Here is a 45,880-nt window from a genome sequence, read left to right as displayed (position 1 = left end):
TGGTATTTGGGTTTTTCTACAGTCTCGTTATATGTATATCAGGTTTTGTCATGTATTCTAAGATAGTAATTTCACTTTTCTTGTTGTTTTCTCTCATTGGTTGTTCTAACAGAGTAATTCATCTTGTTGATGATAATGGTAAAGAGGTAGGAGAATGTACTGCTGGTTATTATCTACATTTTTATGGGTTAGAAGACTCTATTGATTATATGCTATATCAGTGCGCTAAGGGTTTTATTGATAAAGGCTATAAAGTTTCTGGCGTTCTCCCTTTAGATCGAGATTATACTCTCCCTAAGCCTCCTGAAGGTGAGTCTTGGAATAAAAAGCTGGCGATGAGCCACTTTAAAAACGGTAAAATAACGGAAAGAAAACTAGGGTATGTTCTCGCTGCAATCGAATATGAATATTACCTCAAAATAGTTGATGCAGAAAAACGCTTTGCTAAAGGTAATATTGACGAAACGGCATTTAATAAAATAACTCAAGAAGCAGAATTCGTTTGGCGCGGTGAATAATACATATAATAAATAAGGATATGTTGCGCGAAGCCGCAACTTAATCCTATTGTTGAACAAGCCCGGTGCTGAGTTCTGCTTATATAAGGAAATAAATAGATTAGTCGTCATGGGTGACTTTTTTCAAGGCGAGTGTCGCTAGACCGCTTTCGGCCGATATTATTAACACATTGTTTTCATATAAGTTTCTGCTCCTTTTAGTTTGTTTAGTGCTGTGGCGGACCATCATCCATGCGGTCGTGGACACCTCCTTGTTTTAACTCGTCACAACATTTATTCGATTGCGTATAACACCAGTGCACAGCATTTCATTGTGGCAACAGGGGCAAGCACCTTGTGGTTATCCAAAGCAAGAATATTTTTTCAAAAATCACACCGAGATATAAATAGCGAGACAAGTATTTAAGTGGAGGCCGGTAATTGTGGCGCTATATTCCCCCCAACTTTATACCTGCTTCTCGTCGGCACGCAGCTAACAAATTCTCAATGGAATCTTGGCTCTGAAGAGTTCTGGCTATAGCTACGGCACCAATCATCATTGCTGTTACCGAAAAAATATCTTGCTCGTCACAATCACAATAGCTACTCGCGTACTCCATGATCGCTGTATTCATCCCATAGTAAACATCGGCATAAGCTTCTTTTATTGCTGTATCCTGCATATTGATGTCTGTTGCTAGGAACGCTAACGGACAAGATAAAGAGAGCTCTCCTTTTACATGCTCCAAGCTCAGGTAGTTATTTAGCAGCAAAGACAACCACTGTTTGTTAGATATACCCTCTGGCTTAAGGTTAGCAAGTTTAGTGCTGCTAGCTCTAAATTTTAATGCCTCACTGTAAAGCTCCGCTTTACTTTTAAAGTGTGCGTAAAAAGCGCCTCGGGTAAGCCCGCAATTATTCATCAAACCATCAATAGTAACCCCTTCAAAACCTTTCATTGCAAATAGCCTGAAGGAACTTTCAAGGATTCTTTCACGGGTGCTATTTTTGTGAGTCTTTGTATAGGGCATTGGTATGAGTTTCTCTGTTTTTATATATGTTCTTTATCATATATAAAATCTAGCCTAGTATGAAGCCTCATCTTTCGCAGGGAAACTAAATCTGAATATTGAGTTTCCCATACTACGCTAGGCATCAATCAAATTGGAGATAACATGGAGAAACATATTGGAAGCTGTATATGCGGCGACGTTGAATTTAGCTTTGAAGGCGACCCTATGAATTCCATTTTTTGTTATTGCAAGGAGTGTCAAGCGCTCACTGGCTCAGATAAGTGGTTTGGTCTTTGGGTGCCAAAAAATAGTTTTAAATTAACAAAAGGCACATCTTCATCATATACGCGAACAGGGGACTCAGGAAAAAAGGTAATTTATCATTTCTGTACCAGTTGTAGTTCTGTTCTGTGTGCTGAGGTAACAGCGGGTAATTTTTACTCAGTATCAGCAACTTCACTGAAAAATAATATTTTTACTCCTAAAATGTCAATCTACGCCTCTTCAGCACCATCATGGGCAATCTTCCCCAGTGATGTGCCAAAATTTGACATTCTACCGCCAAGAATGGGAGGCTAAATGCCTAACAAAATCAGGTTTCATCGAGCTATGTTAAAAAATATAGTCGGGTAGCCGAGGGTATCTACCCCTCAGTCCCCACAACATCCTACATGCGGGTTTACCCCAAGTGCGCCTTGTTCAAAATCAACACTTTTATTCAACTGCCGAAATGTCGGGTGCGGCCCCAGTTTATAATGACATTGTCAGGTGCGCTTCCAGCTTACCAGACCTACTACTTATGCAAAATTTGAGTTATTAAAATGTCTGCTTGTCACCAGTAGCTGACATTGAAAATTTTAAAGGCAGATTCTGCAATTGGCACAGATCCGTCCTTCGCCTCTAGATTGTTTTTGTCCAAAAATGAGTTACAACAGTGTGATACTTTAATTCTCAGTTGTAGAACGATTCACGCTTGGTAGTAGCAAATAGTATTAATGTTTATTTTTGAACACATTTAATCTAAATCGGTACGAACAGGGTTAATGGGATGTTTAGTATGAAACTTTATTCCTCTTCTACAAAACAATATTGAGGGCTCCATGAGCCCTTTGCTTTATTCTTGCACTTGCCAATGGCCAGTTTTATCTGAGCCTATCCGAACTAATCTAACCTGAGTTCTGGATAAGAAAAATTAAATAGGCGGGAACTAAATGCCCGCACCATGATCCGATCATTCGACCAAAAACAATGAATCATATAAGGTGTAATGGCTACTAAGAAAGGCTGGAAATATCGAAATATGATATGAATATCTGTATTATTCGCATCACAATTAGATTTGATTGTGGGGGTTATTCAAATCATAATATGATTTGAATAGGCTGTTATTTAAATCAAAAGGCGACAAGATGTGGATCTGGCAACAAGCTGACTGGCCGAACTTTATCTGGGATGAAAAAGTCATTGAACCCAAGTTACGCGACATTCGCTTTCACCAAGGAATGTTGTTGGGCAAGATGTCGAGCCAATCTAAAGACCAAAGGCAAAGTATGTTAGACACGCTATTGGCGAACATTATTCATTCGAGTGCCATTGAAGGTGAGAAGCTCAATGCTTTTTCTGTTCGCTCGTCTTTGGCCAATAAGCTTGGTCTTTCTGAAGAAAAACCATTTCCAACTACTGAACGCACTGATGGCTTAGCAGAAATAATGCTAGATGCGGTGGATAATTTAGACTCGCCGCTCTCACTTGAGAGGATATTGCAGTGGCATGAACGACTGTTTCCTGAGGGCTACACCTTGTTCAATCCTGTTATAGGAGGGCAGTTGCGCGGCGAAGAGCCTATGCAGGTTGTGTCGGGCAGGATTGATAAACCCACGGTGCATTTTGAAGCACCGAGCCGAGATGTGCTTGAGTCAGAACTAGACGTGTTTATTCGCTGGTTTAATGACTCTCGTGAGGACCCCGCTTTAGACCCTTTGCTTAGGGCTGCGATCACGCACTTTTGGTTCGTGACGCTCCACCCTTTGGATGACGGCAATGGCAGGATCACCCGCTTACTCACTGATTTGGCGCTGGCCCAGGCTGAGCGTCAATCTGTCCGTTTTTATGCAATGTCAGTGGCGATTTTAGCCAACCGTAAAAGCTACTACGAAATATTAGAGCAATCCCAGAAAGGTGAACTTGATATTACCGCTTGGCTTATGTGGTTTTTAAACATCTTAGGTGAAACATTCACCAATGTGATCGAAGAAATCGACCAAACGGTTTTTAAAACAAACTTCTGGCGAAATGTCGATCAAACGCGACTGTCCTCGGAACAAGTAAAAGTGCTCAATCGAATGCTTGATGGAGATTTTGACCAAGGCATTAATACGTCGCAATACCATAAAGTAGCGAAAGTGAGTAAGCCAACCGCTTCTCGTCATTTAGCCGCTTTGGTCGAGCTTGGTTGCTTGGTAAAAAGTGAAGCCGGGGGGAGGAGTACTCGGTATAAGCTGGCGCACTTGAGTTAAAAAAACGCACATTGATGGTGTGCTCCGATAGAACCAGAGACAGTTTTAAACTAGCTGCTTAAGGTGTGTGCTTGTATTAGACCATTACAACCTAAGCTAATTTTTACTAAAATTTTACTCTCGTCTTACAACAGGTTATTGTATTGTTGTTTTTGTAGACAATATACATTTAAGCTGAACCAATTGAGCCGCGAGAGTAAAATATGGAACTTAAAATAAACAATCAAATACATCAGGTAGATGCACCAGATGAGATGCCATTATTATGGGTGCTTAGAGATCTACTAGGCAAAAAAGGTACTAAATTTGGCTGTGGTCAAGGTTTATGTGGGACGTGTACAGTACATGTAAACGGACAACCTATGCGTTCTTGTATTACCCCAGTTGCCGTTGCAAAGAATTCTGAAGTGACCACAATTGAAGGGGTCGATGAGCAAGGCAACCATCCAATCCAAATTGCGTGGCGTGAGAATAATGTTCCTCAGTGTGGTTATTGTCAGTCAGGGCAAATTATGTCGGCGTTAAATTTACTCAGCAATAATTCCACGCCAACAGACCAAGATATTGATAGCGCAATGTCGGGTAATATTTGTCGTTGTGGTACTTATCCAAGGATAAAACAAGCGATTAAAGATGCCGCGAAGGTGATGAACCAAAATAAAGGAGCTAAATCATGAACACCTTTAAATTGGACCGACGTGAATTTTTAACTTTAACTGGCGTCGCTGGTGGTGGGTTGTTGTTGGGTTGCTCGAGCAGCAGTAATAGCTCGCAAGCTATGTTTGTCAAAAACAATCAAGCACACAAGCTGAATATATTTGTATCAGTTCGGCCAGACAATCGTGTGGACATTATTAACCATAGGTCGGAAATGGGCCAAGGCGCCAAAACCGGCGTGATTCAAATGATTGCCGATGAGTTGGATGTTGATTGGGAAAAAATCAACGTTGTTCAAGGTTTGGGTGACAAAGCTTATGGCAGTCAAAACACTGATGGCTCAACTAGTGTTCGCAAATTCTACTCAAAATTGCGAGAAATCGGCGCATCCGCTCGAACTATGTTAGAACAAGCTGCGGCTGAATACTGGCAAGTTGACGTCTCTCAGGTTCAGGCAAAACAGCATAAGGTATTTAATTTAACTAATGGCAATAGCCTAAATTATGGTGATTTAGCAGAGCTTGCGGCTAAGCAGCCGATACCGAATGTTGCCAAACTAACATTTAAAAGCAAAGAGCAATTTAAATACATTACTAAGCCTGTACCAATCGTTGATTTGCATGATATGACAACAGGCAAAGCAACTTACGGTATCGACGTGGAATTGGATGGGTTGCTGGTGGCTAGTATCGAGCGTTGTCCTGTGCTGTATGGCAAGGTTAAATCTTTCGATGCCTCAGGCGCAAAAGCAATTCCGGGTGTGGTTGATGTAATTAATATGCCAGAAACCGTTAAGCCAGTGGTATTTAGTGCTGGTAGCGGTGTTGCTGTTATCGCAACCAATACTTGGGCGGCCAATCAAGGTCGCAAAGCGCTAAAAATTGAATGGGATTTAGGCGAAAATAAAGATTTTGATAGCGAACAAGCGTTCGCTGATATGGCCAGTAAAGCGCAAAATCCAGCTAAACGCAGCGCTGAAAAAGGGGATATTACCGCTGGCTTTGCTAAAGCAGAACAAATTTTAGAAGCGACATACAAGGTACCGTTTTTAGCGCATGCACCAATGGAGCCGCCAGCAGCTGCGGCATTAGTTACAGACACAAGCTGTGAAATATGGGCTGCGACACAAAATCCACAAGCGGTTATGGATAATGTTGCTGGTATGGTTGGGCTAAAGCCAGAACAAATTAAAGTCAATGTTACTTTATTAGGTGGCGGTTTTGGACGAAAATCTAAAGCTGATTTTGTTTGTGAAGCTGTGTATTTATCCAAGAAACTTGGCAAGCCGGTCAAAGTTGTTTGGACACGTGAAGATGACCTTAAAATGGGTTATTTCCATGCTGGCGCAACTGCGTTTATAAAAGCTGGGGTTGATAAGCACGCAAATATTACCGCGTGGCAACAACGGTCAGTTATGCCGAGTATTAAAACTACCTTTGCGCCTTCAACAGATGATTTGCTTGATGTTGAGTTGTCGCTTGGTTTTAACGATATTCCGTTTCAGCTTGAAAGCTTGCAGGGAGAATCGTCAGGGTATGTAAACCCTGTGCGAATCGGTTGGTTGCGCTCGGTTAGTAATATTCCACATGCCTTTGCTTTGCATAGTTTTGTTGATGAGTTAGCGCACGCGAACAATATTCCGACTCATAAATATTTGCGGCAGTTATATGCTGAAGACAGGTTGATTGATCCGATAACCGACTATGGCTTTAAGGGGTATAAAAATTACGATGAAAGTTTGCAGCGTCATCCTATTAGTACCCAACGTTTCAAAGCTGTACTCGATAAACTTGAGCAAACCGTTAATTTTGATGAAGCTTTACCCGCGGGACAAGGTTGGGGTTTGGCGATTCATCGTAGTTTTGTCAGTTACGTCGGCGTTGCAAGTAAGGTTGAGGTAAAAGATGGCAAATTAACCGTATTGGCCATGCACTCCGTGATTGATTGTGGTGTTGCGGTTAATCCTGATCGAGTTGAATCGCAACTTGAAGGCGCGATGATCTTCGGCTTATCACTTGCGTTAATGGGCCGCATTGATATTAAACAAGGTGCGGTTAGTCAATCTAATTTTCACGACTATCCTGTGTTACGAATGCAGCAGTGCCCTGAGTTGTCTGTAGCTATCATTCAAAGTGACGCATACCCAGGCGGTGTGGGTGAGCCAGGTGTACCACCTGTTGCGCCAAGCTTGGTCAATGCCATTTTTACCGCGACTGGCAAACGTTATCGAGAGCTGCCTATCAATCAATACCTGACTGTTTGATACTTTGTTAAATAGGGCTGCGGAGCAGTCCTATTTCTTGCAAATATCCATCTCAATTTGTTTTTATACAATTTTTTAGATTTGCCTGTAAATACTCTCTGTGTGTACCTGCGCCAAACTTGTTTTAGTCAACTGTTTTTTATTTATATATATCATTATATTGTTAACAGTTATCTAAGTGTTGGGTGTTTTTGTTTTTTATTTATTAAAATCAAAGGTTTATGTTTTTGTTGCAATAAAGTAAAAATAATGTGCTTGTTCTTTGGTGTTAATTAAACTAATCTGATTACGCAAATTAAAGAGCTGGAAATCACACAAATTTTACCACTCTGTAGTCGTAAACTGACTATTTTTGCCAATTAAGTTTTGTTATCAATTAATTGTTAAATAACTTACTAACGCAACAGAAAATTTGGAGAATGAGATGTTTAAACTTAAACATCCTCTGCTGAGCTCAGGCATTGCACTCGCGTGTGCTTTGTTTGGAGCTCATACACAAGCAGAGGTCCTAGTATTGGAAGCGGAATCTTTTGATAACCTAGGCGGAACTTATAGTGATGGTCAGCCGAATCCGGTAACCATTTATAACGTTAATGGACAAGGTGCGATTAACTTTGTTAACGCAGGTGATTTTGTTGACTACAACATTAACGCTCAGGGCGGTGAATACAGCATAGAATATTTTGTTGGCACCAGTGTTCAATCAGGTCCTAATATTGAAGTTTTAGTCAACTCAAACGGTACTTGGCAAAGCCAAGGATCAGTTGCTGTGCCATTTGGTCATTGGGATGACTTCCAATCTTTAACACCTTCTCATAAGGTTAATTTACCTGCTGGGGCGTCAACTGTTCGTTTATTGGCGGTAGGCTCTACTTGGCAGTGGAATTTAGAATCTTTCGTATTAACTCAAACCTCTGCACCTGTTACTGATTCAGATAACGATGGTGTCAACGACAGCCAAGATCAATGTCCTGGTACACCTGCAGGTACTGCGGTAGACGCAAATGGCTGCCCAACTGGCGGTGGTACAACGCCTCCTCCTAGCGGCGAATCTTTTGTGATTCAAATGGAAGCATTTGATGCAACAGGTAGCGACGATGCTCGTGCACAAGGCGTGTTAGTTGGCGAACGTGGTTACCCACAAGACAAGCATACTGTTGTTGATAGTGTGCAAACAACTGACTGGGTTGACTACACAATTAACTTCCCATCATCAGGTAACTACAGCATATCAATGTTGGCATCAGGGCAAACCTCGCATGCAACGGCGGTATTATTTATTGATGGTACTGAAATTAACGAAGTTCCCGTTCATACAGGCAATCAAGCTGAATTTGAAGAATTCCAATTAGCTGGCTCGGTATATGTTACTGCAGGTACCCATACAGTGCGTGTTCAAGCGCAAAGCTCGACAGGTGAATTTAGCTGGTTATGGTTTGGTGATGCATTAACATTTACAAATTTAGATGGCGACAATGGCGGTGGTGATCCAGTTCAAGACGCTGACAACGACGGTGTATTGGATGGCTCAGATTCTTGCTCGAATACGCCTGCAGGCGAACCAACAGACTTAAATGGTTGTAGTGATTCGCAACTAGACGATGATAACGATGGGGTGAATAATAATATTGATCAATGCCCATCCACCACACCTGGCGCAAGTGTAGATGCCAATGGCTGTGAAATTGCTGTCGATAATGATTCAGACAACGACGGCGTCAACAATAATGTTGATATGTGTCCAAATACACCAGCAGGTGAAGCTGTTAATGGTGCAGGTTGTGGTGCGTCACAATTAGATGACGACAACGACGGTGTAAACAATAACCTTGACCAATGTCCGAATACACCAGCCGGAACACCAGTAGATGCGGCAGGCTGTGAAACTAACAATGGTGGAGATCCGGGCAACGGTGGCGAGCCAGGTGAAGATGAGTATTATCACAATGGACAAGGTTTATTATTTGGCCGTGTAGATGGTGCGATGAACTTTGCAGGCGAAGCAGGTTATGTTGCTAATCCACCTAATTATGATGTTACAACTGATTTGTTAGAAACAGACGATGCCATTCGTGGTAATTCTACCGAAGTATTCCGTGGTGAAATTTACGATGCGGATGGTCATATCTCATTCTACGAACACATAGACGACAGCGTCCGTTTATATATTGATGGCCAATTAGTGCTTTCCAACGACAGTTGGGAAAATTCATCACAAACAACGGATTTAAACTTAACCCCAGGTTGGCATGACTTTGAATTACGTCTTGGCAACGCAGACGGCGGCAGTGGCGCTGTGAGTGGTATAGGTTTTGGTATTGATATAAACGGTGGCAGCAATTTTGTTCACCCAAGTACGTTAAGCCCAAGTATGTTTAGATCAAGTGGCCAAGTTGTGGTTGACCCAATTTTACCTCCGCCATGTGGCATTCAAATTGAATTAGAACACTTTGATGAAACCGGCACAGTTGGCCGAGTTGCCAGTGATCCAAACGACGGTTTTGTTGCTGGTGATACAAACGTTGGTTGGGTAACCAATGGTGACTTCGGTAAATACCATAATGTGTTCCTTGAAGCCGGTACTTATCGTGCATTTATCACTGTGTCTACACCTGCGGGTGGTAGTTATGGCGCGCGTATTGATATAGACGCCGAACCCTTTGCTTGGGGTTATTTTGACAGTACAGGGGGTTGGGATATCGCGGCTGAATACGAGCTCTATGGTGGTGATTTAGTTGTAGATAGCACGGGTAATCATACTGTTCATATCGAAGCAATTGGTGGTTCTGATTGGCAGTGGAGTGGTGACTTTGTTTGTTTTGCCAAAGTGAGCGACAGCACAGCTAAACAACCGCGTGTATATAACCCGAACGATCATGTAGTGGCTGAAATTGATGGTCCAGCAACAGGTTTACAATACTTAAAAGAGCCAGTGCAAATTCCACTAGCAAATAAAGTATTAAAATCAGATGTTTGGTATACCTACCCACAAAACCGAGAGTTAGAAGGTTTTGATGATTTTGGCGCAACAGGTGCATTCTGGGGTCACCCACCAGAACACGACTTTTATGATGATACTGTCATCATGGATTGGGCGGTTAATGTAGTTGATGACTTCCAAAGTGAAGGTTTTGAATACACTGCACGTGGTGAGTTTGACTGGGGTTATGGTTGGTTTACTGAATTCACTACTAATCCACAACCACACTATGTACAAACATTAGACGGCCGAAATGTGCGTATGACATTCATGGGTTATTTAAGCCATGACGGTTATAACAACAATTGGCTGAGTAATCACAGCCCAGCGTTTGTACCATTTATGAAGTCACAAGTTGACCAATTATTAAAAGCAAACCCTGATAAGTTGATGTTTGATACGCAAACCAACTCAACACGATCAACCGACATGCGTACTTTTGGTGGAGACTTCTCGCCTTATGCAATGGCAAACTTCCGTGTATGGTTGTCGAAAAAGTATAGCAGTGCACAGTTAGCTTCTATGGGTATTAACGACATTAATACCTTCGACTATGGAGCTTATTTGCGATCACAAGGTATAACGCATACCGAATGGACGAACGCAGGGGACACCATATCTGGCAACATTCCAATGTTGGAAGATTTCATTTACTTTAACCGTGACGTTTGGAACCAAAAGTTTGCTGAAGTATTAGAGTATATTCGCCAGCAGCGCCCTAACATTGAAATTGGAGCAAGTACTCACTTATTTGAGTCGCGTGGTTATATCTTCAATGAGAATATTACCTTCTTATCTGGTGAGTTGAACTTAGGTGCTAGAACAACAATTTCTGAGTTACCAACCAATATTCTTGTTCACTTAAAAGGTGCGCAAGCGGTCGATAAAACCTTAGCATACTTCCCGTACCCTTGGGAGTTTGATGAGCTTCGTATTCAAAATGCTCCGCGCTTTGGTCGTGGTTGGGTTGCACAAGCATACGCATATGGTGGTTTATTCTCTGTCCCTGCTAATGTATGGGTAGGTGGCGAAGTTTGGACTTGGTCGCCAGGTGCAGATAACTACCGTGACATTTATCAATTTGTTCGCGCGCAAGCTAACTTGTTGGATGGATATACATCGTACTCGAAAGCGGGTTATGTACATGCTATGTACTCGTCAATGAAAGCTGGTTTTATTGACGGTGGTAACCAAGTTCAATCAAGCGTGAAAATATTAACCGAAGATAATATCAACTTTGACATGTTGGTGTTTGGTGATGCTGGTTACCCAGTTGTACCACGCCAAGCTGACTTTGATAAGTTTGAGCATATCTTCTATGACGGTGACTTAAACTACTTAACGCCTGAGCAAAGAGCAGTGCTAGATGCGCAAGGCAGCAAAGTTAGACATATTGGTCAACGCGGCACAATAGACGGTTTACAAATTAACGTCAGTATTAACGGTAGTGTTGCTAACGAAACTGTATCTGCGGTTTCTCGCATTCACGAAACTGATTCGTCAGCGCCTTATGTTGTGCACTTAATTAACCGTCCATTTGCTGGTGGGGTAACACCTACCTTAAATAATGTTGAAGTGGCAATTCCTGCAAGTTATTTCCCACAAGGGGTAACTTCAGCGAAATTACACTTACCAGACGGTTCAAGCTCAACTGTTGCGGTTTCAACTAACGCAAATGGTGATGCTGTGGTATCGGTTAACAACCTTGAAGTTTGGGGTATCTTAGAATTAGCTCACTAATTTATTAAGAATTTTGTTAACCTTTAACAAGGGCTTCAATTGAAGCCCTTTTTCCATTTAATATGTGATGTAAAAACAAGATGATTTATTTTTCATGAGTGGCAGTGGCGGAGTTTTGCATGACCAACCAATTAACTGAGTTATTAACCAATTGGCATCAACAAAAAGACCAATACCAATGGGTACTGGGTACTATAATTGAAACCCAAGGTTCGTCATACCGCAAAGCAGGTGCCATGTTATTTATTAATAACCTCGGTCAGTATTTTGGCTTGCTCAGTGGCGGCTGTTTAGAAGCTGACATTATGCGCCAAGCACAAAAAGTGATGGATGACCAACAGGCCATGGTTATTCAATATGATATGCGCGAAGAAGATGACATTAGCTGGAAACTTGGTATAGGTTGTGGTGGTATGGTACGAATATTATTACAGCCTGTTAGCGCACAAAACCACTATCATAATTTGCCAGTGTTGTTGGAGTTGTTACAGGGCAGACAAAACGTTAGTTATCAAATCAATCTCACCGCACCAGATAATTCTAATTTGGCAGTGGTGAACAAGTCTATCGACAGCCACAAAACATCTATCCAAAGTGATGTATTGAATGTCCAATTAAAACCCGTCCCGCATATAGCGATATTTGGCGCAGGCATAGATGCAAGGCCTCTCGTGGCAATGGCTGGTAACTTAGGTTGGCAGATAAGCTTAATTGATCACAGAACCAACAACGCACGTGCGCAATATTTTACCGCGGCAACGCAGATAATTCGTCAAGCACCAGAGCAATTGGCTGAACATCAACTGCTGCAAAATATAGATGCAGCCGTGGTGATGGGGCACAATTTGCAATTTGACGCCGCTGCTTTAGCAATTTTGCAAACATCAACTGCTAAATATATTGGTTTATTAGGGCCAACACACCGCAAAGAAAAGGTACTTAAACAAGCACAATTACAATTACAACAAACATCCATGCCTATTTATGGGCCTATTGGCTTAAATATTGGGGGCGAATTGCCAGAGTCGATTGCCTTAGCCATCTTGGCTGAAATACATGCCGTGTTAGAACGAAGGGATGCTGGGTTTTTGTCAAAGTGTGAATAAATTGATTTATTTTGGTGATTAAACAATTAAGCCCAAGCGAGTGGGCTTAAATAAATCTTGAACTATTCTGAATCTGGGATTTTTTCATTTACCAAGTCCACTATTTTCAATTCGTAATCCCCATAACCATCTAAGTGTTGGAAGTCTACATGACCTGAGTCAGTCACAATATAGTCTATTAATTCACCTGAACTGTTTTTTCTTCGTTGACTATATTTGAAAAATTTTGAGTATCTTAATGGTGATACCCCTTCAAAATTCTCAAGTAACACTTTAGATTCATTGGTCTGATTATCAGGGTGGTAAATGGTGTCCCCATGTAGGCTTGTTGCTAAACTTTTCTCATATGGCTCAATGTATACAACTCTCTTAATTCCAGATGCAACTATATGCCGAGCACAGACGTGACAAGGGTATGTTGTACAATATAAGGTTTTACCTACAGTGCTTGTATTTGGATTTCTTGCGATAGTTGTTATCGCATCCATTTCTGCATGAATTGCTCTGGAGTACTCTATGATTGATTTTGCTTTGGATTCTTCTAATATTTGAGTCGCGATTTCAGGTGCGCCACTAACGTTATTTGATTGTAAAATTTGTTCAATTTCTTTTTTTAAGAACAACTTATGACTGTCGTTGTAGCATTTCCTTCCATAGTTGAAGCAGCGTTGGTCAATTGGACTTTCCGCATTGTATAAACCGCCTCCAAATCTAGGGACATCATTACACCCAGTGGCAATAATATTGCCATCATCATCGCAAATAGCCGCTCCGACCTGCCTAGATAGGCACGCTGATTTTAATGAGGCTGAATATGCACTATAAATACCAGTTTCATCTTTGGTTGGTGTAATCAATTCTGTGCCATGAATGAGCTTAATAAACCTAATGACGGACTCACCAATTGCCTTGTCATTAGTCATATTTCTGATGAAATAGTCAGATTTATGCAGCGATTTTTCTACATGTTGGCCATGAGATTGAGAAGCCTTCCTATCACGTTCGATTAATTGCCCAATTTCAGAATCACTAATCTGTTCTTCTTTAAGGTTAGAGCGCCTTTCATTTTCGGTTCTAAGCAAGCCTAGTAAATAAAAATTGTTTCTATAGGCTTCTTTAAATAAGTCGATTTCGTCAGGGTGTTTTAACTGATCAATAATATAAGCAGCTTTTTTTTGATTTCGAACTACATTTTGGGATTCACCGGAACCAAAATTAGTTTCTCTTGAAATAGTTATTTTTCGTATTGCTAGCTCAGCCAAGATACTTCCGCCATGCTTTTTTCTTAACTCATCGCCATGATTTTGTAGGGTATCGTATCGTTCAAAACCAGATAAATTTTCTAGTGCTTTTGGATCATCTTGAGATGAAATAATCAAATCACTAAGTCTTATATGCTCGACGTAGTAGCCTGATTCCTTTAATTTTGTAGCTAACGTTTTCTGTAAGCTACGCACACCAGAACCAACTGTGCCGCAGAGCCCTATTATAAGTTCTTGGGAGCGTCTTTGCTTTATAGTTGTGACGGTTGGTATTGTTGTTGGATTTTCAGATTGAACTGGTGATTGTTGAGCGAGGTTTGTAATTTTTGAAGCAGGCTTAGCCATAATAATCCCTTAATAAAAAGTGTTATCAAAGGATTATGACAAAAATTGTTACCAATTCAAGCTTTTAGCTGCTTTGTAAACTTTTTGTTTAGCCTCATCTTCGCGCTTTTTGTATTTTGCACTAGCAAAGCACTCAACGACATTTCTTGCTCTCAATTTATTATTATTCGGCGTTGATATCTCAACAATAGGTTTTTCAGAGTATAGATTTTTCATAACCTGTCCTAGTTAGAATAAATAAAGTTTAAGAGATGGCTTTCAGGCGCCGATTTTACCTATCTGAATGCCAATAGACAATATAATTAATATAAAACTAAGTGTTAGATTTAGCTGATGTACAAATTACATTAACATTAACATAGCATAAAATTCATTTTTTTGTTGTTTTAATGTCAACCAGTTCTTTGAGATTGTTTGGTGTTTATTTATTGAGTAACATGGCTGCACGTCAAATTTAGTTATATTTTTAGTATGAGTGATAACAAACCCGCATTACCCGACCGTTTAGCTAGCGATTCACGCAGCAAATTTTTTGTTAAAGAATGTTTTGAACACGAAATAGGCATTCGTTTAAATGGTAAAGAACGTAACAATGTTGAAGAATACTGCATTAGCGAAGGTTGGGTAAAAGTACCATCACCAAAAGCGTTAGACCGTCGTGGACAACCTTTGTTGATTAAATTAAAAGGCGAAGTGGAAGCTTTTTACAAGTAACTCCGTTTGAGTAAATTAACTTTATAGCCGAAGATACGGGTAATTCACACCTGTAAGCGTTAGCTGTTTACTCTGCTGGATTAATTGGATAGTATCAAAAATACAATAAGATTTTATCTAGCAGTATAGGCCATAAGTATATGAAGACACTCGTACCTTCAGTAAGTGTATTAACCATATTGTGTGCTTTTTCCATTCAAGCGGCGGATAGCACTCAAGCAGAAGAAACTCGCAATATCACCAAAGACCTCACCATAACTCAAACCATAATCAGTCAAAACTCGGTAAAAGAGCAAGGCTCTGGCTTAGAGTTGTGTAATGCCTCCGACACTAGCTGGCAAACTAATTTTAATTTAGATGAAAGCACAGGTGCGATGTTATCGACTTTTACTACAGGTGCAGTTGGCGAATATACAGATGTGTATGCAAATAGAGACGATGAAAGACCTAATGGACAGTATCTAGGTACGATTAAGGCTAAAGTTACAGATGATTTCGGAGCAACTTTAACTTTTGTCGGTCGCTTCAATTCTCAACAGGCTGGTCAGGAACTTTCAGGCACAGTTAGGTTTAAGAATGAAGCCGGTTGTGAACATGTCGCCAAAATTGTTGGAAAACTAAAAGTTCCGTTCGAAAAATTAGAGGTGCAACAAGAAGGCAAAAATATATTTGGTGAAGTTTATGTGTGGTTGATGAGCAAAGCCAGAGAAAGGTTTAATGGAGTTGACACCAGCCAAAGCAAAGAGTTTAGCAAAACAGCATCTATTGGGCCAAGAGGGTAGTATGATGAAAAAACTAACACGTGTTATTGTTGTATGTTTAACGCTTATATCTAGCCATTTGATTGCAGCAGACCAAGTTGAAGTTAAATTCTATGGCTTTGAAACTTCACCCGCCGATTCGCAAAATACAGCTTCGGTTAGGTTCAATAACTTTTCAGTAGAGTATGCAACAACTATTGTTCCTTTGCTGTTTGAAGGTGATTTGGCAAGTAATGAAATCGCAGTATATTTTAATGGTTCTTTGTTGGATGTTTATTCTGATTTGGCCGATATACACAATGCGACTAGTCAATTTCTGGTTGACACTACCTATGTGCAAGGGCAACAGGCCGATCTTGAATTTCGTTTAACCAACAATGGCAATCAGCCTTCACTGCTTGCATTTCCCCACGATGTGGAGAACATCTCTGTATTGGAGCAGCAAGTGAGTTTTGGCAGCCATAAAGATAACGCTTCTGAAGGTAAAAGTTCTGGTGGGTCTGCGCCGTTGGCATTTATCTGTTTTTGTTTGGTCGTTTGTTTGTGTAGAAACATACTTGCTGGTACATGGCTCAAGTCGGGTTAGGGGGCTCATCCCTAACCCGAAAGCACTCATGTGCTGCAGTATTGCTCTAATAGCATTGCGCAAATGCCATGCTCACTTAGATATTCGATTTCCGAAAAAAGGCGAGTATTTTTTATTTTTATCTGATTCAGCTAAGCGCAATACCCAAGCGGATAGAAGCTAAACGGAAGTTTGCAGTTCTCATCGATAGATGAATACCGTTATCATGAGTCGTTAATTCACCCCGCAATGCAGCGCTTAACCAATCCACAATCTATTTTAATTTTAGGTGGCGGCGATGGTTTAGCAGCACGAGAATTACTGACATACTCAAAGGTTAAGTCGATTACCGTTGTTGACCTCGACCCTGCGGTAGCTGAATTAGCTAAAAACAATGTGTATTTAACACAGCTTAATAAGCAGTCTTTTTTTAGCAACAAAGTACAAATACAGCATAAAGATGCATTTGTTTATTTAACCGAAACTACAAATGTATTTGATTTAATTGTGGTTGATTTACCCGACCCCAAAACCGTTAGCCTCGCGCGTTTGTACAGCAAACAGTTTTATCAAATCGCAAAACGCCGTTTAACAAACAACGGCATTTTAGTCACACAAGCAACCAGCCCCTTTTTTGCGACCGATGCGTTTTGGTCTATTCATAATACAGTACTTGCCAGTGGTTATCAGCAAGTAACCCCATACCATGTTGATGTCCCATCTTTCGGTGACTGGGGATTTGTGATGGCGTGCAAATCTACTTGCCCATTGGTTGACAAAACACTGCCACCCACTCGGTTTTATTCAACCCAACTAGAAAGTGCTCTGATGCTGTTTTCCGTTGATATTGCCAACCGAGCAAGTAAAGTGAGCAGCTTGGATAAACCACACGTATTGTATTATTACTTGGAAGGTTGGAAGTATTGGAGCTAACTCAGTAGTAATAGCTCAAATAGATCACAAGTAGTTTTACTCGTGATCTATCACATGTTTAAACAGCATGTTTAGCGGGTTGAGTGTAAATGTAAGGTAATAGTTATACAAAACCCGCAAACTTTAGGGCATAATTTCGCCTAACTGTAAAAGTTCCTATGGAAATGGACTTATGTTTTTTCGCTATTTCTTCATTGCTATTCTATTTGTCGCTCAGTTGGGCTGTAAAGGAAATGACAGCCAACCGAGTGCAGAGCAAAATATCACCTTAGCGCAGGCTAATTTTCAGCCAGCAGCACGTGTAAATACAGAGCAAGTTAATCAGTTTAATCAGGCTGTTAACAGCGCGCTTTTACAAAGTTTTAGTAATAACAATAGTACTGAAACAAATGTTCACTACGCCGCTTGGGGCCGATTAAAACAGTTACATTTTTTATCAGTTGCTGCTCAACCTAAAGATGTATATTGGCAAGTGCCTTTATTGGCTGATGTTGAGCTAGCTGATTATGCTCCCTACCTAATGGGCTATTTCGAGCAGTTTGAACAATCAGCCTATTTAAACAACAAACAATCACATTGGTTGGTTCTACAAGCTAATTACCCCTACAAGTTCAGCTTTCAGCAAGACTTATACAATTATTTAGGTGATAGTGAAGTCATAGACTTTTATGCGGACACTGAAAATGCACTTAAGCTAAAAAATGCAAAGTTAGCTGAATTGTCTCACTTCTATCAGCCTAGTTTAACCACCTCTGCTGATACACGCTTATATTGGTTGGATAGCCTTGAGCTGTCTTTTTCGCTAACAGATAATTTTTCCGTCAGGCCATTAAAAGATAGAATTTTTAAAAATAGCGCTAGAGACTACTGGCGAATATCAACTCTTGATATTGGTGGCGATATGCAGTTATTTGAGCAAGACGATGTAAAAATAGTTAATTTGCTACCAAGCAACTCAGAGTGGAAAATATTGGTGGTGCAAACCAGTCCGTATAAATTTGCTTCGGTCAGAAATAATTTGGCTCAATGGTTGGCCGATTTTAACCAGAACAACAGTTTGCAATCGACCTCTATCGAGATCCCTCACACTAATTTCTCAAGTGATTATTGGTCCAACTTAAACTTTGCGATGGAGTCATCCATACTAGATGAAGAAGAGGGGTTTGGTGACGACAATAGAATCACCTCTGAAAACTTAACTTATGCAGATTTTGCTGGCGAGCAAGCCGTGTCTATTAAACAAGATAAACTAACCTATAGTTTTGTGTTGGAAACAAGTTTAACTGAGTTGAAAAATATCGACTATTTTTATTCAAATGGGTCAAATTCCAGTTCAGTTGCTATTTCTGCAATTGGAGGTTGCAGTGGCCCTTCTTCTTACGAAGTGGATATTACCAGTACGTTATTTGTGTTAATCAAGGATGATGCTGTGCTGAGTTTAAGCCAGTTTGACGTGTCAAACGGCGACCCACTGCCAATTTGTTTTGGTGGTTTTTCACCAGCGTTCGAGCCGCCAGGGGAAATCATATTTCCTGAAATAATTTCCCCAAAATCTGATTATTAGCGCGGTAGCAATAATTAATTTTACCTAGCCTGTAATAAACTCATTCGTCCAACCACTAACCAGTCATAACATAATTTAGGACATTACTTTTTTATGGGAAGTGACTTTTATCTGCAATACATTCTGCCGCACGCGGGCATCATCATCAAAATCTGTCGGGCTTATACCAATAGCCAAGCAGATTTTGAAGATTATTACCAAGAAGTTTGCCTGCAAATTTGGCGCAGCAAAGACAATTTTAATCAGCAATGCCAGTGGTCTACTTGGATTTACCGCATTACGCTTAATGTCTGTTTAACCTATCTCAAACAGAGCAAAAACGGTGACAAACATATTGTTTCCGATTCTTTGCCAGATGAGGTTATCGACGACAGTAAGGCCTTTGCGAATGATGAAATTAACTTGTTGTACAACGCGATTAAACACCTTTCCGAAACAGATAGAGCGGTAATTTTGCTGTATTTGGAAGAGAAAACCTACGAAGAAATTGCCGACATTATTGGTAGCAATAGCAACAACATAGGTGTGCGCATTACGCGAATTAAAAGCAGATTAACCAAGTTTATTAATCAAGTAGATTAACTAGAGGGTGGGATAATGAGTAAATCAATTGAACAAATGTGGAAAGACGGTTTTGTAAACGAAACGCAACTAACCGCGCCAAAAATTAATGACCTGTATAACCGCAAATCGCAAAACATTGTGGATAAATTGCAGCGAATGTTTGCGATTAACATTAAAGCCATTATTGGCGGTAGTTTAGTTGCACTGGTGATGTTTAGTTTAATTGGCGCGCCCTTTTTGGGTGTGTATATTTGTTTATTGCTTGTGCCACTGGTGCTTATTGCTAAAAGGGAGCTGGGTAAATCATATCAATTATCTAAAGGACTGAGCAGTTACGACTACATTATAAATTTCAATGATTGGCTGCAGCACTCAATTGCTGTGTACGCAGGCTATTATAAGTATTTTTATCCATTGTTGTTTATCGGTATGGCGGTTCAAGCTGTGGTGAGTGATGCTGGAGGAAAAATAATTGGTTTGATGATGGATGTTTGGCCAACTGAATTTTTGCTCTGGGGTGTACCTTATTATCTGCTGTTAATTATTGTGGGGCTAATCCTGATTGTCGCTCGATTTTCAGATGCTTTATATAGACTAGATCTGAATATTATTTATGGTCGCCAGTTTAAAAAACTAGAAGAACTGATTGCGGATATGCAAGAGTTGCGAAAGTGAAAAATGCTAGACGACAAGTGAGTATTGTTAACTTGTTATCCCGAGTTCTAGTTAGTTAGAAGATCTGGGCACTGATAATCTTTATCAGTGCCCATTGCTCACCACTCTGTGGTTAAGGTTGTTAGCGCGCTTTTGCTTTGCGTATTCCCATTCGCTCAAGTTGTAACTTTAAGCCAAAGTAAGTTAATACAACTGAGAAAAAGATAAAGGCGACTATAAAATAATCGCGCACTTGCCGGCCGGTTAATGGCACTAAAAAGTTCCATTTATGTAGCATAGAAAAAGATAGAGATTCTAAGCGTGAACTTGCAGTACTGGCATCTGCTAATACACCCGACTGGCTATCAATAAACAATTGAGTTTTATCCACGTCATTTAAACTAACGCGCCAAACGGGCAGGCGTTTATTTCTAAAGTCATAACCCATACCAAAAAAGCGCACAATTTGGGCGTCAGCCGCTGTGGCCGATTCACTGTATTGTTCGGCTAACCACATGGCGTATTGTTTATCGTTAAAGTCGGTTAACGCTTGGCCAGTTTTGCCATCAAAATAAACGACCTTAGCTTCTTGGCTAATGCCTTTGTATTTATCTTCTTTGGTTAAAGCTTTGTGTTGTTGTGCACCTTCAGCTTGATACGACAAGCGTAAAACCGGTGTGGTTTTACTGCTTTTCGTTTGTTCATTTTTATTGCTGGGTGCGGCAATTAAATTGAGTGAATTTACCTGACGGCTTTGTTGAATTTGCGTCAACACTAAATTCATCGCTTGCTCAGAAACGGGGGTTTTTGGCAAATCTGTACTGAGTTTTAACCCAGCTCTGGCTGGTGAATATTCAGCGGTTAATAAATGATAAAATCCACTAAAACTCCACATAAATAATGGGATAACAACTAAGTAAGCACTAGCTCTATGTAGCTTGTTATGGGCAGGCATTCTGCGCCATGAGCGATTAATTAAATAAATTAACCCTGACACACTCATAGCCAATAATGCGAGCATTAAATAGCCAATAATCAGCACTCTAAATGGCCCAGTAAATTCTAACCAATTCCATGTATGCAAAGCACGAAAAACACTTTGCAAAACGATGCGGGTATCGTTGGTTAGTGACGCTAACGTATTGGTTTCTGTGTAAATAAATGCAATATGACCAGCGTCATCGCTATAACTGACACGATAGACAGGTAATAATCGATTCACCCAAGGGTATTCAGCGCTAAACTCATTAATAAATTCAACTTGTTCAATTTGTTCAGCGGGTAAACCTGAGTAATATCCGGCTAACCAAATGGCTTGTTGTTTGTCTTGCTCTGCTACTTGCGCTCCTGTGGTTAAATCAAAATACTGGCGTGGTTGATTCTGTTCATAGGTGGCTTGTAACAAAGCGCCGTTTTCGCTGGCAATTACTTTAACTAAGTTGGCTGACTGCTGGCTTGTTTGCGCCAGTAAATTGCTGGTGGTTTGAGCATCGTAATCAATCTGCTTAACCACTGGTGCACGAAAGTTGGCGGGTTGTGGGCCAATCCATGTCATTAATGGGTGACTAAAACCACTAATTAACCAAACAAAACAGGCAAACAAAGCAGGCCACAAGAAAAACTTGTGCGCCCAGTTTGCAAAGTGGTTTGTGCTGCGCTTTAAAGTTGCCATGTTGCACCTACATAAATGCTACGCGGCGTACCAGGGCGATAGCCTAAGTTGGGATTGCCCACTTGGTTGCTGGTATAGACGCTATATAACTTGTCGGTTAAGTTTATAATGCGCAAATACACTTGCCAGTTTGCATTGATTTGGTAGTGGTTGCGCCAGTTTACTAACGTGTGGCCAGCATAGGTTTGGGTATTGGTTTCGTCGGTAAAATATTCGCCTAAATGTTCAACTTCCACCTCGCTGCTAAAACCTTGCAACCAAGTTGGTTGGTACTTAAGCGTTAAATTGGCCATTTCTGCAGGAGCTTTGCCCACTTTAAAACCTGCGTAGTTGCGGTTTTCCTTTTTGAATCCGCCACACGCTGGGCTAAAACATTGGAATAAATAAGCAAAGTCTTGGTAATACTGATTGGTAATCGCAATAGAAGTCGACAAAGACCATTCATCGGTCAATTTACCTTGGATGGCGGCTTCAAAACCTAAGTGGCGGCTTTCACCTGCATTGGTGACAATACGATCACTGCCATTGATCACGCTGACAATATCGTTTGATTTTTGCAAGTCATATACGGCTAATTCGTATAACCAATCAGCAGCCAATTGACCACGCAAACCAATTTCAAAACTGTCGGCTTCAGTTGGTTGTAAATTTTCACTGCCTTTTGAGCTGCCGGGTCTAAATAAGCTCCCTACCGATGGCGCAACAAAGGCGTTCCGGTAGTTAAAATAGGCAGTATGGTCGGCTGCGACTCGATATAACAAGCTGAATTTGGGGCTAGTGTGTTGATAGCTTTTGGTTTGTGATTGTGGGCGCAGATGGCTAGTGTCTTCCACTTGCCCTGCTAAGTTATCCGTATAGTCAACGTCAAACGAATCATAGCGTACGCCAACAGTTAAGCGCCAATTGTCGGTTAAATCCCACTCTGTGTGTATGTAAGGTGATAATGATGTTTGCGTCGCGCTAAAGTCGTAATTTAATTGGCCTGTTCGACTGTAATCTGTGTAAATATCATCTTGTTTGGTTAAGCTGATTTGCTCTTCAACATAATCAGATGGGGTAACGTCTGTATCTAAACCAACAATCACTGTACCTTGATTAATGTGCTGGCGATATTTCAACATTAAACCGTAAGATTTGAATTGGTAATCACGTATATTCGGATCGTAGGTAATCATCCAACTTGGCATCATTTGCATTGAGTTACTGCGATAGTAGGGCACAGCACTAACCAGTGTTTGTTCATTGACATACCAAGAAATGTCCGACGAAAAACGTAAAGCTGATACTTCACGATAACCAATATCACCATGGTAAGCGTTAAAAGTTGAACCGGCTTTGTATTGGCTTTCTGTTAGGTTTGATGTGCCGCTTTGCTGGATATCAGATGCGGTTAATAATGTTTTGGCGCTGAGGTTATCTGACAAATTACTATCTAAACGTGCGGTTACTGAATAACGTGAATAGTCGGCGGCATCTCTATAGCCTTGGTTGTCTGTTAAATTAATATCAAGTTTGCCTGCATGTTGTGTATTTATCTTGTTGCCGTAGCTAACTAACAAACGCTGCCAGTCATTTTCACCTAACTCGACATTGGCTTTTAGCAAGGTTTGTTGTGGTGCTGGCGCGGTTAAAACATTAATCACCCCGCCTATTGCATCGCTGCCGTATAAAGCTGAACCAGGCCCTTTAACCACTTCTAAGCGGCCTGCTTGCGGCATATTAATTTCGTATAACGCGTTGTGGTTAAAAAAGCCGGTTGGGCGAATGGGTAAACCATCTTCTAAAAATAAATACACAGCTGATGTAGTGATAGGCTGGCGAATAGACGTCATATGGCCTTCGCCACCTAAATTATTGATATGCACACCAGCAAGGCGATTAAGCGCTTCAGCTGGATGTGATGCGCCAATATTTTCTAGCGCTTGTTGCGACAATAAGCTAATTGATTCAGCAACATCTTGTTTGCTTTGTGCTTCACGGGTACCTGTTACCACTATTGTGTCTTGTTCGGGGTTTGCATGCACAGCAAAGCTGGTGCATAGCGCTGCAACAACGGGCGCTATCGATAAATGATTTTGCATAAAATATTCCGTTTAATTTATTAATCCTAGCTTAAGCAGGTTAAATGCACTGCGTAAACTCGGGCGTCAATTTGGTTGTTATTGAGGTTAAATTAAACGAATTCTGGCGGTGCGCGTGATAGGTTGGGGCGGTAATTAAATGTTGCGTAAGCTTGCTGATATAAGCGAGTTTGCAAAGCTTGATACTGGGCAAAACTCACATTGGCGGTGAGCAAAATATCCGCTTGGTACGCGGGTTCTGCCAATAAACCCCAGCTACAATCAATTTGTTGGTATTCAGTTGGTGTATCTTGTGGTGGTTCTACAAATACAAGTTGTCCGGCAGATTGAGTGGCGGATAAAGAAATCCATTGAAATTGCGCACCGGTACAAATTAGCACGGTATCGTCATTTGTATATTGTTGGGCCTGCTGGCTATGCAAGCTTGCAGCAAAAGGTTGCCAAACACTGCTAAGCAGTATGCTGGCAAAACTTAAGTAGCAAATAAATTTAACGACAGATAAGCGCAATGGACATTAAGTGTAAAGTTATAATTAGCTTGATTATAGTAAGCAAAACAAAATACTCAATAAATAGTTGGATTTAATGGCGAACAAGTGCGTTAATCAACCTGCTCAACTCGGTTGCGGCCTTTTTGTTTGGCGCGATATAATGCAGCATCGGCCAATTTAAACCATTGTTCAACATCATCGTTGGGCAGCATGGCGACGCCAAAACTGGCAGTTATTTTATGTGACGGGAGGATTTGAGCATTTGCAATGCTTCGACGAATTCGTTCTGCTAATCTCGCCGCGCTGGTTATATTTTCGACTGGAGAAATAATAACTAATTCCTCGCCTCCCCAGCGTGCTAAGGTGTCTTGCTCTCTCAGTTCAAACTGGACTGTTTTGGCAACTTGGCGTAGTGCATCATCGCCGACATCATGGCCAAATGAGTCATTAATTTGTTTAAAATGGTCAATATCTAACAAGATCATCGCATAAGGTTGCGACTTATTAAAATAAGCACGTATGGCTTGCTCATAACATGCGTTTAGGCCTTTGCGGTTTAATAACCCAGTTAATTCATCATATTTCGCTAAGTTTTTAAAATGAACTGCTTGTGCTTTTAAATGCTGATTAAGCTTTTGCAAACTGGCATTGGTGCGGTTTTGTTGTTGTAGTTGTTGGACTGAATTATAAGTAACGAGCAATAAATGGGTGAGTAAGATGACGCCCCAAACAACGAGTATGCTGGCAAATAGCTGGGTTTGCGACAGCCACTTGCCAGTTAATGCTATATGGTGGATGTCGAATGTTACTTGGCGGTCTTTTTTCGAGTCTCCAGTTACAACTTGCAGCAAGTTGGCTTGGGTAAAGGTGTGCTCAAAAGGTTTATTCGCTTGGTAGAGGTCAAATGCATTCCATGCGGGGACCATAAATTGTCGTAATGGAAGCTTAATTTGTTGTTGTCCTTGCTGCGGATATACATAATGGATGAATTGTGTGCCTTGAGTTTGCCTCTGGTTAATCAACGAAATGGCTAGACTGTCTATACTGGAAGCGCTGTAGCTAAAGTCCATCTCTAAAAATTGATAATCCTCAGTCGAAACAAACCGCTCTTCTCCCCAGTTAAATAGCGGGATTAATATTCCACAATAGGCGTGGGCGGCAGTGCTGGCGCGTACTGTGCAGTTGGTATGAAAACCTGCTTGAGAGCTTGTTGTCGTGCTTGTCGATATCCCTCCGTCTGGTTTGTCATCAATAGCAACTGGCTGGTTGTACTCTGTTGGTTGAATACGCTTAGTATGATTCATACCAAAGTGATGCCACAGCAATACTGCGCAGGTACAGATAAATACACACAGGTAGAACAGCTCTGTTTTGCGATAAATCAGCTTCACGATACTCAGGAATTTGCTATGGGTTAGTTGACTATAGTTGAAATATTGGCCGATAGACAAACGGTTATTGACTACATTGTTGTAACAAACTGTGCCACTCTGTTGGGACAACAGGCATTATTGATAATCTATGGCCTTTTTTAACTAAGCCGAGCTCAGTAATTTCAGGCATTAATTTGATTTGTTTTAATGGTAAAACTTGGTCGAATTTTTGGCTAAATTTAATATCCACGCAATACCAGCGAGGTGTGTCTATATTGGATTTGGGGTCGAAGTATTTAGACTCGGGGTTAAATTGAGTTGGGTCTGGGTAACCTGCTTTGACCACTTCAGTAATACCTGCAATGCCGATATTTTTGCAGCTGGAGTGATAAATAAATACTAAATCGCCTACTTTTACTTGGTCACGTAAAAAGTTACGTGCTTGGTAATTGCGTACACCATCCCACATTTCACTTTGGTTTGGGTTGGTTGCTAGGTGATCTATGCCAAATACATCTGGTTCGGTTTTAAATAGCCAATAGTTCATTTGTTTGTCTGGTTGGTTTTTAGCGTATGATAACAAAAATTGCCACTCTATCATTAGCTGCGCTAACATCTTGCGGCATTTTATAGTAAAACCTTATGTTATTTGCCACTGTGATTTTATTATGCCAGTTGATTTAGTGCCGACATCCTGTCCATTGTGTTTATCTGAAGATACGCAGCTTTATCATCAAGATAAAAAACGCCCTTATTTAAACTGTAGTACTTGCCAGCTCGTTTTTGTCCCCAAACAATACCATTTGTCACCCGCAGATGAAAAAGCCGAGTATGACATGCATGACAATTGTTCTGCCGATCAAGGTTATCGGCGGTTTTTATCTAGAACATGGCAGCCATTAAAAAAACGCTTAACCCATAATATGCGAGGGTTAGATTTTGGTTGTGGTGAAGGTGCCGTATTAAGTCAAATGGCTAAAGAAGATGGTTATCACATGGAGAATTACGACTTATTTTACCACCCTGACCAACAAGTTTTGCAGCAGCAGTACCATTTTATAACCTTAACTGAAGTAATAGAGCATATAGCTGATTCTGATAAAATTTGGCGACAGCTAGATAGTTTGTTGGCACAGCAAGGCATTCTTGCTGTGATGACTAAGCGGGTATTAAGCTTAAATGATTTTGCCAAATGGCATTATAAAAACGACCCGACGCATATTAGTTATTATTGTGAATTTACCTTTTGCTATTTAGCGACTAAATTTAATTGGACGTTTGAAATAATAGACAAAGATGTGGTCTTTTTTACCAAACCATAATGCTTTACATAATACGAGTTAATTGACCCTCTTATGAAGTCTTCTGATAAAGCTAACTTTAGAAATTTAATTATCCACAAAGCAATGAGCATTATGGTGATATTTTCTATCCCTGCGGCTGTTTTAGCTGCTGTGCGTTTGCAATACCTTGAAATGGATTTGGTCAATTTGGTTCAATTGATTTTAGTTGGGTCATTCTGGTGTGTTTATGCATTTCGTACAAAACTGTCTTATGCAATTAAAGCTCATAGCTTAATTTGGTTGATGTTTTTAATCGCGCTGACTGGCTTGGTCCGATTTGGTGTTGCTGGTTCGGCAGGATTAACAGCGATATTTTGTTTGTACCTAGTGTCGATTTTTTGGGGGTATAAGCGCGCATATTTCTTTTTGGTTGGCTTCACCTTAAGTTATTTTGTATCAGCAAGCTTAATTCACTTGGGCTGGAATCAACATGATTTAACCTATAGCAACAGCAACATTATTTATATTGCTTGGGTGCTTGAAGCATTTATGCTTTGCTGCTTTGGTAGTGCGGTTATTTTGTTGAATGGGCTACAAATTAGTCATTTTGGCTCGGCCCTGCAATTGGCAGACCAGACGATTGAGCAAAAAAATCAGGCGCTAATGCAATCTAACAAAGAACTAAATGATACTGCTGAGTTTTTGCAATTAGTGTTGGACCATATACATGTACGCGTTTTTTGGAAAGACCAAGCACTGATATATCGCGGCTGTAATAAAGCTTTTGCTAACGATGCTGGCTTAGCAGCACCTGCTGATATTGTCGGCAAAGATGATTACCAACAGGTATGGAAAGAGCAAGCCGATGCTTATCGAGCAGATGATTATTCAGTTATTCAAAATGGCACATCAAAAATAAACTATATTGAACAGCAAACGCGGCAGGACGGTTCAGTAGCTTGGGTACGAACCAGTAAAATCGCCTTGCGAGATAGCCAAGGTCAAATTGTAGGTATGTTAGGTACTTATGAAGATATCACGGAACAAAAGTTTGCAGACCAAAGGTTAAAAGAAGCCAAAAGCAAAGCGGAAGCCGCTAATTTTGCTAAATCTCAATTTTTGGCAAATATGTCGCACGAAATACGCACGCCATTGAATGGTGTGATTGGTATGACTCAGTTATGCCTACAAACTGAGTTAAATGACCAGCAAAAAGACTATTTATCTAAAGTTTCTATATCAGCACGTTCGCTCTTATCCATCATTAATGACGTACTCGATTTTTCCAAAATAGAAGCGGGTAAATTAGAAATAGAAGAAATTGAGTTTAGCTTAAATGATATTTACCGACAGCTTGAAGCAACTCATGGTTATATCGCCAAAGAGAAAGGACTGACGTTTGACGTTAAAAAATGCCGCTTTAAAGATAGAGTACTATTGGGCGATCCGGTGCGTATTGTTCAGGTTGTAAATAATCTTTGTGCCAATGCGATAAAATTTACCCCTCAAGGCATGGTTATTGTCTTTTCCGATCTAGTTGAGCAGCGGGATAAGTCTTATATTCTCAGTATGCAAGTCTATGATACTGGTGTTGGCATCGCTAAGGAGGCTCAAAACAAATTGTTTAGTGCCTTTGAACAGGCGGATAAATCAACCAGTCGTAAATTTGGTGGAACTGGGTTAGGTTTAGCCATCTCTAAACGTTTAGCGCAAATGATGGGGGGAGATTTAACCTTTTCGAGTACCTTGGGTAAAGGGTCTACTTTTGAACTTGCGATCCCAATAACGCTTAAACCACAAACAATTAAAGCTGGTGGTGAACAAAAAACGACTCGGCCGATATTAGCTGGCTGTAAGATTCTGATAGCAGAAGATAACGAAATTAACCAAGAAGTGGTTAAAGCTATGCTTTTGGATACTCAAGCCGATATCACTTTTGTTGAAGATGGTTTAGAGGCGGTTAGACAGTGCCAAGTTAACATGCCAGATTTAATCTTGATGGATATCCAAATGCCTAATTTAGACGGGGTCAGTGCTACCAAAGCGATACGCGAGTTTGCCCCTCGTGTCCCAATTATTGCTCTGACCGCAAATGTAATGACACACGAGGTCGGTGACTATTTAGCGGCTGGTATGACCGAGTGCCTTGCTAAGCCGATAAATTTAGAGGCGTTTTATCGGGTATTGGCGAAATACTCCACAACCACACTTTAAGTTAGGCTATTTCACGCGCTTGTAGGTTGTATAGCCATGTGCTGCACTGGTATCCGCTTTTAACAGCGCAGCGCTGTGCGCAGGCAGGGCTAGTTTAATTACACCCGCTTTGATATAAATACTTTCACTAATATTACCAAGCAAGTCGTACATGCCGCCCATATTCATTAGCTTTGAGTTGCTTAACATTAGATATTCTTCAACTGGATGTGGGTTGGGATTAACCACAACAAAAACACTATCGGCAACTTGGTCTGTGTACCTTTCGTAGGCGACTAATTGTTGGGTTATGATTGTGCGAAACTCCCCAACTTTGAGTGCTGGATTGTTTTTACGAATTTTGAGTAGGTGTTTGTGCCAATCTAAAATTGCATTATTGTTGAGCAAATCCCAGCGCATTGGCGCACGCATTTCTGGATCGTCTCCGCCTGTCATGCCTAGCTCTGAGCCGTAATAAATGGTAGGTGAGCCAGGAAAGGTAAAATGCAAAATTTGCGCGAGCCGTTGTGACTTTTGCTCGGGCAGCATATTCGGTAGCCTGGCGGTATCATGATTGTCTAATACCAGCCATGACTTGAGCAAATTGTCGATACCAGCATCGCTGACCATTTGTGCTAGCATTTGGTTGGCAGTCGCGGGTGCGATTGTGCCTTCACAGACATGCCAGAATATTTCTCTAGCAGTAAAGTTCATTACTCCATCTACGCTTGGAAACCATTGCTGCGGATAACACCATATTTCGCCGACAATCAGCGCATCAGCTTTGACCGATTGAGCTGCGGCTTTTAATTCGGCTAAATAGTCAAAACCAATATCGTGTGCGACGTCCAAACGCCAGCCATCTATACCTTGGGCTAAGTAAGACTGCACGACTGAATCTTCATCTAACCAAATATGTTGGCGCACTTGGATATTTTCTAAGTTGAGCTCAGGTAAGTTAACTGCGTTGCTCCATGACCTGTGGCCAGCTGGATAATCAGGATTAAAATCGAACCAGTCTCTATACTGACTATGTTTATCTGCAGCCGCTTGTTTAAAAATTGGTGCATTTTGCCCCATATGGTTAAACACGCCGTCTAACACAATTTTCATGCCTTTGGCATGGGTCGCATCTGTCAGGCTTTTTACTGCTTGCCTGTCGCCAAATTCAGGCGAAACTTGATGGAAGTCTAAGCTATCGTATTTGTGGTTGGTGTATGCATGGTGGATCGGGTTTAAATACAAGATATCCATGCCTAGCTCAGCAATATAATCTAGTTTGTTTTGTAAACTTGTTAGGTCGCCACCCCAAAATTCTATTTCGTGACTCCACAAACCATGCTCTGCTAAATATTCGCCATGTTTGGGTGTTTCGTGCCACTGTTTTAGCTTTTTCGGTGCAGGGTACAATGTTTGTTTGGCGGCCAAATTTTCTGCTGGCGCGAATCGGTCAACTAAAACTTGATACACCAAAGCGCCACAACGCCAATCGGATAATCTATTTTCAATTACTTTAGCCAATTGTTGTTCAGAGTGTTTGGTGTTTGGCATGTCTTTTTCCTTATTGCTTGCTGGCGGCTACTTGTAAAAATCGTTCGGCTCCAGCTTGGTCTAAATAACCGTCTGGCTTTTTGTGTGTTCTAAGATATTGATACGCAGATATCATTTTAGTCAGTTCATTGAGCTGCGTTTGCTCGAGTGACTGGCGATAGACTATTTTGTGTGCCAATTTTGCCGCTTGAGCATCAACAACTTCTGCATGCCGATACAAATAGCCACAGCCTGTTGCTAAATATTCAAGTGAGCAATTAGCGCGTTCTGCTATTTGGTTCGCTTTAGCTAAGCTCGGTTCGCTGCCATTTAAATACTTTCTAATCAGCGCTTCGTTTAAGCCAACTCGGCGAGCAAAACCACTGACGCTTTCTTCTCCAATCAGACTTTTTAACCTGTCTGCAAAGCTCATTAGACTGATCTCCCATATACTAAAGTAGTGGATATTTTACCATGTGCTTGTTAGTTGTTTACTGGCTAATTTTTAACTTGCGAACTATAGTTCGAAAACAACTCGAACTATAGTTGTTGATTGGGTAAAGCGCCATTAGCATAGGCGTCGAATTTAGTAACTCGCAATTAGAGGCAATAACATGCAGCGCATTCAACTAGCCGATGGCTTATCTTTTTCTCAATTTATTCAAGGATATTGGCGCTTGTTGGACTGGGATTTAACGCCTGTTCAAATGGTCAATTTTGCTAAACAACATATTGAATTGGGAATAACCACTGTTGATCACGCCGACATTTATGGCGACTATGAATGTGAAGTGGCGTTTGGCCAAGCCCTCAAGTTGGCGCCAGATTTGCGCAGTCAAATTGAGTTGGTTACTAAGTGTGATATTAAGTTGGTTTCACAAAAACACCCATCTCGCCAGATTGGCCACTATGATACATCTGCCGCGCATATTCTGGCTTCAGTCGATGCTTCGCTGCAAAATTTACAAACCGATTATATTGATGTGTTGTTATTGCATCGACCAGATCCACTGATGAGCGCTGATGAAGTTGCAGATACCTTTGCTGAGCTTAAACAAGCAGGCAAGGTGCGTCACTTTGGTGTGTCAAACTTTACCCCAATGCAATTCGATTTATTGCAGTCACGCTTAACCGATAAATTAGTTACGAATCAAGTTGAATTTAACCCAATGAATATGCAATGCAGTGCTGATGGTACTTTTGAGCACTTACAAATGCATAAGGTTGCTCCTATGATTTGGTCTTGTTTAGCAGGTGGACGCATTTTTGGTGAAGATAGCCCACAAGCAAACCGGGTTCGTGCTGTGTTAACCGAAATCGGCGAAGAAGTTGGCGCAACTATGGATCAGGTGATCTATGCTTGGGTGCTTAAAATGCCATGCAATCCTTTACCTATTATTGGCTCTGGCAATATTAAACGCATTAAAATGGCTGTCGATGCTAGTTCAATTCAACTGACCAATGAGCAATGGTTTAGAGTATGGGTGGCGTCAAATGGACATAATGTTCCTTAAACTAAACGCTAAATAATTGTTATTAAAAGTACAATTTATTGATTTTACTATCCCACTCGTAGAAAATTGCGCGCTTATTTAGCCAGCCCGTAATGGGGCAATTGATTAGGGTGGGATACCTATTGTTCAGTTACATTCGTTGTTTAGCAACTTCTCTATTATTCATTTCAAGTATTTCGGCAGGTGCAGCGCAGCACACAGCGTTAAAGGCTTCTGAAAAACAGCCAATCAGTATTGCACCTGACTATCAAAGTTTTTGGCATGCCAGCGAAGTAAACTGGCTAGAACTAGGGCTGGTATTTAGCGGTATTACTTATTTAGGTGTGAAAGAGTGGGATTGGGGCAGCGCCAGCTTTAAATTTAATAATGAAGGCTGGTTTGGTATGGATTCAGGCAGTGGTGGTGCGGATAAATTGGGTCATCTGTATTCTAGTTATGTGATGACTGAATATTTGGCGCACAACATGATAGACAAAGGTTACAGTGCTGAATCTTCTGCTTTGTATAGCGCTTATGCTGCATCTGCTTTAATGTTATATGTTGAAGTTTTTGACGGTTACTCGGCTGATCATGGTTTTAGTTATGAAGATTTAATTGCAAATACCATGGGAGTTGGGGTGTCGTACTTAAAAACAGTTTACCCTGATACTTGGGGCGATACACTTGATCTAAGAATTGAATATAAGCCATCAAAAGGCATGAAAGGCTTTCATCCAGTGACAGATTATTCTGGGATGAAGTACATGGCGGTGGCTAAACTCAACGGTATTGATGTGCTAAAAAATACCCCGCTTAAGTACTTTGAATTGCAACTGGGTTATTTTACCCGTGGTTTTAATAAAGATGATCGACCTTATACAGATTTTCGTAGCACTGAAACCTTTGTTGGTATTAGTATAAACCTCGATGAATTATTGTTTAATCCGTATCGGCAACAGCTAGGCAAAGTTGGCCAGTATTTAAGAACCGCTACGCACTATTTACAGGTGCCTGGGATCAGTTTGCGTTCTGATATGCATCAGCGACGTCAACCTGCACGTTAGAGCCATAAAAGTGTCAACTCGTTTGAATGGGGAGTATGGTGTATGAGCAACAAAGATTTGCATTTGAGTTTGGCGAATTTACAAGCGTCAGATTATCCACAAATAAAAAAGTTAATGGATCGCGTTTATTCAGACATTGGCGGCGCTTGGCCAAAAGAAACCATTAATCAGTTGATTAAAGATTTCCCTGAAGGGCAAATCGGTTTGATGGATGACGAAAAGTTAGTCGGTATCGCGTTGTCTGTACAAGTTGATTACGATAGATTCTCTAACCCGCATACATACGATGACTTAATTGGCCCACAGAGCCAAATTTTAAATAATCCCGACGGTGATGCGATTTATGGTTTGGATATGTTGATTCACCCAGACTACCGTGGTTACCGTTTAGGCCGTCGTTTATACGATGCACGTAAAGAGCTTTGTCGCCAATACAACTTTAAAGCGATTTTAGCGGGTGGACGAATCACCGAATACCATAAATACAGTGATGAGTTATCACCAACTCAATATATAAAGCGTGTTAGCCGCAAAGAAATTTACGACCCGATTTTAACCTTTCAATTGTCAAATGACTTTCAAGTTAAGCGCTTATTAAAGCAATATTTACCGGAAGATGAAAAGTCGGCTGGTTATGCAACGCTATTGGAATGGAGCAACATACTATTTGAACCTGATGCTTTGGTGGTGGATACCACCAAAACGCAAGTTCGGCTTGGTGTGGTGCAATGGCAAATGCGTGAAGTCGAAAATGTTGAAGAGCTGCTGCAGCAGGTTGAGTATTTTGTTGATGCCCTGTCTGAGTACGAAAGTGATTTTGCCCTGTTCCCTGAATTTTTTAATGCGCCGTTAATGGGTCTGTCGCCAGATAAAAGCCGGACTGAAGCGATCCGCTTTTTAGCTGGATTTACTGAGGAATTTAAAACGCAGATGTCGCGCATGGCAGTGTCGTATAACATTAACATTATTACAGGTTCTATGCCGCTGGTTGAAAATAACCGACTGTTTAACGTCAGTTATATGTGTCACCGCGACGGTACGGTAGAGGAGCAGCGGAAACTGCATATAACCCCACATGAAAAATGGGATTGGGTAATTGAAGGGGGCAATCAGCTTAAAGTATTTGATACTGACGCTGGCCGGGTTGGCATTTTGATTTGTTACGATGTTGAATTCCCTGAGCTACCAAGGCTATTAGCTGAACAAGGTATGGATATTTTATTTGTACCCTTTTGGGTTGATACCAAAAATGCCTATCTACGTGTACGCCATTGTGCGCAAGCTCGAGCAATTGAAAACGAATGTTATGTGGCTATTGCAGGCAGTGTCGGTAATTTACCTTCGGTGGATAGCTTAGATGTGCAATACGCGCAGTCAGCCGTGTTTACCCCGTCTGACTTTTCGTTTCCACATGATGCAGTGTTGTCTGAAACGACACCAAATACCGAGATGTTGATGTTTGCCGACTTAGATCTTGCTGCGTTAAAGGTGTTGCATGCCGAAGGTGCGGTTACAAATCTAAAAGATCGCCGCAAAGATTTATATACAGTTGAGTGGAAAGCCAGTAAAAGTGAATAGTTTGATTTGTGTTGTTGAGTATTAATTTTAAGAGTTTTGTTGAAATATTGTAACCTGTGGGTTACATTGTCATTGCCACAAAGTCATATGTTTATATAGTACACACAACTTGCTGGGGAGCGACTGCAAGGTTGCAAGTTTCTCTCCTTGGCACAAGTTAATTATTTCAACTGCTGGGGCCTGTTGTTTTTCGCGGGCCTGAGGATATTGCAGTTGAAGACGACACACAGCAAACATAAGGCTCCACACAATGAGAAAATTACTACTAGCGTCAGCGATGACACTGGTGTCTGGTATTGCTCATGCTTTACCAGAACGACCAGTGATAGATCGTGATGTACATATGCAAGAAACTGTGCAAGGTCAACCTCAGTATATTGCACCGACAATCCCACCTTTACAAACCAGTGCTGATGGTCGAATTGGTGTGGCACACAGACCACAAAACCTTCGGACTGATGCGCGCGTAGCATTTAGGCTATTAGTGCCTGAAAAACTAAACACTCCATTTATGAATTCAGCAGCTGGGACCGAGATCTTGGCATTTCCAAACCAAGATGCGCCAAATCAAGCGACTATCCCAACAGGGCAAATTTTGGGCAGTGGCGGTCAAGCGCATGCTGGTTTGTGTGATGCTACTTTAGCACCCGATAACCCAGGACGTAATAATCCTTACGCTTGTAATGTAAATGGGGTAGAGCAAAACAATGGTGTATTTGATTGTTACGACTTAACTTTAATTCGTGGTAGCGGCAATAACGGCGGAGCTTCGCGAACTATATATGGGATAGATGTTCGGGTTCGTGTACAAAACCCAAAAACGGTTAATGCACAAATTGCTGATGTCACTGTGACTAACCAAACTACTGGTCCAACTATACCCGGTTTAGCATCCTTTTTTGAGCCGACCATTACCAGCGATGGACGTATGATGGTGATGCGGGTTGGCAACAACAGTAATTACACTTGGTATGATAATAACGGTAATCAGCGCAATAATGGTCACTCGGATATTACTTATATAGTGCCGGAAAATATCGATAATCCTGCTTATGGTCCTTGTGATGTAAGACAATGGCAAGCGAGTGATATTCGACCAATGGCACACGCTCCGTATGATGACACCATTAATACCCGTTATGGTTTAGCCATGCAGCCTTTCCGCGATTCTGAAGGTGATTTGATTGGTGAAAACTACGAATTTGGTAGTTACCCGTGGATGGACAAAGACGGTGCCAATATAGCTTTTACTGGATATTTTGATTCCATCAATAATTTTACCAACAGAACTGGCATCCAACCTAGTTGCGTTGCAGGCGAACCATGCGGTAACAACTATGAAGAGGGCTCTAATTTTCAAGGCCGTTCTATGATGGGCTTATGGACACGCGGTAAAATGGTCGTGTTAGATAATCAACTAAACCATACTGACTTTATGTTGACTCAGCAGCGAAATTTTAACTTATACGATGACGGTACTCCAAAACGAGTTGGCATGGGGCGTCAGCGTGAATACAGTGATATGCCTGCGAGTAATTCTGCCAATACTAACTTTTTTGATACCAACGAACATAGGTTTAACTACCATTTTAATATGCGTCCAGTATCACCTGCAGATGTGACTTGGTTAATGAGTACGGGCCGAAGTACTGATGAAGTGCGTTTTGATGATTACCTTAACCCAAATAGCTTTATTAACGCGAATATGACGTATGCTGTGAATGTCGCTGATAACAATGCGCGTGGTGAATATCACAACCATGTGCAAAATGCTGCAACAGGTGGCCGACCTAATTTAAATGGGGTTGTGCCGAATTCGGAATGGTTAATCCCAGACAGAGGTCGTTTATTATCAAACGTAAATAACTCAGATGCTCGAGTTGAACCCATCAGTAATGGTGGTATTCATGGTAAAGGTTTATGGTTAGACGGCCAAAATGATGGCATAGAATTTACGATTCCAGCGCAAAACAGAAATGTATTGGCGTCAAGTTGGTACTATAGTATTTTTGTTGACCCGCGCAGCGTTGCTGGCACCAGAAACTTAATTTCATTTCCGGATGGTAGTGAAATCCGCTTGCGCGGCAATGATCAAATTGTCTTCTTCAATGCCACTGGTGGGCAAATTCATGTTGTAAACTCACCTATTGATATATCGGCAAATGCTTGGTCGCATATTGCTTTTCAATTAACCAATGCCAACTCGACCATTCAAACCTATGTAAATGGTATGGTGGTTGATACTTACAATACAGCGAATAATTTAGCTTTGTTCCAGCTTACCCCTGGTAATTTATTGGTCGGCCAAGGTGATGCAAATGGGTTTAGAGGCTGGATTGATGACTTTAAAATTTTCGCTGAAGAAGTGAATGCCGAGGTGGCTTGTAATCATGCGAACGGTACCTTAGTAGGCGTTTTAGGCAATGCGGCTAATGTTTGGCAAAATATGGCGAATAGCTACCCTGCGAGTACACATAATCAAATTACCAATGTGTTAGATGCGAATAATGAGCCGTCATTCAACCAATATGTTTGTTATCACGATTACACAACTGATTATGCCGCGCATTTAGGCAATATCCCGAATGGTTTGGTGAGTGTGCGTGAAAGCATTAACTTCCCTGAAGGTCCATTGTTAAGAAATCAGCCAAGACCTGACTCATCACAAAATGCGTTTTGTTTAAGCTGCCATACAGAACCTGCTAATGAACGTCCAACACTGAGTGTTGCAGCATTAACATTTAATGCTAATGTTAACGCACCGGACGATCCTCGCCGCCAACCTATGCAACCTGATCCATTAGTTTTTGGGAATATTCCTGCTAATTGGTTGGGTCAAGGTTTACCTGCTCAAGCTTTTGTTGCTCCTGCAAACGGTTTTAATATCGACACCTTATTGTTAGCTGATGGTCAATTAGATGACAACAACGGCGGAAACAACGGTGGAAACGACGGCGGAAACGACGGCGGAAACAATGGCGGAAACAGCGGTGAGCTACCACAACCTGGTGAAAATGGTTGGACAACCAATGGCAATACCAATGTTATCAACGATAATGGCAATAGTAATGTTGCTCATATTGATGGTGCAGGCAGCTTTAACTACAACATTGCACTGGCGGGTAATACCGAATATACCTTGACGGTTATGGCACGTGTTGCAAACAATGGTCAGAGTTTTTGGTTGGGGGTAACAGATCTGGTTACAGCAACTACACTGGCGAATACCTCAATTACCAATACTAACTACCAGTTGCAAACTTTAACATTTACCACAGCTGATTATGCTGGAGACAGAAACCACAACATCTTTATTTGGAACAATGCAGGTGGTGACTACTACGCATATGATTTTGACTTAGTTGAACAGTCGTCTGGCCCAGTTGCGCCTATTAACTTAATAAACAATTCTGGTTTTGATGATGGTGAAACAAACTGGACGTTAAATGGTGCTGCAAGTGTGCAAAATGACAATAGCAATAATGTTGCTTTTGTCGATGGTGCAGGTAGTTTTAACTACAATATTTCATTAGCAGCCAATACACAGTACACCCTAACCGTGCGAGCCCGTGTTGGTAGCCAAGGTGAAGACTTTTATATTGGGGTTACAGATATTTCTAATGCCGCTGCACCAAACAACTTAGTCAGCACGAGTGTCGACAATACGGGTTACCAAACTCATACGTTAACATTTACCACAGCTGGCAGTGAGCGTGTGCATAACATCTTTATTTGGAACAATGGCGGCGGTGAATATTACGCGGATGACTTTGTTTTAACTGAAGGTCAGCAGGCAAATTTACCCACATCAATTGAGCTGGTTTTACCACAAACCGAATTGCCTATTGGTGATTCAATGCAAACGGTAGTGACTATCAACCCTAATAATGTTGATGACGACACGGTAACTTATGCTTCAAGCAACACCAATATTGCAACCATTGATGCCAATGGTCAAATTACCGCAATTTCTGAGGGGACTGCGACCATAACTGCTACGACAGTTAATGGATTGTCGGATTCGGCTGTCGTGAATGTTGTAACCAATAACTTAATTGCCAACCCTGATTTTAACAATGGGGCAACAGGTTGGACGTTGAATGGTGCTGCAAGTGTGCAAAGTGACAATGGTAATAATGTCGCTTTTGTCGATGGGGCAGGCAGCTTTAACTACAATATTACTCTAGCCGCCAACACTCAGTACACTTTAACCGTGCGAGCACGTGTTGCTAATAATGGTCAAAGTTTTTGGTTAGGGGTAACTGATTTGTCGACAGGTACGACGTTAGACAATGAGTTAGTCACTAACGCTGGAGGCTATCAGCTGCATACACTCATCTTTACTACTGGCAACTCTGAACGCACACATAATATATTTATATGGAACAACCAAGGTGGTGATTATTTCGCAGATGATTTTGTATTAACTGCAAACTAATTGCTTTTATGTATAACCGCTTCATCATTCATGTCTGGTGAGGCGGTTATGTTCATTGACCCTAAGAAGCGTTGACTAAAACTAATACCCACATCACCAACATTGATATTACGCAGCCCCAAAACATCAACATGCGATGCAGGACATTGTTATAAGTCAAATGCACTAATGCTTGCAGACACCTAAATGCAACAAATAGCCAGGCACAAATAACCGCTGTTTGGCTGTGGATATTTAGGCTAAGAAAAAGGCTTGCGGCAACATAAAATAACACAGGTATTTCAAACATATTGCTAAAACATCTAGATGTGCGATTAACAATATCTGGTACCTCTTGCCCTTGCATGGCCCGATAATACTTTATTTTTACTCGACCACTGCGCACGCTATTTACACGAACCACCAGGGTAATTACACCAATTATAAAAGTGAGGATTACCATAGAAAACATAGGGTAAAGCATGGGGATTGTCCTTAAGAAATATTCACCGATTTCAGTATAGCTCTAAATCACCCATACAACTTCTGCTGGCTCTTAGCTTTTTTCGGTAGCTTTACTTTATTTTTATTGGCTGATTTTGTAGCTGAGGCCGACAGAGAGCGGAGAGGTAAATCTCCGCTGTGACTTGTCACTAAAAGTACTTAGTTAAACCTATCGAGAAACCGTTGACTTTTGAATTGTCTTTGGTTCTATCGCTATATATAGTGTACTCAGCTGTGAAAGAGAATCCATCTAGCTTAATGTCCGCGCCAAAGCCATATGACAAACCTGTTTCTGAGTTTGAGGATGCACCATACATACTTGCATATTTGATGTCGGTTCTCGCAATACCTATAACCGTGTATGGGTAAATGTTACTGTCGTTAGCTACTCCCGCTCGAAGATATACGCCGTAAAGCTTTTTGAGATCAACATCCATAGTAAAGTCGCTAGTAGGATCTTCATAGCGGCCAATCAAAGAAGGACTTGAATCACCTTCAATTCCACCAGCATATCTGATTTCCGTCGAAAACGAATCATTAAACTGAAAACCCATTTTGGCCGAAAATGCGAGTAAATCTAGGTCATTAAAGTCAGACTTGCTGTGAGTTAAGGACGCTATAGAGCCTCCAATATACAAGTCGTTTGCTGATAATACGCTACTAAAAAGAGAAAGGCTTGTTAAAGCTGATAAGGTTAGTAATTTCATTGTCTATCCTAAATAATGAGGGGCTATAGGTTTGCCCATTCCGTTGATTAAAAATTAACTTGTTATATTGTGTGTCAGTTCAGCTGGATAATATCGTAATTTATTGTTTCTATGAACTTTTTCAGGTTAGGGTTTTGTAGAATACGTCACAAATTCACTATTGATACAACTTCTGCTGGTTCTTAGCTTTTTTCGGTAGCTTTACTTTATTTTTGTTGGCTGATTTTGTGCTTGAGCGATTGCGATTGCGGCTGCGGCTGTTACTCGTAGCTCGGCCATTTTTGCCTTTGCTACTATTATAAAAACGCTTTTTCTGCTCGCTTTGAGTTAACTTAAATTCAGTTAAATTTTGGCATTGTTCAACTAAAGCAACTAACTGGCGTTGTAATGGACTGATAAAGTTTTGATAGCTGTTTTCGCCTTGATAAATTTGCTCAAGGGTTGCTTCCCATTGTGCCGTCATATCTGGCAGGGTCAGTTGCTCTGGTAATTGTTTGATTAAATCTCGACCTGTTTGGCTAGCGCGTATTTGTTTGCCTTGGCGCTGAATAAATCCGCGTTTTTGTAGCACTTCTATCATGCTTGCACGGGTGGCTTCTGTACCTAAGCCGTCGGTTTCTTTAAGAATTTTTTTAATTTCAGCATCTTTAACAAAACGGCTAATGCCTGTCATGGCGGCTAATAAAGTTGCATCGGTAAAGTGCTCGGGTGGCGAGGTCATTTTTTCAACCAATTCACCTTGTTGGCAAAAACAGATTTCGCCTTGTTTTAGCTCAGGCAAAGTTTGTTCTTCTTTATCTAAGTGATTGGCATCAGCTGTAATGCTTTGGCTTTTGTTCTTTGTCTGTTTTTTTTGTGGTAATAGCGCTTTCCAACCTAATTGAGTTGGTGTATTCGCTTTGGCAACAAAAACACCACCTGCAATATCCAGCTCGATTTTTTGTTGTTTGTATTCGTAGGCAGGATAAAACTGCATTAAATATTGGCGACTGATTAGTTGATAGACAGCTTTTTCTTGTGCTGTTAACTGTACTGATGTTTTTTTGCTGGTGGGAATAATCGCGTGATGTGCTGTAACTTTTTTATCATTCCAACAGGCGCTTTTTTGTTTGAGGTTGGCATTGTTCACCGCGTTTTGCATATCCGGTAAATTGTTAGCGATCGCTTGTGTAACCGATGATGCCTGATTAAATTGCTCTTTAGGTAAATAACGACAGTCTGATCTTGGGTAGGTGATTAGTTTGTGTTTCTCGTATAAACTTTGGCAAATGTCCAAAGTTTGTTGCGCGGTTAGCGACAGCGCTTTGGCTGCATCTATTTGCAAAGCGGATAAATTATAAGTCAGCGGTGCATTTTGTTTTTTATTTTGTGCTGAGGTTTTAGTTACTGTTGCGTTTTGTTGCTGAATGCGCCCAACCACATGCTCTGCGAGCTTTTTATTGATGACTCGACCTTCGCTGTCCTGGTGTGGCGCGCAGGCCTCACTCGGTTGCCACCAGGCAATAAACGGCTGCTCAGTTGGGCTTAATAAATGTGCTTTTACTTGGTAAAACGGGTGTGGCACAAAAGCGTCAATTTCTTCATCGCGCCGTGCAATTAAACCTAACAAAGGCGTTTGCACACGGCCGATAGAAACGACACCTGAATATGCCGCTTGTTTTGCTTTTATCGTAAATGCTCGGCTTAAATTAATTCCGTACAACCAATCAGCGCGGCTACGTGCTAATGCTGAAGTTGATAAGTTTTTAAAGTTTTGATTATTCTGTAATTTGTTTAACGCTTGTTTCACCGCGCTTGGATTTAAATCGCTAATTAATAAACGAGATACACCTTTTTTTGTATTGTATTGGCAATGGTGAATAACTTCATCGACCAGCAGTTGACCTTCTCTATCTGGATCGCCTGCATGAACAATATGCGCTGCTTGTTTGATTAGTTTTTTAACCGCAGTCAGTTGTTTGCTGGTTTGCTTTTTACTTTTTAACTGCCATTTTTCTGGGCAAATGGGTAAGTCTTGCATGCGCCAAGATTTATAACGTGCATCGTAATCTTCTGGCTGAGCGTTTTCGAGTAAATGGCCGATACACCAAGTTATACAATCGCCATTAGCGAGTTCAATATAACCTTGTTGATTCTTTTGTGGTTTAGGCAAAACGCTGGCAATAGCACGCGCCAGCGATGGTTTTTCGGCAATATACAGCTGCATTTTTCAAAACTACAATGATTAGGTGTGTATAAGTATAACTGTATATATAAACAGGTCAAATTTATCCCGTTGGGCAAACGGACCTGTAGATGCAGGTATGCTAGCATCACTAGATTGTGATGCTAGCTTGTATGAGTGGATTATTTCTTCTCAGGCGGAGTATAACCTTCAATTTCTACGTCTTGGCCTTCAAATAAAAAACCAATCATGGCACCTTCAAGTAATTTGCGGTCTTCTGGGTTCATCATATTGAGCTTTTTCTCGTTAATTAACATAACTTGTTTTTTTTGCCACAACGCCCAAGCTTCTTTGGAGATATTGTCAAAGATGCGTTTGCCAATATCACCTGGGTATAGTTGAAAGTCTAGACCTTCTGCTTCTTTGTTTAAGTACTGACAAAAAACGGTGCGAGCCATAATAAACCTATAATTTAAAACTAGAATTGGCGCTATTGTATACCCAAGCTACTAGCAGATGCTAGAGCGTGTTTATCTTTGTGTTATTTTTGAGCAATAGGCTATTTAAACTATAAACCAAGCTAAAAATTGTACTTGGAAGCTCAACAGGTCCTGGGCTTCCAGCAAAGTAAGTTGGGTATTAATGGTTAGTTAGCTTAATCGCGCTTATATAAAGCTTCGATAGTGGCTGTGTCGATTGCATTGGCGTTGATCATATAACCTGTTAATGCACCAGAGGAATTTTGTGGTAGCTCGAGCTTTTCAACTGACAATGCATGCACGGTGAATTTGTATTTATGTGCCCCATGTCCAGGCGGCGGACAAGCTCCGCCAAATGCAGCAACACCATAATCGTTTTCGATTTGTTGACTGGCTTTTGGCTTAAACTTGCCTGATTTATCGCCGGCCCCCGCTTTTAATTCAGTCACTGACGCTGGAATATTGATAATTTGCCAGTGCCACCAACCACTGCCAGTTGGCGCGTCTGCGTCATGCACTGTTACTGCAAAACTTTTAGTGCCTGCAGGTGCGCCAGTCCATTTTAGTTGTGGCGATTTGTCATCACCAGTACAACCAAAGCCGTTAAACTCTTGCGCTTTGGGCATAAAATCGCCATGGTTGATATCTGTGCTAGTTAGCTTAAATTCCCCAGATAAAGCACTAAAGGATAGACCAATTAAAGCGCTTGCTAGGATAGTTTTGTTTAACATTGTGACTGTTCCTTGTATTTACATTAAAGCTTATTCAACATAAAGCAGTTAGCAGCGTCAAGTATTATCCAGAATTCAGCTTATTTATAAAAATGCACTTAGGATTAAACAGGTGATTAAACCAACAACTGCTATTAAAGTGGTTAGGACAGTCCAAGACTTTAATGTGTCCGGTTCACTGATACCCAAATAGCGACTGACTAGCCAGAAGCCCGAATCATTAACATGTGACATTATGGTTGCACCTGATGAAATGGCAATCACCAACAAACCTAAATACGCGGGTGTTAATGTTTGTAATTGTAAAATCGGTGCCATTAAACCTGCAGCTGTGATCATTGCAACAGTAGACGAACCTTGGGCTATGCGTGTAATCGCTGCTATTAAAAAGGCCAATAATACCAGTGGCATTGAACTGTCAGCCATGCTGTTGCCGAGCATTTGGCCTACACCCGAGTCGATTAATATTTGTTTAAATGCGCCGCCTGCACCGGTAATTAAAATAATAATGCCTGCGGGCTCGAGTGCTTTGTTGGCTAGGTTAAGCAATTGACTTTTGTTGAATTGACAGTATTTTGCAGATGCCCACATCGCTATTACTGTTGTTAAGCTTAATGCGACAAATGGGTGACCTATAAACTTGGCTGTGCAGAATAGGCTGGTATCCTTCACAAATAAGAAAGGTGCGAGTGTACCTAACATAATTAATACAAGCGGTAGCAAAACTAAGCTGAGAACAAGATTAAAACTCAGTCGTTGCGTTAGCTGTTTATTGTCTGATTGATGAGCTTCAGGGACCTCAGCGTGGATTCTTTTCGCAATAAAACGTGCGAATAGCGGCCCTGCAATTATCATAGACGGAATACCGGCCACGGCACCAAAAATAATTACCCAACCTAAATTTGCACCGATAATTTCAGCAACTGCAATTGGCCCAGGTGTTGGTGGAATGAATGCATGAGTTACCGCTAAACCAGCAAGTAGTGGTATTGCATAGTATAAAAGTGAGCGCCCACTTTTATTGGTGAGTCCGTACAATAGTGGTGCGAGTATGATAAAGGCGACATCAAAAAATACAGGAATGGCGACTAAAAAGCCGGTGAAACCTAAACTCCATTGAATATTTTTTTCGCCAAATTTGTTCATTAGCACTTTGGCTATTTGCTCAATACCACCGCTGGCTTCGAGTATTTGTCCAAGTATTGCACCTAACCCAACAACCACAGCAACAAATCCAAGTGTACCACCCATGCCATTTTTGATTGAGTTGATAATGTCTTGTGTTTGCATGCCTGTGGTTATACCGAGTAATAGGCAGCTGAGCAGTAGGGCGATAAAAGCGGGCACACGTAGTTTTATCACCATGATCAGCAACGCGACTATTGCTGTTATGGCGGCGGTTATGAGTTGTAAGTCAAACATCTATGTTCCTCGTTATTATTGTTTTTAAATCCAATGAGCACTAGGTGCTATATAAGTCGAAGCTAAATGGAGTATTGCTTACAAAACGCTTCTAGCGCATCCTTGTGTCGCTCACACAAGGCTTCCCTTCCTTATGAAGTTTTGTTCGCAAAACATCCATTCATCTTCTCGGCATTTTTTATAGCTGCAAACTAATGCCCTCCGCAATAAAAATGCTAGCGGATTTGCCCAGCAGCTAGTTTTCAAAACCCAAATACTAGCAAACATCTTTCTACTGAGGACTGGGTTGAGGTTTCTATAAACAGACCGTACAAATCGTGGATGATTTGTCGCGAGCGCCCACGGATGGGTTTACCGCGTGTCTGTGTTAGAAACCTTAACCTAGGCTGATTATGTAGCACTTGGCTTTCAGCGTCTTTTAAAAATTGAACATCGAGTGGGCTCAGTTGCACACATCCACCAGCGCCATTTAACACGTGCTACCATAAGTCGAAGTTAAATGGAGTATTACTCACAAAACGCTTCAAGCTCGCTCCATGAGTCGCTCACACAAGGCTTCCCTTC

At 41.1% G+C, this 45,880-nt stretch carries 36 protein-coding genes; 20 read left to right on the top strand and 16 right to left on the bottom strand.

The annotated features are described in order from the left end of the window. Positions 1-518, top strand: a 518-nt coding sequence (locus DS2_RS15850) for a hypothetical protein (RefSeq protein WP_326979555.1), incomplete at its 5' end; no start/stop codon positions are given. Between the two features lie 428 nt (positions 519-946). Here the strand turns inward: DS2_RS15850 and DS2_RS15845 are convergent. After that, positions 947-1,528, bottom strand: a complete 582-nt coding sequence (locus DS2_RS15845; RefSeq protein ID WP_035015832.1) for a TetR/AcrR family transcriptional regulator — start codon at positions 1,526-1,528, stop codon at positions 947-949. A gap of 144 nt (positions 1,529-1,672) precedes the next feature. Here DS2_RS15845 and DS2_RS15840 point away from each other — a divergent pair, with 144 nt between their 5' ends. The 6 genes from DS2_RS15840 (at position 1,673) to DS2_RS15815 (ending at position 12,772) form a co-directional block, all read left to right on the top strand. Next, positions 1,673-2,089: a GFA family protein gene (locus DS2_RS15840; RefSeq protein ID WP_035015830.1), complete on the top strand. Its 417-nt coding sequence runs from the start codon at positions 1,673-1,675 to the stop codon at positions 2,087-2,089. An 830-nt stretch (positions 2,090-2,919) separates the two neighbouring features. Then, complete coding sequence (locus tag DS2_RS15835) at positions 2,920-4,026, top strand: Fic family protein (protein ID WP_035015829.1); 1,107 nt, start codon at positions 2,920-2,922, stop codon at positions 4,024-4,026. A gap of 203 nt (positions 4,027-4,229) precedes the next feature. Next, complete coding sequence (locus DS2_RS15830; protein WP_035015827.1) at positions 4,230-4,703, top strand: (2Fe-2S)-binding protein; 474 nt, start codon at positions 4,230-4,232, stop codon at positions 4,701-4,703. Beyond that, positions 4,700-6,946, top strand: a complete 2,247-nt coding sequence (locus DS2_RS15825; RefSeq protein WP_035015826.1) for a xanthine dehydrogenase family protein molybdopterin-binding subunit — start codon at positions 4,700-4,702, stop codon at positions 6,944-6,946. The genes DS2_RS15830 and DS2_RS15825 overlap by 4 nt, the downstream gene beginning before the upstream one ends. A 424-nt stretch (positions 6,947-7,370) precedes the next feature. Further along, a complete protein-coding gene (locus DS2_RS20465; protein ID WP_035015824.1) occupies positions 7,371-11,666 on the top strand; it encodes a carbohydrate-binding protein in 4,296 nt (1,431 codons plus the stop codon). A gap of 119 nt (positions 11,667-11,785) precedes the next feature. Continuing rightward, the gene (locus tag DS2_RS15815) at positions 11,786-12,772 is read left to right on the top strand and encodes an XdhC family protein (protein ID WP_035015823.1); all 987 of its coding nucleotides are present in this window, start codon (positions 11,786-11,788) and stop codon (positions 12,770-12,772) included. Positions 12,773-12,834: 62 nt separating this feature from the next. Here the strand turns inward: DS2_RS15815 and DS2_RS15810 are convergent, their stop codons facing one another. Then, positions 12,835-14,379 (bottom strand): anti-phage dCTP deaminase, encoded by a 1,545-nt coding sequence (locus tag DS2_RS15810; RefSeq protein ID WP_035015820.1) that lies wholly within the window; start codon positions 14,377-14,379, stop codon positions 12,835-12,837. A gap of 48 nt (positions 14,380-14,427) precedes the next feature. Continuing rightward, a complete protein-coding gene (locus DS2_RS20595; RefSeq protein WP_160168580.1) occupies positions 14,428-14,595 on the bottom strand; it encodes a hypothetical protein in 168 nt (55 codons plus the stop codon). Between the two features lie 255 nt (positions 14,596-14,850). On the opposite strand from DS2_RS20595, the gene DS2_RS15805 reads away from it, so the two are divergent. From DS2_RS15805 to DS2_RS15775, 7 genes are all read left to right on the top strand, one after another. Continuing rightward, a complete protein-coding gene (locus DS2_RS15805; protein ID WP_035015818.1) occupies positions 14,851-15,093 on the top strand; it encodes a DUF3297 family protein in 243 nt (80 codons plus the stop codon). 140 nt (positions 15,094-15,233) lie between these two features. After that, positions 15,234-15,875 carry a hypothetical protein gene (locus DS2_RS15800; protein ID WP_035015816.1) on the top strand — a complete coding sequence of 214 codons (642 nt, stop codon included), beginning with the start codon at positions 15,234-15,236 and terminating at the stop codon, positions 15,873-15,875. Position 15,876: 1 nt separating this feature from the next. After that, positions 15,877-16,440, top strand: coding sequence for a hypothetical protein (locus DS2_RS15795; RefSeq protein ID WP_152537625.1), 564 nt, complete (start codon positions 15,877-15,879; stop codon positions 16,438-16,440). A 171-nt stretch (positions 16,441-16,611) separates the two neighbouring features. Continuing rightward, complete coding sequence (locus DS2_RS15790; protein WP_051479941.1) at positions 16,612-17,352, top strand: fused MFS/spermidine synthase; 741 nt, start codon at positions 16,612-16,614, stop codon at positions 17,350-17,352. Positions 17,353-17,524: 172 nt separating this feature from the next. After that, entirely contained in the window at positions 17,525-18,916 is a 1,392-nt protein-coding gene (locus tag DS2_RS15785; protein WP_035015814.1) for a hypothetical protein, read from the top strand. Between the two features lie 93 nt (positions 18,917-19,009). Beyond that, on the top strand, positions 19,010-19,498 hold the full coding sequence (locus tag DS2_RS15780) for an RNA polymerase sigma factor (protein WP_035015812.1): 489 nt from the start codon (positions 19,010-19,012) through the stop codon (positions 19,496-19,498). Between the two features lie 15 nt (positions 19,499-19,513). Beyond that, a complete protein-coding gene (locus DS2_RS15775) occupies positions 19,514-20,155 on the top strand; it encodes a hypothetical protein (RefSeq protein WP_035015811.1) in 642 nt (213 codons plus the stop codon). Between the two features lie 121 nt (positions 20,156-20,276). On the opposite strand, the gene DS2_RS15770 is transcribed toward DS2_RS15775, so the two are convergent. The 5 genes from DS2_RS15770 to DS2_RS15750 form a co-directional block, all read right to left on the bottom strand. After that, positions 20,277-21,806, bottom strand: a complete 1,530-nt coding sequence (locus DS2_RS15770; protein ID WP_035015810.1) for a PepSY domain-containing protein — start codon at positions 21,804-21,806, stop codon at positions 20,277-20,279. Next, positions 21,794-23,887, bottom strand: a complete 2,094-nt coding sequence (locus DS2_RS15765; RefSeq protein ID WP_035015809.1) for a TonB-dependent receptor — start codon at positions 23,885-23,887, stop codon at positions 21,794-21,796. The genes DS2_RS15770 and DS2_RS15765 overlap by 13 nt, the downstream gene beginning before the upstream one ends. 92 nt (positions 23,888-23,979) lie before the next feature. Then, a complete protein-coding gene (locus tag DS2_RS15760; RefSeq protein ID WP_152537624.1) occupies positions 23,980-24,309 on the bottom strand; it encodes a hypothetical protein in 330 nt (109 codons plus the stop codon). Positions 24,310-24,488: 179 nt separating this feature from the next. Further along, positions 24,489-25,682 carry a GGDEF domain-containing protein gene (locus tag DS2_RS20035; RefSeq protein ID WP_051479939.1) on the bottom strand — a complete coding sequence of 398 codons (1,194 nt, stop codon included), beginning with the start codon at positions 25,680-25,682 and terminating at the stop codon, positions 24,489-24,491. A gap of 151 nt (positions 25,683-25,833) precedes the next feature. Continuing rightward, a complete protein-coding gene (locus DS2_RS15750; protein WP_035015839.1) occupies positions 25,834-26,298 on the bottom strand; it encodes an EVE domain-containing protein in 465 nt (154 codons plus the stop codon). A 121-nt stretch (positions 26,299-26,419) separates the two neighbouring features. Here DS2_RS15750 and DS2_RS15745 point away from each other — a divergent pair, with 121 nt between their 5' ends. After that, on the top strand, positions 26,420-27,073 hold the full coding sequence (locus tag DS2_RS15745) for a class I SAM-dependent methyltransferase (protein WP_035015837.1): 654 nt from the start codon (positions 26,420-26,422) through the stop codon (positions 27,071-27,073). Positions 27,074-27,106: 33 nt separating this feature from the next. Further along, positions 27,107-29,248, top strand: coding sequence for a hybrid sensor histidine kinase/response regulator (locus tag DS2_RS20030; protein ID WP_051479938.1), 2,142 nt, complete (start codon positions 27,107-27,109; stop codon positions 29,246-29,248). Positions 29,249-29,254: 6 nt separating this feature from the next. On the opposite strand, the gene DS2_RS15735 is transcribed toward DS2_RS20030, so the two are convergent. After that, positions 29,255-30,778, bottom strand: coding sequence for an alpha-amylase family glycosyl hydrolase (locus DS2_RS15735; RefSeq protein ID WP_035015808.1), 1,524 nt, complete (start codon positions 30,776-30,778; stop codon positions 29,255-29,257). Positions 30,779-30,788: 10 nt separating this feature from the next. Continuing rightward, positions 30,789-31,190 (bottom strand): helix-turn-helix domain-containing protein, encoded by a 402-nt coding sequence (locus tag DS2_RS15730; RefSeq protein ID WP_035015807.1) that lies wholly within the window; start codon positions 31,188-31,190, stop codon positions 30,789-30,791. 181 nt (positions 31,191-31,371) lie between these two features. Here DS2_RS15730 and DS2_RS15725 point away from each other — a divergent pair, with 181 nt between their 5' ends. From DS2_RS15725 to DS2_RS15710, 4 genes are all read left to right on the top strand, one after another. Beyond that, positions 31,372-32,271, top strand: a complete 900-nt coding sequence (locus tag DS2_RS15725) for an aldo/keto reductase (protein WP_035015806.1) — start codon at positions 31,372-31,374, stop codon at positions 32,269-32,271. A 122-nt stretch (positions 32,272-32,393) separates the two neighbouring features. After that, the gene (locus DS2_RS15720; RefSeq protein WP_160168579.1) at positions 32,394-33,314 is read left to right on the top strand and encodes a DUF2279 domain-containing protein; all 921 of its coding nucleotides are present in this window, start codon (positions 32,394-32,396) and stop codon (positions 33,312-33,314) included. A gap of 42 nt (positions 33,315-33,356) precedes the next feature. Beyond that, a complete protein-coding gene (locus DS2_RS15715) occupies positions 33,357-34,892 on the top strand; it encodes a carbon-nitrogen hydrolase family protein (protein WP_035015804.1) in 1,536 nt (511 codons plus the stop codon). 250 nt (positions 34,893-35,142) lie between these two features. Continuing rightward, positions 35,143-39,330: an Ig-like domain-containing protein gene (locus tag DS2_RS15710; protein WP_035015803.1), complete on the top strand. Its 4,188-nt coding sequence runs from the start codon at positions 35,143-35,145 to the stop codon at positions 39,328-39,330. 61 nt (positions 39,331-39,391) lie between these two features. Here DS2_RS15710 and DS2_RS15705 read toward each other — a convergent pair whose 3' ends face one another. The 6 genes from DS2_RS15705 to DS2_RS15680 form a co-directional block, all read right to left on the bottom strand. Beyond that, entirely contained in the window at positions 39,392-39,781 is a 390-nt protein-coding gene (locus tag DS2_RS15705) for an MAPEG family protein (RefSeq protein ID WP_326979556.1), read from the bottom strand. Positions 39,782-39,962: 181 nt separating this feature from the next. Beyond that, positions 39,963-40,520, bottom strand: coding sequence for an outer membrane beta-barrel protein (locus DS2_RS15700; RefSeq protein WP_035015801.1), 558 nt, complete (start codon positions 40,518-40,520; stop codon positions 39,963-39,965). 157 nt (positions 40,521-40,677) lie between these two features. After that, a complete protein-coding gene (locus DS2_RS15695) occupies positions 40,678-42,726 on the bottom strand; it encodes a DNA topoisomerase III (RefSeq protein WP_035015800.1) in 2,049 nt (682 codons plus the stop codon). Between the two features lie 140 nt (positions 42,727-42,866). After that, positions 42,867-43,142, bottom strand: a complete 276-nt coding sequence (locus DS2_RS15690) for an oxidative damage protection protein (RefSeq protein WP_035015799.1) — start codon at positions 43,140-43,142, stop codon at positions 42,867-42,869. A 197-nt stretch (positions 43,143-43,339) separates the two neighbouring features. Further along, entirely contained in the window at positions 43,340-43,894 is a 555-nt protein-coding gene (locus tag DS2_RS15685; RefSeq protein ID WP_035015798.1) for a YbhB/YbcL family Raf kinase inhibitor-like protein, read from the bottom strand. A gap of 84 nt (positions 43,895-43,978) precedes the next feature. Then, positions 43,979-45,316: a GntP family permease gene (locus DS2_RS15680; protein WP_035015797.1), complete on the bottom strand. Its 1,338-nt coding sequence runs from the start codon at positions 45,314-45,316 to the stop codon at positions 43,979-43,981. Between the last annotated feature and the right edge of the window lie 564 nt (positions 45,317-45,880).

Source organism: Catenovulum agarivorans DS-2 (genome assembly GCF_000568405.1).
Classification (GTDB): domain Bacteria; phylum Pseudomonadota; class Gammaproteobacteria; order Enterobacterales; family Alteromonadaceae; genus Catenovulum; species Catenovulum agarivorans_A.
The sequence above is the reverse complement of the archived record's forward strand: the minus strand, read 5'-3'. Positions and strand labels throughout refer to the sequence as shown.

Excerpts from the sequence above, each read along its gene's own strand:
- DS2_RS15845 (WP_035015832.1), bottom strand. The coding sequence starts at position 1,528 with ATGCCCTATACAAAGACTCACAAAAATAGCACCCGTGAAAGAATCCTT.
- DS2_RS15840 (WP_035015830.1), top strand. The coding sequence starts at position 1,673 with ATGGAGAAACATATTGGAAGCTGTATATGCGGCGACGTTGAATTTAGC.
- DS2_RS15835 (WP_035015829.1), top strand. The coding sequence starts at position 2,920 with ATGTGGATCTGGCAACAAGCTGACTGGCCGAACTTTATCTGGGATGAA.
- DS2_RS15830 (WP_035015827.1), top strand. The coding sequence starts at position 4,230 with ATGGAACTTAAAATAAACAATCAAATACATCAGGTAGATGCACCAGAT.
- DS2_RS15825 (WP_035015826.1), top strand. The coding sequence starts at position 4,700 with ATGAACACCTTTAAATTGGACCGACGTGAATTTTTAACTTTAACTGGC.
- DS2_RS20465 (WP_035015824.1), top strand. The coding sequence starts at position 7,371 with ATGTTTAAACTTAAACATCCTCTGCTGAGCTCAGGCATTGCACTCGCG.
- DS2_RS15815 (WP_035015823.1), top strand. The coding sequence starts at position 11,786 with ATGACCAACCAATTAACTGAGTTATTAACCAATTGGCATCAACAAAAA.
- DS2_RS15810 (WP_035015820.1), bottom strand. The coding sequence starts at position 14,379 with ATGGCTAAGCCTGCTTCAAAAATTACAAACCTCGCTCAACAATCACCA.
- DS2_RS20595 (WP_160168580.1), bottom strand. The coding sequence starts at position 14,595 with ATGAAAAATCTATACTCTGAAAAACCTATTGTTGAGATATCAACGCCG.
- DS2_RS15805 (WP_035015818.1), top strand. The coding sequence starts at position 14,851 with ATGAGTGATAACAAACCCGCATTACCCGACCGTTTAGCTAGCGATTCA.
- DS2_RS15800 (WP_035015816.1), top strand. The coding sequence starts at position 15,234 with ATGAAGACACTCGTACCTTCAGTAAGTGTATTAACCATATTGTGTGCT.
- DS2_RS15795 (WP_152537625.1), top strand. The coding sequence starts at position 15,877 with ATGATGAAAAAACTAACACGTGTTATTGTTGTATGTTTAACGCTTATA.
- DS2_RS15785 (WP_035015814.1), top strand. The coding sequence starts at position 17,525 with ATGTTTTTTCGCTATTTCTTCATTGCTATTCTATTTGTCGCTCAGTTG.
- DS2_RS15780 (WP_035015812.1), top strand. The coding sequence starts at position 19,010 with ATGGGAAGTGACTTTTATCTGCAATACATTCTGCCGCACGCGGGCATC.
- DS2_RS15775 (WP_035015811.1), top strand. The coding sequence starts at position 19,514 with ATGAGTAAATCAATTGAACAAATGTGGAAAGACGGTTTTGTAAACGAA.
- DS2_RS15770 (WP_035015810.1), bottom strand. The coding sequence starts at position 21,806 with ATGGCAACTTTAAAGCGCAGCACAAACCACTTTGCAAACTGGGCGCAC.
- DS2_RS15765 (WP_035015809.1), bottom strand. The coding sequence starts at position 23,887 with ATGCAAAATCATTTATCGATAGCGCCCGTTGTTGCAGCGCTATGCACC.
- DS2_RS20035 (WP_051479939.1), bottom strand. The coding sequence starts at position 25,682 with ATGAATCATACTAAGCGTATTCAACCAACAGAGTACAACCAGCCAGTT.
- DS2_RS15750 (WP_035015839.1), bottom strand. The coding sequence starts at position 26,298 with ATGAACTATTGGCTATTTAAAACCGAACCAGATGTATTTGGCATAGAT.
- DS2_RS15745 (WP_035015837.1), top strand. The coding sequence starts at position 26,420 with ATGCCAGTTGATTTAGTGCCGACATCCTGTCCATTGTGTTTATCTGAA.
- DS2_RS20030 (WP_051479938.1), top strand. The coding sequence starts at position 27,107 with ATGAAGTCTTCTGATAAAGCTAACTTTAGAAATTTAATTATCCACAAA.
- DS2_RS15735 (WP_035015808.1), bottom strand. The coding sequence starts at position 30,778 with ATGCCAAACACCAAACACTCTGAACAACAATTGGCTAAAGTAATTGAA.
- DS2_RS15730 (WP_035015807.1), bottom strand. The coding sequence starts at position 31,190 with ATGAGCTTTGCAGACAGGTTAAAAAGTCTGATTGGAGAAGAAAGCGTC.
- DS2_RS15725 (WP_035015806.1), top strand. The coding sequence starts at position 31,372 with ATGCAGCGCATTCAACTAGCCGATGGCTTATCTTTTTCTCAATTTATT.
- DS2_RS15715 (WP_035015804.1), top strand. The coding sequence starts at position 33,357 with ATGAGCAACAAAGATTTGCATTTGAGTTTGGCGAATTTACAAGCGTCA.
- DS2_RS15710 (WP_035015803.1), top strand. The coding sequence starts at position 35,143 with ATGAGAAAATTACTACTAGCGTCAGCGATGACACTGGTGTCTGGTATT.
- DS2_RS15705 (WP_326979556.1), bottom strand. The coding sequence starts at position 39,781 with ATGTTTTCTATGGTAATCCTCACTTTTATAATTGGTGTAATTACCCTG.
- DS2_RS15700 (WP_035015801.1), bottom strand. The coding sequence starts at position 40,520 with ATGAAATTACTAACCTTATCAGCTTTAACAAGCCTTTCTCTTTTTAGT.
- DS2_RS15695 (WP_035015800.1), bottom strand. The coding sequence starts at position 42,726 with ATGCAGCTGTATATTGCCGAAAAACCATCGCTGGCGCGTGCTATTGCC.
- DS2_RS15690 (WP_035015799.1), bottom strand. The coding sequence starts at position 43,142 with ATGGCTCGCACCGTTTTTTGTCAGTACTTAAACAAAGAAGCAGAAGGT.
- DS2_RS15685 (WP_035015798.1), bottom strand. The coding sequence starts at position 43,894 with ATGTTAAACAAAACTATCCTAGCAAGCGCTTTAATTGGTCTATCCTTT.
- DS2_RS15680 (WP_035015797.1), bottom strand. The coding sequence starts at position 45,316 with ATGTTTGACTTACAACTCATAACCGCCGCCATAACAGCAATAGTCGCG.